General features: G+C 72.2%; 49 protein-coding genes (1 of these 49 cut by a window edge). 14 read left to right on the top strand and 35 right to left on the bottom strand.

All coding sequences use genetic code 11. The features are described 5' to 3' along the window. From LH62_RS02990 to hisB, 6 genes are all read right to left on the bottom strand, one after another. Nucleotides 1–563, bottom strand: the start of a protein-coding gene (locus LH62_RS02990) for an acyl-CoA dehydrogenase family protein (protein ID WP_043359153.1). Its footprint begins 643 nt before the window's first position; only the first 563 of its 1,206 coding nucleotides appear in the window; its start codon is at nt 561–563; its stop codon lies off the left edge, out of view. 68 nt (nt 564–631) lie between these two features. Continuing rightward, entirely contained in the window at nt 632–1,381 is a 750-nt protein-coding gene (hisA, locus tag LH62_RS02985; RefSeq protein WP_043359151.1) for a 1-(5-phosphoribosyl)-5-[(5-phosphoribosylamino)methylideneamino]imidazole-4-carboxamide isomerase, read from the bottom strand. 3 nt (nt 1,382–1,384) lie between these two features. Further along, the gene (locus tag LH62_RS02980; protein WP_043359150.1) at nt 1,385–1,951 is read right to left on the bottom strand and encodes a GNAT family N-acetyltransferase; all 567 of its coding nucleotides are present in this window, start codon (nt 1,949–1,951) and stop codon (nt 1,385–1,387) included. Then, on the bottom strand, nt 1,948–2,601 hold the full coding sequence (hisH, locus tag LH62_RS02975; RefSeq protein WP_043359149.1) for an imidazole glycerol phosphate synthase subunit HisH: 654 nt from the start codon (nt 2,599–2,601) through the stop codon (nt 1,948–1,950). Before hisH ends, LH62_RS02980 begins: the two co-directional genes overlap by 4 nt. Next, nucleotides 2,598–2,963 carry a DUF2628 domain-containing protein gene (locus LH62_RS02970; RefSeq protein ID WP_043359148.1) on the bottom strand — a complete coding sequence of 122 codons (366 nt, stop codon included), beginning with the start codon at nt 2,961–2,963 and terminating at the stop codon, nt 2,598–2,600. The genes hisH and LH62_RS02970 overlap by 4 nt, the downstream gene beginning before the upstream one ends. Continuing rightward, nucleotides 2,963–3,565, bottom strand: a complete 603-nt coding sequence (gene hisB / locus LH62_RS02965; protein WP_043359146.1) for an imidazoleglycerol-phosphate dehydratase HisB — start codon at nt 3,563–3,565, stop codon at nt 2,963–2,965. Before hisB ends, LH62_RS02970 begins: the two co-directional genes overlap by 1 nt. Nucleotides 3,566–3,680: 115 nt before the next feature. Here hisB and hslV point away from each other — a divergent pair, with 115 nt between their 5' ends. From hslV to LH62_RS02945, 4 genes are all read left to right on the top strand, one after another. After that, nucleotides 3,681–4,256, top strand: coding sequence for an ATP-dependent protease subunit HslV (hslV, locus tag LH62_RS02960; protein WP_043359143.1), 576 nt, complete (start codon nt 3,681–3,683; stop codon nt 4,254–4,256). A gap of 1 nt (nt 4,257) precedes the next feature. Continuing rightward, entirely contained in the window at nt 4,258–5,583 is a 1,326-nt protein-coding gene (gene hslU, locus LH62_RS02955) for an ATP-dependent protease ATPase subunit HslU (protein WP_043359141.1), read from the top strand. After that, on the top strand, nt 5,584–7,353 hold the full coding sequence (locus LH62_RS02950; protein WP_052213648.1) for an ABC transporter transmembrane domain-containing protein: 1,770 nt from the start codon (nt 5,584–5,586) through the stop codon (nt 7,351–7,353). It begins immediately after the preceding gene. Between the two features lie 263 nt (nt 7,354–7,616). Further along, complete coding sequence (locus LH62_RS02945; RefSeq protein ID WP_043359140.1) at nt 7,617–9,095, top strand: hypothetical protein; 1,479 nt, start codon at nt 7,617–7,619, stop codon at nt 9,093–9,095. 5 nt (nt 9,096–9,100) lie between these two features. Here LH62_RS02945 and LH62_RS02940 read toward each other — a convergent pair whose 3' ends face one another. After that, complete coding sequence (locus LH62_RS02940) at nt 9,101–10,543, bottom strand: NAD(P)-binding domain-containing protein (protein WP_043359138.1); 1,443 nt, start codon at nt 10,541–10,543, stop codon at nt 9,101–9,103. A gap of 102 nt (nt 10,544–10,645) precedes the next feature. Between LH62_RS02940 and LH62_RS02935 the strand changes: the two genes are divergently transcribed. Next, nucleotides 10,646–12,349, top strand: coding sequence for an amidohydrolase family protein (locus LH62_RS02935; protein ID WP_043359136.1), 1,704 nt, complete (start codon nt 10,646–10,648; stop codon nt 12,347–12,349). Nucleotides 12,350–12,493: 144 nt separating this feature from the next. Continuing rightward, nucleotides 12,494–13,036, top strand: a complete 543-nt coding sequence (locus LH62_RS28000; protein ID WP_052213647.1) for a DUF4142 domain-containing protein — start codon at nt 12,494–12,496, stop codon at nt 13,034–13,036. 42 nt (nt 13,037–13,078) lie between these two features. On the opposite strand, the gene LH62_RS02925 is transcribed toward LH62_RS28000, so the two are convergent. The 3 genes from LH62_RS02925 to LH62_RS02915 are packed head-to-tail and all read right to left on the bottom strand — an operon-like array spanning nt 13,079 to nt 15,935. Next, nucleotides 13,079–14,329, bottom strand: a complete 1,251-nt coding sequence (locus LH62_RS02925) for a cytochrome P450 (protein WP_043359134.1) — start codon at nt 14,327–14,329, stop codon at nt 13,079–13,081. A gap of 26 nt (nt 14,330–14,355) precedes the next feature. Beyond that, on the bottom strand, nt 14,356–14,676 hold the full coding sequence (locus LH62_RS02920) for a 2Fe-2S iron-sulfur cluster-binding protein (protein WP_043359133.1): 321 nt from the start codon (nt 14,674–14,676) through the stop codon (nt 14,356–14,358). 29 nt (nt 14,677–14,705) lie between these two features. Then, complete coding sequence (locus tag LH62_RS02915) at nt 14,706–15,935, bottom strand: NAD(P)/FAD-dependent oxidoreductase (RefSeq protein ID WP_043359132.1); 1,230 nt, start codon at nt 15,933–15,935, stop codon at nt 14,706–14,708. Between the two features lie 223 nt (nt 15,936–16,158). On the opposite strand from LH62_RS02915, the gene LH62_RS02910 reads away from it, so the two are divergent. Together LH62_RS02910 and LH62_RS02905 are read left to right on the top strand one after the other, a co-directional pair. Next, a complete protein-coding gene (locus LH62_RS02910; RefSeq protein ID WP_201445411.1) occupies nt 16,159–16,500 on the top strand; it encodes a response regulator in 342 nt (113 codons plus the stop codon). 46 nt (nt 16,501–16,546) lie between these two features. Beyond that, on the top strand, nt 16,547–18,469 hold the full coding sequence (locus LH62_RS02905; RefSeq protein WP_043359128.1) for a PAS domain-containing protein: 1,923 nt from the start codon (nt 16,547–16,549) through the stop codon (nt 18,467–18,469). A 4-nt stretch (nt 18,470–18,473) separates the two neighbouring features. On the opposite strand, the gene LH62_RS02900 is transcribed toward LH62_RS02905, so the two are convergent. From LH62_RS02900 to allE, 5 genes are read right to left on the bottom strand one after another with little or no spacing between them, the layout of a single operon-like run. Further along, nucleotides 18,474–21,662: an efflux RND transporter permease subunit gene (locus LH62_RS02900; protein WP_052213645.1), complete on the bottom strand. Its 3,189-nt coding sequence runs from the start codon at nt 21,660–21,662 to the stop codon at nt 18,474–18,476. After that, nucleotides 21,659–22,876, bottom strand: a complete 1,218-nt coding sequence (locus LH62_RS02895; protein WP_043359127.1) for an efflux RND transporter periplasmic adaptor subunit — start codon at nt 22,874–22,876, stop codon at nt 21,659–21,661. Before LH62_RS02895 ends, LH62_RS02900 begins: the two co-directional genes overlap by 4 nt. Before the next feature lie 39 nt (nt 22,877–22,915). Beyond that, a complete protein-coding gene (locus LH62_RS02890) occupies nt 22,916–23,911 on the bottom strand; it encodes an alpha/beta fold hydrolase (RefSeq protein WP_043359125.1) in 996 nt (331 codons plus the stop codon). Next, a complete protein-coding gene (locus LH62_RS02885; RefSeq protein ID WP_043359123.1) occupies nt 23,908–24,792 on the bottom strand; it encodes a fatty acid desaturase in 885 nt (294 codons plus the stop codon). Before LH62_RS02885 ends, LH62_RS02890 begins: the two co-directional genes overlap by 4 nt. A 2-nt stretch (nt 24,793–24,794) precedes the next feature. Next, the gene (gene allE / locus LH62_RS02880) at nt 24,795–25,562 is read right to left on the bottom strand and encodes a (S)-ureidoglycine aminohydrolase (protein WP_043359122.1); all 768 of its coding nucleotides are present in this window, start codon (nt 25,560–25,562) and stop codon (nt 24,795–24,797) included. 189 nt (nt 25,563–25,751) lie between these two features. Here allE and LH62_RS02875 point away from each other — a divergent pair, with 189 nt between their 5' ends. Next, a complete protein-coding gene (locus LH62_RS02875; RefSeq protein WP_043359121.1) occupies nt 25,752–27,419 on the top strand; it encodes an L-lactate permease in 1,668 nt (555 codons plus the stop codon). Here the strand turns inward: LH62_RS02875 and LH62_RS02870 are convergent. Further along, a complete protein-coding gene (locus tag LH62_RS02870) occupies nt 27,416–29,170 on the bottom strand; it encodes a thiamine pyrophosphate-dependent enzyme (RefSeq protein ID WP_043359119.1) in 1,755 nt (584 codons plus the stop codon). The genes LH62_RS02875 and LH62_RS02870 overlap by 4 nt on opposite strands. Before the next feature lie 142 nt (nt 29,171–29,312). On the opposite strand from LH62_RS02870, the gene LH62_RS02865 reads away from it, so the two are divergent. Continuing rightward, nucleotides 29,313–30,011, top strand: coding sequence for an isochorismatase family protein (locus LH62_RS02865; RefSeq protein WP_043359117.1), 699 nt, complete (start codon nt 29,313–29,315; stop codon nt 30,009–30,011). After that, nucleotides 30,008–31,006, top strand: coding sequence for an asparaginase (locus tag LH62_RS02860; RefSeq protein ID WP_043359115.1), 999 nt, complete (start codon nt 30,008–30,010; stop codon nt 31,004–31,006). Before LH62_RS02865 ends, LH62_RS02860 begins: the two co-directional genes overlap by 4 nt. Nucleotides 31,007–31,106: 100 nt before the next feature. Here the strand turns inward: LH62_RS02860 and LH62_RS02855 are convergent, their stop codons facing one another. The 9 genes from LH62_RS02855 to gpmI all read right to left on the bottom strand — a co-directional run bounded on the left by LH62_RS02855 (nt 31,107) and on the right by gpmI (nt 42,922). Continuing rightward, entirely contained in the window at nt 31,107–34,136 is a 3,030-nt protein-coding gene (locus LH62_RS02855) for an AAA family ATPase (RefSeq protein ID WP_043359113.1), read from the bottom strand. 2 nt (nt 34,137–34,138) lie between these two features. Beyond that, the gene (locus tag LH62_RS02850; RefSeq protein WP_043359111.1) at nt 34,139–35,287 is read right to left on the bottom strand and encodes an exonuclease SbcCD subunit D; all 1,149 of its coding nucleotides are present in this window, start codon (nt 35,285–35,287) and stop codon (nt 34,139–34,141) included. Nucleotides 35,288–35,326: 39 nt separating this feature from the next. Beyond that, nucleotides 35,327–36,418, bottom strand: a complete 1,092-nt coding sequence (locus LH62_RS02845; protein WP_043359110.1) for a M48 family metalloprotease — start codon at nt 36,416–36,418, stop codon at nt 35,327–35,329. Nucleotides 36,419–36,428: 10 nt separating this feature from the next. Beyond that, on the bottom strand, nt 36,429–36,989 hold the full coding sequence (locus LH62_RS02840; protein WP_043359108.1) for a LemA family protein: 561 nt from the start codon (nt 36,987–36,989) through the stop codon (nt 36,429–36,431). Nucleotides 36,990–37,007: 18 nt separating this feature from the next. After that, nucleotides 37,008–37,487: an RNA pyrophosphohydrolase gene (locus LH62_RS02835; protein ID WP_043359106.1), complete on the bottom strand. Its 480-nt coding sequence runs from the start codon at nt 37,485–37,487 to the stop codon at nt 37,008–37,010. 14 nt (nt 37,488–37,501) lie between these two features. Next, on the bottom strand, nt 37,502–38,551 hold the full coding sequence (locus LH62_RS02830) for a divergent polysaccharide deacetylase family protein (protein ID WP_052213644.1): 1,050 nt from the start codon (nt 38,549–38,551) through the stop codon (nt 37,502–37,504). Nucleotides 38,552–38,561: 10 nt separating this feature from the next. Further along, nucleotides 38,562–39,953 (bottom strand): S41 family peptidase, encoded by a 1,392-nt coding sequence (locus LH62_RS02825; protein WP_043359105.1) that lies wholly within the window; start codon nt 39,951–39,953, stop codon nt 38,562–38,564. A 112-nt stretch (nt 39,954–40,065) separates the two neighbouring features. Beyond that, nucleotides 40,066–41,352: a murein hydrolase activator EnvC gene (locus LH62_RS02820; RefSeq protein ID WP_043359104.1), complete on the bottom strand. Its 1,287-nt coding sequence runs from the start codon at nt 41,350–41,352 to the stop codon at nt 40,066–40,068. A 40-nt stretch (nt 41,353–41,392) separates the two neighbouring features. Beyond that, a complete protein-coding gene (gene gpmI / locus LH62_RS02815; RefSeq protein ID WP_043359103.1) occupies nt 41,393–42,922 on the bottom strand; it encodes a 2,3-bisphosphoglycerate-independent phosphoglycerate mutase in 1,530 nt (509 codons plus the stop codon). A 117-nt stretch (nt 42,923–43,039) separates the two neighbouring features. Here gpmI and LH62_RS02810 point away from each other — a divergent pair, with 117 nt between their 5' ends. After that, a complete protein-coding gene (locus tag LH62_RS02810) occupies nt 43,040–43,729 on the top strand; it encodes a 2OG-Fe(II) oxygenase (protein ID WP_052213643.1) in 690 nt (229 codons plus the stop codon). Between the two features lie 3 nt (nt 43,730–43,732). On the opposite strand, the gene LH62_RS02805 is transcribed toward LH62_RS02810, so the two are convergent. The 10 genes from LH62_RS02805 to LH62_RS27995 all read right to left on the bottom strand — a co-directional run bounded on the left by LH62_RS02805 (nt 43,733) and on the right by LH62_RS27995 (nt 53,453). After that, nucleotides 43,733–44,542, bottom strand: a complete 810-nt coding sequence (locus LH62_RS02805; RefSeq protein ID WP_043359100.1) for an SDR family NAD(P)-dependent oxidoreductase — start codon at nt 44,540–44,542, stop codon at nt 43,733–43,735. Between the two features lie 14 nt (nt 44,543–44,556). Continuing rightward, entirely contained in the window at nt 44,557–45,210 is a 654-nt protein-coding gene (locus tag LH62_RS02800) for an alpha/beta hydrolase (RefSeq protein ID WP_043359098.1), read from the bottom strand. Continuing rightward, nucleotides 45,210–45,890 carry an NnrU family protein gene (locus LH62_RS02795; protein WP_160299766.1) on the bottom strand — a complete coding sequence of 227 codons (681 nt, stop codon included), beginning with the start codon at nt 45,888–45,890 and terminating at the stop codon, nt 45,210–45,212. Before LH62_RS02795 ends, LH62_RS02800 begins: the two co-directional genes overlap by 1 nt. Before the next feature lie 10 nt (nt 45,891–45,900). Continuing rightward, complete coding sequence (locus LH62_RS02790) at nt 45,901–46,368, bottom strand: 23S rRNA (pseudouridine(1915)-N(3))-methyltransferase RlmH (RefSeq protein ID WP_043359094.1); 468 nt, start codon at nt 46,366–46,368, stop codon at nt 45,901–45,903. Further along, entirely contained in the window at nt 46,365–46,889 is a 525-nt protein-coding gene (rsfS, locus tag LH62_RS02785; protein WP_082012786.1) for a ribosome silencing factor, read from the bottom strand. Before rsfS ends, LH62_RS02790 begins: the two co-directional genes overlap by 4 nt. A gap of 753 nt (nt 46,890–47,642) precedes the next feature. Further along, nucleotides 47,643–48,248, bottom strand: coding sequence for a nicotinate-nucleotide adenylyltransferase (locus LH62_RS02780; protein WP_043359091.1), 606 nt, complete (start codon nt 48,246–48,248; stop codon nt 47,643–47,645). After that, nucleotides 48,245–49,096 carry a 2-keto-4-pentenoate hydratase gene (locus LH62_RS02775; protein ID WP_043359089.1) on the bottom strand — a complete coding sequence of 284 codons (852 nt, stop codon included), beginning with the start codon at nt 49,094–49,096 and terminating at the stop codon, nt 48,245–48,247. Before LH62_RS02775 ends, LH62_RS02780 begins: the two co-directional genes overlap by 4 nt. 26 nt (nt 49,097–49,122) lie before the next feature. Further along, nucleotides 49,123–50,388 (bottom strand): glutamate-5-semialdehyde dehydrogenase, encoded by a 1,266-nt coding sequence (locus tag LH62_RS02770; protein WP_052213642.1) that lies wholly within the window; start codon nt 50,386–50,388, stop codon nt 49,123–49,125. Between the two features lie 65 nt (nt 50,389–50,453). Continuing rightward, a complete protein-coding gene (gene proB, locus LH62_RS02765) occupies nt 50,454–51,584 on the bottom strand; it encodes a glutamate 5-kinase (RefSeq protein ID WP_043359085.1) in 1,131 nt (376 codons plus the stop codon). An 84-nt stretch (nt 51,585–51,668) separates the two neighbouring features. Beyond that, nucleotides 51,669–53,453: a carbohydrate-binding domain-containing protein gene (locus LH62_RS27995; protein ID WP_052213641.1), complete on the bottom strand. Its 1,785-nt coding sequence runs from the start codon at nt 53,451–53,453 to the stop codon at nt 51,669–51,671. 214 nt (nt 53,454–53,667) lie between these two features. Here LH62_RS27995 and LH62_RS02755 point away from each other — a divergent pair, with 214 nt between their 5' ends. Then, complete coding sequence (locus LH62_RS02755; RefSeq protein ID WP_043359083.1) at nt 53,668–54,195, top strand: hypothetical protein; 528 nt, start codon at nt 53,668–53,670, stop codon at nt 54,193–54,195. A gap of 199 nt (nt 54,196–54,394) precedes the next feature. After that, a complete protein-coding gene (locus LH62_RS02750; RefSeq protein ID WP_043359081.1) occupies nt 54,395–55,366 on the top strand; it encodes an SDR family oxidoreductase in 972 nt (323 codons plus the stop codon). Nucleotides 55,367–55,837 lie beyond the last annotated feature (471 nt).

The following is a 55,837-nucleotide window of genomic DNA, read 5'->3' as shown; positions in this document are numbered from 1 at the left end:
AAGGAGATGCCCTCCTGCCGCTTGGCGGCCTTGGGGTCTGTGCGGACCAGGCAGAAGCACCAGTCGGCGTTGTGCGCGGTCGAGGTCCAGATCTTCTGGCCGTTGACCACGTAGTGGTCGCCGTCGCGCACCGCGGCCGTGCGCAGGCTGGCGAGGTCGGAGCCGGCGCCGGGCTCGGAGAAGCCCTGGCACCACCAGTCATCGAGGTTGGCGGCGCGGGGGAGGAAGCGGCGCTTCTGCGCCTCGGTGCCGAACTCGACCAGCACCGGGCCGAGCATGGTGATGTTGAAGGAGAGCAGTTCCGGCGCCGGGGCCTGCAGGTTCTCCTCGAGGAAGATCATGCGCTGGACCGCGGTCCAGCCCGGCCCGCCCCATTCCTCCGGCCAGGAGAAGGCGGCCCAACCCTTCGCATTCAGGATGCGCTGCCAGGTGATGGTGTCCTGCTTGGTCGGCTTGTGGCCGAGGCGCATGCGCTCGCGGATGTCAGCGGGAAGGTTGTCGCGGATGAAGGCGCGCACCTCCTCGCGGAAGGCGACCTCCTCCGGCGTGAATCGCAGGTCCATGGCCCGTCTCTCCCCTCGTCTTTGGGGCAAGACTGGCCCCTCCGGCGGGCGGGGGCAAGCGGGTGGGGCTAGACTTTGCCCGGGGCGCCCGAGACCAGGGCCAGGGCCTTGGCCGGGTCGATGCGGCCGTCATAGAGGGCGCGGCCGATGATGACGCCCTCGATGCCCTCCGAGGCGACGGCGGTGAGCGAGGCGAGGTCATTCAGCGAGGCGACGCCGCCGGAGGCGATGACCGGGACGCGGACGGCCCGCGCCAGGGCGAGCGTCGCCTCGAGGTTGACGCCGCCGAGCATGCCGTCACGGTCGATATCGGTGTAGATGATGGCGGCGGCGCCGGCATCCTCGAAGCGGAGCGCCAGTTCCTGCGCCGGCATGGTGCTGATATCGGCCCAGCCCTCGGTCGCCACCATGCCGCCGCGCGCGTCGATGCCGACGGCGATGTGGCCGGGCCAGGCGCGGCAGGCGGCGAGGGCGAAATGCGGGTCCTTCAACGCCGCCGAGCCGAGGATGATGCGCTTCACCCCCTGGTCCAGCCAGGCCTCGACCGTGTTCATGCTGCGGATCCCGCCGCCGAGCTGCACCGGCAGGCCGGGCGAGGCGGCGAGGATGGACTGCACCGCCGCGGCATTGGCCGGGCGGCCGGCAAAGGCACCGTCGAGGTCCACCACATGCAGCCAGCGGAAGCCGGCGGCGGCGAAGAGCCGGGCCTGCGCGGCCGGGTCAGCGGAATAGACCGTCGCCTCGCGCATGTCGCCGCGCTTGAGGCGGACCACCTGGCCGGCCTTGAGGTCGATGGCGGGATAGAGGGTGAGGCCCATCGGTTATGGCACCATGTGTTCCGTGCGGCGGCCGCGGCCGGGCTCCAGCAGCTTGTAGTAGTATTGCCCAGCGACCGTCTGGCCACGCACCCTGGCATAGACCGGGTGGCTACCCCAAAGCACGTAGCCGAGCGCCTGGAACAGGGCAATGGCGGTGAGCTGCGTTTCCCGCACGTCGAGGTTGAGGACGCGGTGGCCGAGCGCCGCGGCGTGTTCCTCGACCTTCCGGATCAGCAGCCGCGCCAGGCCATGGCCGCGGCCATAGGGCGCGATATAGGCATGGGTGAGCTGGGCGGCGAAGGCCTGGGCCTCGTTGTTGCGGTGCGGGCGGACGAGCTGGGCGCTGCCGACCACCATGCCGTCGAGGCGCGCCACGAACAGCTCCCGCTCCGGCACGAGGAGGACGCCGCGGAAGTGGCGCTCCAGCGCGGCGCGGCCCTGCGGCTCGACCCAACCGAAGCCGCCGCCCTCGATGATGGCGGCGTCCGTCGCCTCGCAGAGTTCGGCGATGTCGTGGTCGTCGAGCTCGGTGACCCGGTCCACGCGCAAATCGGCGATGGTCCCGCTCATGGTTCCCACCGGAGGAAATTGGCCAGGATGCGCAGGCCGACGGTCGCGCTCTTCTCCACGTGGAATTGCGTGCCGGCGACATTGCCGCGGGCGACTATGGCGACCACCGGGCCGCCATACTCCGTGGTGGCGGCGACCTCGTCCTGCTCGGCGCCGCGCAGGGCGTAGGAATGGACGAAATAGGCATGCTCGCCGGGGCGGACGCCGCTCAGCAGCGGGTGCCCGCCGGGGGTGAAGGCGAGGGTGTTCCAGCCCATCTGCGGCAGGGGGAGGGGGGTGCCGTCGGGACCCTTGGGGGCCATCGGCGCCATCTCGCCGGCGATCCAGCCGAGGCCGGGGGTCACGCCATGCTCCAGGCCGCGCTCCACCAGGATCTGCATGCCGACGCAGATGCCGAGCAGGGGAACGCCCTGGCCGCGGACGCGGTCCTCCAGCACCTCGATCATGCCGGGGAGGGCTTCGAGGCCCCGCATGCAGGCGGCGAAGGCGCCCTGGCCAGGAAGGATGAGGCGGTCGGCCGCCGCGGCCTCCGCGGCGTCGCGGGTGATGGCGGCCTCCACCACCGTGCCGGCCATACCGGCGGCGCGGTCGAGGGCGCGGAGGACGGAGGCGAGGTTGCCGGAGCCGGGGTCGATGACGGCAACCTTCATGCCGGTCGGCCCGCCAGCGCGCGGAGCAGGGCAAGGTCGGCATCGCGCTCGGCGACGACGCCCGACTGGCGCCAGCCGCGGCGGGCCAGGGCGGCGCGGCGGAGATCCTCCGCGTGGAAGCCGAGCAGCAGGTGGAGGGCGAGGCCGAGCGGGGCGCGGGCCCAGTCCGGGGCGAGGGCGAGCAAGAGGGCCATGGCGGCGAGGTAGATCACCGATTCCAGCCAAAGGCGGTACGCCAGCAGCCAAGCCAGGCCGAAAAGGAAGGCGAGCCAGGCGAAGCGTTCCGGCACCAGGGCGGGTAGCCGGGCTTCCGGTGCCGCGGGGCGGCCTTCCGGGGGCAAGTGGACGGTCCAAATGCGCATCAGGCCTCCAGCACCCCCTTGGTGGAGGGGATGGCGTCCGGCGAGCGCGGGTCGGTCTCCACGGCTATCCGCAGCGACCGGGCCAGCGCCTTGAAGCAGGCCTCGGCGACATGGTGCGCGTTGGTGCCGGCCTTCAAGGTGACATGCAGCGTGATGCCGGCATTGAAAGCGAGGGCGCGGAAGAATTCCTCGAACAATTCCGTGTCCATCTCCCCGATCTTGTCGCGGGCGAAGGGCACGCTCCAGGCGAGGAAGGGACGGCCGGAGATGTCGACCGCGGCCTCGGCCAGGGCCTCGTCCATCGGCAGCAGGGCCTGGCCGTAGCGGCGGATGCCGCGCTTGTCGCCCAAGGCCTGGCGGAGCGCCTGGCCGATGACGATGCCGACATCCTCGGTCGTGTGGTGGAAGTCGATATGCAGGTCGCCCTTGGCCTCCACCTCGAGGTCGAACAGCCCATGCCGGCCGAGGGCGGTCAGCATGTGGTCGAGGAAGCCGATGCCCGTCCCGGCCCGGACCTGGCCGGTGCCGTCCAGCGCGAGGCGGACAGTGATGGCGGTCTCGGCCGTGCTGCGGGTGATGACGGCGGTGCGAGGGGCGGTCATGGGCGGGGGCATAGCGGATGCGGGCGCGGGGGGAAATGGGGAGGTTGCGGGTTCCGGCCCCGCCATCCGGCGGGGGTAGTTGCCCCGGGCGCGGCAAAGGGCCACATCGGCGGTCATGTCGAACCATTCTCCCCATGCCGCGCCCGACCTCGTCGGCTGGCACGGCACCACCATCCTTTCGGTCCGCAAGGGCGGGCTCGTCGCCATGGCGGGCGACGGGCAGGTCTCCCTCGGGCAAACCGTGGTCAAGGGCAATGCGCGGAAGGTCCGGCGGATCGCCGGCGGGCGCGTGCTGGCCGGCTTCGCCGGGGCGACGGCCGACGCCTTCACCCTGCTGGAGCGGCTGGAGGCGAAGCTGGAGCGCTTCCCCGACCAGCTGGAGCGCGCCTGCGTCGAGCTCGCCAAGGACTGGCGGAGCGACCGCTACCTGCGCCGGCTGGAGGCCCTGCTGTCCGTCGCGGATGCCAAGCGGAGCCTGCTGCTGACCGGGCAGGGCGACGTGCTGGAGCCGGAGGATGCGGTGATCGGCATCGGCTCGGGCGGCAATTTCGCCCTCGCCGCGGCCCGCGCCCTGCTGCCGGTCGAGGGGCTCTCGGCCGAGGAGATCGTGCGCCGGGCGATGCGGATCGCCGGCGACATCTGCGTCTACACCAACGGCAACATCGTCGTCGAAACCCTGGAAGCGGCCTGAGATGAGCACGGAAACCGTCAACCTCTCGCCGCGCGAGATCGTCTCCGAGCTCGACCGCTACATCATCGGGCAGAACGACGCCAAGCGCGCGGTCGCCATCGCGCTGCGCAACCGCTGGCGGCGGCAGCAGCTTCCCGATGCCATGCGGGAAGAGGTGGTGCCGAAGAACATCCTGATGATCGGGCCCACGGGCTGCGGCAAGACCGAGATCGCGCGGCGCCTGGCCAAGCTCGCCAACGCGCCCTTCCTCAAGGTCGAGGCGACGAAGTTCACCGAGGTCGGCTATGTCGGCCGCGACGTGGACAGCATCATCCGCGACCTTATCGAGGTGAGCATCACCCAGACGCGGGAAGCCTCGCGCCGCGGCGTTCAGGCCAAGGCCGAGCTGGCGGCGGAGGAGCGGCTGGTGACGGCGCTCGTCGGCGAGGGCGCCTCGGGCGAGACGCGGATGAAGTTCCGCCGGATGCTGCGCGAGGGCGCGCTCGAGACGCGCGAGGTGGAGGTGCAGGTCGCCGATGCCGGCGGCGGCATGCCGATCGGCATGATCGACATGCCGGGCGCCCAGGGCATCCAGATGCAGAACATGCAGGACATGCTCGGCAAGATGTTCGGCGGCAGGACCAAGCCGCGCAAGATGACGGTGGCCGAGGCCCGCAGCGCGCTCATCAAGGACGAGGCGGACAAGCTGGTCGACCAGGAGGCGCTGACCCGCGAGGCGATCGCCAATGCCGAGAACAACGGCATCGTCTTCCTCGACGAGATCGACAAGGTGGCCCGCGCCAGCGAGGGCGGCGTGCGCGGCGGCGACGTCTCGCGCGAGGGCGTGCAGCGCGACCTGCTGCCGCTGATCGAGGGCACGACCGTCACCACCAAGCATGGGCCGGTGAAGACGGACCACATCCTCTTCATCGCCTCGGGCGCCTTCCATCTGGCGAAGCCCTCCGACCTGCTGCCGGAATTGCAGGGGCGGCTGCCGATCCGCGTGGAGCTGGGCGCGCTGACGCGGGACGACATGCGGCGCATCCTGACCGAGCCGGAGCATTCGCTCATCAAGCAGTACACGGCGCTGCTGGGGACGGAGGGGCTGACGCTCGACATCCATGCGGATGCGGTGGAGGCGATCGCCGACCTCGCCACCGACATCAACGCGCGCGTCGAGAACATCGGCGCGCGGCGGCTGGCGACGGTGATGGAGCGGCTGCTGGAGGAGATTTCCTTCAGTGCCAGCGACCGGCCCGGCGAGCAGGTGCCGGTGACCGCGGAGTATGTGCGGGAGAAGGTGGCGCCGCTCGCGGGCAGTGCCGATCTCAGCCGCTACATTCTCTGAGTGCTCGGCCGGCTCAGCTCGCTCGGCCTGCTGCTGCCCTATCTGCGGCCCTATCGCGGCAGGGTGGCGCTGGCCGGGCTGGCGCTCGCCGCGGCGGCGGGGCTGACCCTCGGGCTGGGGCAGGGGCTGCGGCACCTCGTCGATGAAGGGTTCGCCGCCGGCAGCGGGGCGGCGCTCGACCGGACGGCGCTGGTGCTGTTCGGCGTGGTGGCGGCGCTGGCGACGGCGACCTGCGGGCGGTTCTTTCTCATGTCCTGGCTCGGGGAGCGGGTCGCGGCCGATCTGCGGCGCTGCGTCTTCGAGCATCTGCTGACGCTCTCGCCCGCCTATTACGAGCGGGCGCGGACGGGCGACTTGCTGTCGCGGCTCACGGCGGACATCGCCTTGCTGCAGTCGCTGACGGGCTCCGCCATCTCGCTGGGTATCCGCAACATCCTGACCGGCACGGGCGCCTTCGCCATGCTGCTGGTGACGAGCCCCAAGCTCGCCGGGATCGTCGCCATCGTCGTGCCGATGGTGGTGCTGCCGATGATCGGCTTCGGGCGGCGGGAGCGGCGGCTGTCCCGCGTGGCGCAGGAGCGCGTCGCCGATCTCGGGCATACCGCGGAGGAGGTGCTGAACGGGCTGCGGACCGTGCAGGCCTTCACCCATGAGCCGGCGGACCGCGCGCGTTATGCGGCGCAGGTGGAGGACTCGGTCGGCGCGGCGCTGCGGCGGGTCGGGACGCGGGCGCTGCTGATCCTCGTCGTCATCCTGCTCGGCTTCGGGGCCATCACCTTTGCGCTCTGGGTCGGCGGGCAGGATGTGATCGCGGGGCGGATGACGGGGGGCGAGCTTTCGGCCTTCATCCTCTACGCCGTGCTGCTGGCGAATTCCGGGGCGAGCCTCAGCGAGGTCTGGGGCGAGATCCAGCGCGCGGCGGGCGCGGCGGAGCGGCTGCTGGAGGTGCTGGCGGAGCGGCCTGCCGTCATTGCGCCGGCGGCGCCGCTGGTGCTGCCGCCGGCGCGCGGACGGATCGAATTCCAGGACGTGGTGTTCCACTACCCGACCCGGCCGGACCGCTCGGCGCTGGAGGGCTTCTCCCTCGCCGTGGAGCCGGGGGAGACGGTGGCGCTGGTCGGGCCTTCGGGCGCCGGGAAGACGACGGTGCTGCAGCTGTTGCTGCGCTTCTACGATCCGCAATCGGGGCGCATCCTCCTGGATGGCGCCGATATCGCGCAACTCGACCCGGCGGCGCTGCGCGGGAGGCTGGGCCTCGTGCCGCAGGACCCGGTGATCTTCAGCACTACGGCGCGGGAGAACATCCGCTTCGGGCGGCCGGAGGCCTCGGATGCCGAGATCGCGGCGGCGATGCGGGCGGCGGCCGCGGATTTCCTCGAGGCGCTGCCGGAAGGGCTGGAGACGCATCTCGGCACGCGGGGGGTGACGCTCTCCGGCGGGCAGCGGCAGCGGGTGGCGATCGCGCGTGCCATCCTGCGCGATCCTTCCGTCCTGCTGCTGGACGAGGCGACGAGCGCGCTGGATGCGGAAAGCGAGCGCGCGGTGCAGGGGGCGCTGGAGCGGCTGGCGCGGGGGCGGACGACGCTGGTCGTCGCGCACCGGCTGGCGACGGTGCGGCAGGCGGACCGCATCGTCGTGCTGGAAGGCGGGCGGATCGCCGCCAGCGGCACGCATGCGGCGCTGGTGCGCGAGGGCGGGCTGTATGCGCGGCTGGCGGCGCTGCAATTCGGCGAGGCGGACCAGCAGGGCGGGATTCGTCTCGAAGGCTGAGTTAGATCGGCAAGGCTTGAGGCGTCCTGCACCGATCTCCGCCGCATGCAGCGCAATCTTCGTCACGGCTGCGTTGATGTGAAGTATTCGATGTACAAACCCTCCCCGTACCCCTGCAAATCGCAATAGCCGCCGGCTTGGAATGGCGGCGCGGTGGGCGCCGGAGTGCCTTGCCCTATCTCGATGATCGATGACGGAATCCGGCCTGCGGGGCCGGATGGGGCGTGCCGCCTGCCTTGTTGCCAAGGAGGGAAGGACTTGCCATGACCGATCTCAACACTCTGCTGCAATCGCCGATCCGCTGGATGACGCAGGCGACGGACCCGGATATGCGGCATTTCCTGCGTGACCTTCAGGCGAATATTCTGAAGGGACATGGCCGGCACTTCACCGGCAACATCTTCGTCAGCTTCGAAGGCATGGGGGCGCAGGCGGTGGCGCGGCTGCTGCGCGACCTGTCGGGCTATGTCACCTCCGCCTTGCAGCAGCTCTGCACGGCGCGGTCCAGCGCCGGGCCGGGCTTCGATGGCGGGCCGGTGCGGTGCCTGCTGCTCGGCGCCGGGGCCTACCGGGCGCTCGGCAACCTGGCGACGATGCCGGGGGATGCCGCTTTTCAGGCGGGGATGCGCGCGCGGCAGGCGGTCCTCGCGGACCCGCCGGCGGGCGAGTGGGGCGAGGGCGCCTGGCGGCCCGGCAACCCGGCGCCGGATGCGCTGATCCTGCTGGCGAATTCCAGCTTCGAGGCGGTGACACGGGACCTGGAGGCGGCCGAGGGCTGGCTGAATGGCAGCGGCGCCCGGGTGCTCGGCGTGGAGCGGGGGCGGGCGCAGTTCCGCACCTTCCGGCCCGGTGGCCCGGCCGAGGGCGTCGAGCATTTCGGCTATGTGGACGGGCGCAGCCAGCCGCTCTTCCTCGCCGAGGATCTGGAGCGGGAGGCGGCGGCTTATGCGGAAGAGACCGCACCGGCAGGGGCCGATACCGGCTTCGACCCGGCCTTCCCGCCCTCCCAATTCATCCTGGCGGACCCGAATGCCAGGACGCCTCTGGGGGCGGGCAGCTACTTCGTCTTCCGCAAGCTGGAGCAGCGGGTGCGGGCCTTCAAGCGGCGGGAGGAGGCGCTGGCGGAGGCGCTCGACCTGACGGAGAATCCGGAGCTGGCCGGCGCCATGGTGGTCGGGCGGTTCGAGGACGGGACGCCGGTGGTGCTCTCCGAGGATGCGACGACGATGCCGCCGCCCAACAATTTCAGCTACGCGAACGACCCGGAGGGGATGCGCTGCCCCTTCCAGGCGCATATCCGCAAGACCAACCCGCGCGGCGAGAGCACGGCGAAGCTGCCGCCCGGGGCGCCGGCGGAGCGCAGCCACATCATGGCGCGGCGGGGCATCCCCTTCGGCGATGCGGTGCGCGACTTCGAGGCGGATGCGGGGCAGGAGCCGGAGGGCGAGGTCGGCCTGCTCTTCATGGCCTATATGGCGAGCATCGAGGGGCAGTTCGAGTTCACCCAGCAGGTTTGGGCCAACAACCCGCGCTTCCTGCGCGGCCTGGCACCGGGCGAGGTGCCGACCGGCATCGACCCGGTGATCGGCCAGGGCGGGGACGAGGCGGCGCGGACGCAGCTCTGGCCGGTGGGAGAGGGCAAGCCGATGGTGCCCTTCTCCTTCGCGGATTTCGTGCGGATGCAGGGCGGCGAGTACTTCTTCGCGCCGTCGCGCTCTTTCCTGCGGGAGGTGGGCCTGTAGGAACGCTAATCGGCGGCGATCCTGCCCGGGTCCAGCTCCACCTGAGGGATGTCGTAGGCCAGCAGCTCCTCGTAGAGCCGCGGCAGGTCGGCTTCGAACAGGCCGCGCGTCACCCCGGCGGCGACGCGCGGCGCGGCGATGCTCATCGCGTTGATCGAGGCGCCGGCCGGGCCGAAGGACATGGTGGTGCCGATGCCGAAGAGGTGGATGTCGCGGACCCAGGGCGTCTCGCCGACGCGGCGTTCGAGGAAGCTGCTGTCGGGGGCGAGGTAGGGGAAGCCGCCGAGGCGCTCGGCGAGTTCGGGCGGGGTCTCGCCGGGCGGCGGCAGGTAGCGGTCGCGCCATTGGGCGATGTTGCCGGCGCAGGCGGCGAGTTCGGGCACGAGGCCTGGATCCATCCGGGCGCCGGTGCCGCAGATGAGGTAGTCGGCGGTGAAGGGGCCGCGGGGCGTCTCCAGCACGGCGCGGCCCGCCTCGGCGCGGGCCGCGGTCCAGGGGCGGCCGACATGCATGGTGAAATTGGGGAAGGCGAGGACGCGGTTGTAGGTGTCCTGCGGGAAGCCTTCGCGCAGGCCGAGGATGGTGGAAAGGAAGCGCCAGCGCCACACATCCGGCATCTCGTGCATGTGGCGGAGGAAGCCGGCGAAGGTGAGCCAGCGATAGGGCTGGATGATCATCGGCTCGGCGCGGCGGCAGAAGAGGTGGACCTCGGCGGCGCCCGCCTCCAGCGCGGTCGCGGCATTGTCGAAGGCGGAGGCGCCGGCGCCGAGCACGGCGACGGTCTTGCCGCGCAACGCGGCGAAGTCGATCGCCTCGCTGGCATGGGCGCGGAGGGGCTTCGGCAGGGCGCTGACGAACTCTGGCATCCACCAGGCGCCGACGCCCTCCTGCCCGGTGGCGATGACCACCTTGCGGGCCAGCATCGGGCCCGCGCTGCTCTCGATGCGGAGGCAGGGCAGGTCGTCATCCGTCCGCGCCGGGGTGATGGCGCCGGCCGAGACGCCGTTGCGGACGGGGATGCCGGTGACGCGGCGGAACCAGAGCAGGTAGTCCTGCCAGTGCTCCTTCGGAATCCAGGTCATCGCCTCGAAATGCCGAGCGCCGAACTGGGCCTCGTGCCAGGCCTGGTAGGTGAGGGCGGGGAGGCGAAGGTCCGGGCCGGTCTGCGTCTTCGGGCTGCGCAGCGTGCGCATGCGGGCAAAGGTGACCCACGGACCCTCCCGGCCCTCGGAGGCGCGGTCCACGACGAGGATATTCTCGACCTTGTCCCGCCGCAGGGCATGGGCGACGGCGAGGCCGCCCTGGCCGGCGCCGATGACGAGCGCATCCAGCACCGGGGCGCCGCCCGATGTCTTCGGCACCAGCCAGGGGGCGCGGGGGTGGGCGGTCAGCTCCAGGTCGCGGGCAACGTCCTGTTCCAGCTCGGGAAGGGTGCGGGGTGCGGGCATCCAAGGGGCTCCTGATCGTTCGATCCTAGCAAGGGCTGCGCCATGGTTGACATGGGCGGTCGCCCGACCAAGGCTGCGGGCAAAGCACCGGAGGAAGCCGCCATGGAGCCGAGCCTCGTCATCCGCCGCGGGACCATCGTCGATGGCAGCGGCGGCGAGCCCTATGAGGCGGATATCGCCGTGGGCGGGGGGCATATCCTCGAGATCGGCAAGGTCGCAGCAAGAGGGGCCGAGGAGATCGATGCCAGGGGGATGATCGTCACCCCGGGCTTCGTCGACATCCACACCCATTACGATGCGCAGGCGACCTGGAGCAGCCGGCTCGACAGCTCCTCCCTCAACGGCGTGACCACGGCGCTGATCGGCAATTGCGGCGTCGGCTTCGCGCCCTGCCGGCCGGAAGCGCGCGAGGCGCTGGTGAAGCTGATGGAGGGCGTCGAGGACCTGCCGGAGGTGGTGCTGACCGAGGGGCTGCCCTGGAATTGGGAAACCTTCCCGCAATTCCTCGATGTGCTCGGCAGCCGGCGCTACGATATGGATGTGGCGACGCAGGTGTGCCACGCGCCGCTCAGGGTGCATGTGATGGGCAGCCGGGCGGCGGCCTATGCCGAGGCGACACCGGAGGAGATCGCCGAGATGGCGCGGCTGGCCGCCGAGGGCATCCGCGCCGGGGCGCTCGGCTTCTCCACCTCGCGGGCGATCGCGCACAAGACGCTGGACGGGACGCATACGCCGACCCTCGGCACGCCCGAGCCGGAGCTGGAGGCGATCGGTCGCGCGGCGGGCGAGGCCGGAGCGAGCTGGCTGCAGGTGATCTCCGACTTCGACGAGCCGGAGGACGAGTTCGCGCGGCTGCAGCGGATCGCCGCCGCTTCGGGGCGGCCGATGACCTTCTCGCTGCTGCAACGGGAGAGCCGGCCCTGGCTCTGGCGCTTCCTGCTCGAGAAGATCGAGGCGGCGAATGCGGCGGGCGTGCCGATGACGGGGCAGGTGATGGCGCGGCCGGTCGGGCTGATGTTCGGCTTCGAGCTGTCGCAGCATCCCTTCATGGCGCGGCCGTCCTGGCAGGCGGTGGCGAAGCTGCCTTTCGCCGAGAAGATGAAGGTGTTGCGCGACCCGGCCTTCAAGGCGCGCATCCTGGCCGAGGAGGTGCCGGACCCGGCGCTGCGGGACCGGCTGAATGTCTGGGACATGATCTTCCGCCTCGACGACCCGCCGGATTACGAGCCGCGGCCGGAAACGAGCGTCGGCGCCATCGCGGCGCAGCAGGGCCGGGATCCGGCCGAGCTGTGCTGGGACTGGATGATGGAGCGGGACGGCAAGGCGATCCTCAACCGGCCGATCATCAACTATGCCGACCGTGACCTGGAGGCGGTGCGCGAGATGGTCGAGCATCCGCGGACGCTGATGGGGCTCGGCGATGGCGGGGCGCATGTCAGCATCATCTGCGACAGCTCCTCGACGACGCATATGCTCGCCTATTGGACGCGGGACCGGGTGCGCGGGCCGAAGCTGCCGCTGCCCTTCGCGGTGCGGCGGCTGACGCGGGACAATGCGCTGGCGCTGGGGCTGGCGGATCGGGGGCTGATCGCGGTCGGCAAGCGGGCCGACCTCAACGTGATCGACTACGGCCGGCTGCAGATCCGCGTGCCGGAGCTGCGCTACGACCTGCCGGCCGGCGGCAAGCGCCTGGTGCAGACGGCGGAGGGGTATGTGGCGACGATCGTGCATGGCGAGGTCGTCTCGCGCGAGGGCGAGCCGACCGGGGCGCTGCCCGGGCGGCTTGTACGCGGCGCGAGGGCTTGACGAAGCGGCTGCCGCACAGGGTTACGGGGTGAACAGGTTTCGGGAGTTCGTTCGCAGGAGTGGATGAACCCCTGGCGGACCGGCCCGTTTGCGCGAAAGAGGCGGCGCGTTGCGCGCCGGCCACAGCCAAACGGAGCCGAACCGATGAACCGACGCCATGCGATCCTCGGACTTGCCGCCGCCGGCGCGGCCGCGCCGCTGCTGCGCGGGACCGCCATCGCCCAGACCGCCCCGATGGTCACGCCGGGAACGGTGCGCACCCTGTCCGCGACCGAGCACACGGCGATGACGCTGATGAACGGCACGCTCGCCAAGCAGACCAGCCAGCTGGCGCTGGAGCGGTCGGAGAACCTGAAGGTGAAGCAGTTCGCCACCTTCGAGATCGCCGAGCAGACCGCGCTGGCGCAGGTGATGACCAATACGGCGAACCCGCCGCCGGTGCCGCTCGACGCCGAGCACCAGGCCGTGCTGACCAGCCTGCAGTCCCTCTCGGGTTCGGCCTTCGACCGCGCCTATGTGCAGGGGCAGCTGCTGAGCCATCGCGAAGGCTTGCTGGTACAGCAGGGCTATCTCGACAACACCAACCGCAGCGCCGACGGGCAGCACATCGCGGTCCTGGCCCGCATGTCGATCCAGCAGCACATCACCATGCTGGAAGAGCTGGCCATGATGCTCCAGCGGGGCTGATGCGGACCGGGGCGGCGGCGCGATCCGCCGCCCCCTCGCGCCTCAGCCGGGGATGCGGACCGGCAGGTTGGTGATGCCGTGGACGAAGGCGGAGTAGGTGCGCTCGGCCGGGCCCACCACCTCGATCCGCGGGAAGCGCTTCAGGATCTCCTCCCAGAGGATCTTTAGCTGCAATTCGGCGAGGCGGTTGCCGACGCAGCGATGGATGCCGAAGCCGAAGGACAGGTGCCCGCGCGGCCGGGCACGGTCGATGATGAAGCGGTCGGGCTGCTCGATCGCCGCCTCGTCGCGGTTGCCGCTGATGTACCACATGACGACCTTGTCGCCGGCGCGGATGGTCTTGCCGCCGATCTCGAAATCGGCCGTCGCGGTGCGGCGCATATGGGCGAGCGGCGTCTGGTAGCGGATGATCTCCGGCACCATGGTCTCGATCAGCGCGGGGTTGGCCCGCAGCTTGGCGTATTCCTCCGGGTTCTCGTTGAGGAAGAGCACGCCGCCGCTGATCGAATTGCGCGTGGTGTCGTTGCCGCCGACGATCAGCAGGATCAGGTTGCCCATGAACTCCCGCGGCGTCATGTTCCGCGTCGCCTCGCCATGGGCGAGCATGGAGATGAGGTCGGGGCGCGGCTCGGCATTCACCCGCTCGTTCCAAAGCTTCATGAAGGCGCCGAGCATCTCGGCGAAGACGGCCTCGCGCTGCTCCTCGTTCTCGATCAGTCCGCCCGGCATGGGCAGCGCCGTTGCGCAATCCGACCAGTGGGAAAGCTTGCGCCGCTCCTCCTGCGGGAAGTCGAAGAGCGTCGCCAGCATGGCGACCGTCAGCTCGATGGAAACGCGGTCCACCCAGTTGAAGGTCTCGTTGCGCGGCAGGCCCTCGAGGATGCGGACCGCGCGCTCGCGGATGACGTGCTCCAGCTTCGCCAGGTTGGCGGGGGCGACGATGGGCTGCACGACCTTGCGCTGCTCGTCATGCTGCGGCGGGTCCATGGCGATGAACATCGGCAGGCGCAGCGCCTTGTCGCGGTCGCGGATGGAGATGCCGCCGTGGAGGCTGTCGGAGGACAGCACCTTGTGCGCCAGCTCGCACTGCATGATCTCCTTGTAGGTGGAGACCGACCAGAAGGGGCCGAACATGCTCTCCGGCGTGTAGTGCACCGGCGCCTCGCGCCGCAGCCGGGCGAAATAGGGCTGCCAGGCATCGTCGCGGAAGATCGCCGGGTTGCTCGGATCCAGCCGGTCGAGCGGCGTGGATGCGGCGATGCGGGCGTGGTCGAGGTCGACGGGGGCGTTCATCGCCAGCTCCTCCTTCCTTCTTGCTTCTAGTGCTGCGCCTCCGGCATGCGGACGACGAGGCCGTCGAGCTCGGGCGCCATGGTGATCTGGCAGGAAAGGCGGGAGTTCGGCTCCGCCGTCGCGGCGAAGCTCAGCATGCTCGCCTCCTGCTCGCCGGCCGTGCCGCATTTCGCCAGCCAGGCCTCGTCCACATAGACATGGCAGGTGGCGCAGGCGCATTCGCCGCCGCAATCGGCATCGATGCCGGGGATGCCGTTGTCGATGGCGCCCTGCATCACCGACTTGCCGGCTTCCAGCTCGATCCGGTGCTCGGTGCCGTTGTGCTCGATATAGGTGACCTGCGGCATGCGCGTCGTTTCTCCCTGCTGTCCTGCCTTCAGATGGCAAGGTCCTTGAGCGGCAGCGCCGCGTCATGCAGCAGCTGGGGCGCCACCTGCCGCTGCTTCGAGACCAGGATGCGTCCCGCCATGAACTCGGCCGGCGCGTTCACCGCCTCCACCGCCAGCACGCGATGGTCGGCGGCGAGGTGGAAGACGGCGAAGCTGCCGCTCTCCGGCGCGCCGCGGACCACCGCCTCGGCCGGGTCGAAGGCGAGGCCGGCGATCTGCAGGCGGAGGTCGTACTGGTCCGACCAGAACCAGGGCACCTCCGGCACCGGCGGCGGGCGGCCGCAGATGTCGGCAGCGGCCTGCTTCGCCTGCTCGATGGCGTTGGGGACGCTCTCCAGCCGGGCCTCGCGGCCGTAGAGCGGCAGCGGGCGGCGGGTGCAGTCGCCGATGGCGTGGATCAGCGGGTCCGAGGTGCGGGCGGCGAGGTCGACGGTGATGCCGCCGCCGGCCTCGAGGCCGCAGTCGGCGGCGAGGGCGTCGTTCGGGACGGCGCCGATGCCGACGAGGACGGCATCGCAGGGGATGCGGCGGCCGTCGATGAGGCGGACCGCGGCGGCGGCGCCGGCCTCGCCTTCGATCGTCTCCACGGCGGCTTCCAGCAGCAGCTCGACGCCCTCCGCCCGGTGGCGGGCTTCGAGGAAGCCGGACAGGGCATGGCCGGCGACGCGGGCCAGCACCCGGGGCTCGCGCTCGATCACCACGGCCGAGGCGCCGAGGGCGCGGGCGGAGGCGGCGACTTCGAGGCCGATATAGCCGCCGCCGATGATGGCGAGGCGCCGGCCGGGGAGGAGCACATCGGCCAGGGCATCCGCATCGGCGGCGGTGCGGAGCGCCAGCACGCCGGAGAAAGCATCGCCGGACAGGCCGAGGCGGCGGGGCGAGGCGCCGGTCGCCAGGATCAGCCGGTCATAGGGGAGAGTGGTGCCATCGGAGAGGGCGAGGCGGCGGGCGGCGCGGTCGATCGCCGCTACCCGGGTGCCGAGGCGGGTGGCGATGCGGTGCTGTGTATAGAAGCGCTCGGGGCGGAGGGCGAGGTTGTCGGCGGTCGCCTCGCGCTTCAGCCAGGCCTTGGACAGGGGCGGGCGCTGATAGGGCAGCAGGGGTTCCTCGCCGACCAGGGTGATCGGCCCCTTCCAGCCATATTGGCGCAGGAAGGCCGCGGCCGAGCCGCCGGCATGGCCGGCCCCGGCGATGACGATCCCTGGTCCCTCCTCCACCCTGCCTGCTCCTTCCGGCCCGGTTGGCGCGAGCATGGGCATGACGGGGCGGAAGGCGTCAAGGAAACCCTGCGGCAGCCTATGCGGGGGCATGCATCGTCACAAGCTCGTTATGACGCGGGGCTGAGGAGGGTGGCAATGCGTTCGCGTATCGATGGGCCTGGCCCGCCGCAGCGGTGCCTGAGTGTCGGGGAAGACCATGAATGCGCGTCGGATATTGATCGTGGAGGACGACCCGATGGTTGCGCTCGATCTCGAGGAGATTGTTCTGAGCCTCGGGGAAGGCCACGCCCAGGTTGCGCTCGCCGCCTCGGTGCGCGAGGCGCGGCGCGCCCTCGCCGATACCACCTTCGACGCCGCCCTGCTCGACATCGACGTGCTGGACGGCAAGACCTTCGACCTGGCCGAGGCGCTGCACGAGCGCGGGCTGCCCTTCGCCTTCATTTCCGGCTCCCGGCCCGAGGAGCTGCCGCCCCAGCTGCGCTCGGTTCCTTTCGTCCCCAAGCCCTATGACCCCGTCGAGATCGAGCACACATTACGGGCAAAGCTCTCGCCACGGCCCTGAATCAGTGCGAATTTGTACAGCTGAGATTTGTATCGGAAATGTGGCAATGAACGCCTTCGAAGGCCAGGCGGACGAGGTCCAGCCTTACCGGTCGCAAGGCCAGGACTGGGACGAGGCCAAGCGGCTTTCCGCCCTCGACAGCTACAACGTCCTCGACACGCCGCCCGAGCGGGAGTTCGACGAGGTCGTGGAGCTGGCCGCTCAGCTTTGCAACGCGCCGATCGCGCTCGTCAGCCTGCTCGGCGAGGACCGGCAGTTCTTCAAGGCCGAGGTGGGGCTTGGGGTGCGGGAAACTCCGCGCGACGTGTCCATCTGTGCCCATGCCATCCTGCAGCGGGGTCTCTTCGTCGTGACCGACACCGCGACCGACCCGCGCTTCGCCGGCAACCCGCTGGTGACGTCGGCGCCGCATATTCGCTTCTATGCCGGCGCCCTGCTGGAGACGGAGGACGGGCTGCCGCTCGGCACGCTCTGCGTCATCGACCGGCGGCCGCGGCCGGAGGGGCTTAGCGAGCAGCAGGGCTTCGCCTTGCAGGTGCTGGCGCGGCAGGTGATGGCGCGGCTCGAGCTGCGGCGCGCGCTGGCCGCGCGCGAGGCGAGCGAGCGGCGGTTCCGCGTGCTGGCGGACGCGATGCCGCAGATGGTCTGGTCCACCCTGCCGGACGGGTCCCACGACTACTACAACGCCCGTTGGTACGAGTTCACCGGCGTGCCCTTCGGCTCGACCGATGGCGCGGGCTGGAACGGCATGTTCCACCCGGACGACCAGGCCCGCGCCTGGGAGCGCTGGCGCCGCTCGCTGGAAACGGGCGAGCCCTACGAGATCGAGTACCGGCTGCGCCGCGCCGATGGCGCCTATCGCTGGACCCTCGGCCGCGCGATGCCGGTGCGCGATGCGGGGGGCAGGATCGAGCGCTGGTTCGGCACCTGCACCGATATCGAGGACATCAAGGCGACCGAGGAGAAGCTCCGCCTCAGCGAGGAGCGGCTGCGCCTGGCGCTGGGCGCGGCGGAGATGATCGGCACCTTCGTCTGGGACGTCCCGGCGGACCGCATCACCGCCGATGCGGGCTATGCGCGGATGTTCGGCCAGGATCCGGCGGCGATGGCGGCCGGGGTGCCGATCGCCCTGCTGTTCGAGGCGGTGGAGCCGGCGGACCGGGACCGGGTGCGGCAGCAGATCGAGCAGGCGATGGCGACGGGCGACGCCTTCGAGGCGGAGTACCGGGTGCGGCCGCCCGGCGGCGAGACGCGTTCGGTGGTCGCGCGCGGCCGCTGCGCCCAGGATGCCGGGGGGCGGCCGATCCGCTTCTCCGGCGCGGTGGTGGACATCACCGAGCGCAAGCGGGCCGAGGAGGGGCAGGAGCTGCTGGCGAAGGAGCTTTCGCACCGGATCAAGAACATCTTCACCGTGATCGGCGGGATGGTCTCGCTTTCCGCCTCCGGCGCCCCGGCCGAGGTGAAGGGCTTCGCCGCCACCCTCCGCCGCCGTCTGCAGGCCCTGGCGCGGGCGCATGACTATGTGCGGCCGCATAACGGCGAGGCGCAGCCGGCCGAGGGCGGGACGACGCTGAAGGGGCTGCTCGCCACCCTGCTCGCGCCCTATGGGGCCGAGGAGGCGGGAAGGATGCAGCTTGGCGGCGACGACGTGCCGGTCGGGGTGAAGGCGGCGACCTCGCTGGCGCTGATCCTGCACGAGCTGGCGACCAATGCGGCGAAGTACGGCGCGCTGTCGCGGCCGGAAGGCGGCGTCGCCATCACCGGGGAGCGGCTGGGCGAGCGCTTCGGCCTCACCTGGCGGGAGCGCGGCGGGCCGGAGGTGGAGGGGCCGCCGGAGCGGCGCGGCTTCGGCACCATCCTGGCCGAGCGGGGCGCCATCACCCAGCTCGGCGGGACCATCGCGCAGGACTGGGCGCCGGAGGGGCTGACCCTCCGGCTGGAGGTGCCGCTGGCGCGGCTCGCCTACTGACGCCTCAGCCGGGCAGCCGCGGCTTGCGGCGCTGCTGGCGCGTCATCTGCCGCAGGATGGAGCGGCGCGGGCCGACGATGCGGCGGATCACCATGTAGAAGACGGGGGTGAAGAGCAGGCCGAAGGCCGTCACCCCGATCATCCCGAAGAAGACCGCGGAGCCGACCGCGCGCCGCATCTCCGACCCCGCCCCGCTGGCGATGACGAGCGGCAGCACGCCTAGGATGAAGGCGAGCGAGGTCATCAGGATGGCGCGGAGGCGAAGCCGGCAGGCCTCGACCACGGCCTCGATCGGGGTGACGCCCTCATCCTCGCGCTGCTGGGCGAATTCGACGATGAGGATGGCGTTCTTCGCCGCCAGCCCGACCAGCACGACGAAGCCGATCTGGGTCAGGATGTTGACGTCCTGCCCGAGCATGCGGACGCCGAGCGTCGAGGTCAGCAGGCACATCGGCACGATGAGGATGACGGCGAAGGGCAGGCTCCAGGAGCCGTACTGCGCCGCCAGCACAAGGTAGACGAAGAGCACGCAGAGCGGGAAGACCAGCAGCCCGGCATTGCCGCTCTGCGTCTGCTCGTAGGAAAGGTCGGTCCAGTCGAAGCCGATGCCGTCCGGCAGGGTCCGGCGGGCGAGGCGCTCGATGGCGGCGATGGCAGCGGCGGAGCCGGTGCCGGGCAGGATCTCGCCGGCGACCTCGGCGGAGGGATACAGGTTGTAGCGCGGCACGCGCTGCGGCCCGGTGATGTCGCGCAGCGTCATCACATTGGCCAGCGGGACCATCTGGCCGTCGCTGTTGCGGGTGAAGAGGCGGGAAAGGTCGCCCGGCTCCCGGCGGTATTCCGGCGAGGCCTGGGCGACGACGCGCCAGTTGCGGCCATAGGCGGTGAAGTCGTTCACGTAGGACGAGCCGAGCATCGTCTCGATGCTCTGGCTGAGGCGCGCGACGGGCACGCCGAGCATCTCGATCTTGCTGCGGTCGATGTCGACCGCGATCAGCGGCGCGTCGATGCGGAAGGGCGTGTAGACGCCGGCGAGGCCGGGCACGCGGCGCAGCGCGGCGACCAGATCCTCGGCCGCGGCGGCGAGGATGGCGGTGCCGCGGCCGGTGCGGTCCTCGAGGCGCAGCGCGAAGCCGGCGCCGCTGCCGAGGCCGGGCACGGAAGGCGGCGGGATGACGAGCACGGTCGCCTCGTCCAGCACGGCAAGGCGGCGCCGCAGCTCGCGCAGGATGGTGGCCGAGGTGATGCCGTGCGGCAGGCGCTCGTCCCAGGGGAGGAAGACGGGGGTGAGCGTCCCCTGGTTGCTGCCGGCGGTGTTGGTGGCGCCGGAAATGCCGGCGAGGGCGGAGACGCTGGCGATGCCTGGGATGTTGCGGACGATGGCGGCGGCGCGCTCGACGACCGCGGTGGTGCGGGCGAGCGAGGCGCCGCCCGGCAGCTCGATGGAGACGACGGCATAGCCGCGGTCCTGCGCCGGCACGAAGCCCTGCGGCGCCGTCACCAGCAGGAATCCCGCCCCGCCGATCAGCAGCGCGTAGAGCGCCAGCATCGGCCCGGTGCGCTGGACGAGGCGGCGGGTCAGCGCGCCATAGGCATCGGCCAGGCGGTCGAAGCCGCGGTTGAATCCGTCGAGCAGGGCGGTGACCAGGCGACGCAATGGGCTGGGCCGGAGGATTGTCTTCGGCGCGTGGTGGCGGAGGATCAGCGAGGCGAGCGCCGGGCTGAGGGTGAGGGAGCAGAAGCAGGAAAGCGCCGTCGCCACCGAGATGGTGATGGCGAATTGCCGGAAGAAGCGACCGGTGATGCCCTCGAGGAAGGTGGTCGGCACGAAGACGGCGCAGAGCACCAGGGCGATCGAGATCAGCGCGCCGCCGACCTCCATCATGGTGCGCTCCGCCGCCGCGGCGGCCGAGGGCTCCTCGGCCAGGTGGCGCTCGACATTCTCGACCACGACGATGGCGTCGTCCACCACGATGCCGACCGCCAGCACCAGGCCGAACAGCGTCAGCACGTTGAGGGTGAAGCCGAGCACGATCATCACGCCGAAGGTGCCGATCAGCGAGACCGGGATGGCGAGGATCGGGATCATCGCCGCCCGCCAGTTCTGCAGGAAGAGCAGCACGACGAGGACCACGAGGACCACGGCCTCGCCGATGGTCTGCGCCAGCTCGTGCACGCTTTCGGCGACGAAGCGCGTCGGGTCGTAGGCGATCTCGGCCTTGATGCCGGCCGGAAAGTTCTGGGTGATGGCGTCCAGCCGCTCGCGGATCAGCCGCGCCGTGTCGAGCGAGTTGGAGCCGGGGCGCTGGGTAACGGCAAGCGCCACGGCCGGGCGGCCCTGAAGGGTGCTGCCGGTGGTGTAGGAGGCGGCGCCGATCTCGACATGGCCGATGTCGTGCAGCCGCAGCAGCCGGCCGCCGGCGCTGGCGCGGACGACGATGTGCTCAAACTCCGCCGGGTCGGCGAGCCGGCCACGGAAGGTGAGGTTGGGCTGGAAGGCCTGTCCGGTGACGGGCGGCTCGGCGATCTGGCCGCCGGCGATCTCGGCGTTCTGCGCCTGGATGGCGGCGATCACGTCCTCGGCGGTGATGTTGTTGGCCATCATCCGCCCGGGGTCGAGCCAGACGCGCATGGCGTAGTCGCGTGCGCCCTGCATGTCGATGTCGCCGATGCCGTCGATGCGCAGCAGCTCGTCGCGCACCTGGCGCAGGGCGAAATTCGAGACGTAGAGCTGGTCGTAGGACCCGTCCGGCGAGGTGACGAAGATGATCATCAACCGGTCGGTGGCGATCTTCCGCGTGGTGACGCCCCAGCGGCGCACTTCCTCCGGCAGGCGGGGCAGGGCGGTGGAGACGGCGCCCTGGACGAGGATCTGCGCCCGGTCCGGGTCGGTGCCGAGGCGGAAGGTGACGGTGAGCGTCATCCGCCCGTCGGCCGTCGATTGCGAGGACATGTAGAGCATGCCCTCGGTGCCGTTCACCTCCTGCTCGATCGGCGTCGCCACGGTATCGGCCACCACCTGGGCGGAGGCGCCGGGGTAGTTGGTGGCGACGACGACGGTGGGCGGCGCGACATCCGGATATTCGGAGATCGGCAGCGAGAGCATCGACAGGCCGCCGACGATGAGCAGCACCAGCGAGAGGACGCAGGCGAGGACCGGCTGGCGGACCGAGATGACGCCGATATTGCTCATGGGCGCGGTGCCATCGACGGGCCGATTTCCGATCTGGCCTGAGCCGGGGCGGGGCGGATGGGGGCCACCTGCTGGCCGGCGCGGGCGCGGGTGAGGCCGGTCACGGCGACTTCCTCGTCGCCCTGGAGGCCGCTGCGGATGACGCGGAGCCCGTCATGCAGGGGGCCCAGCTCCACCTGGCGCATCTGCAGGGTGTTGTCGGGGGCGAGGACATAGACCACGCGGCGCGACTGGTCCGTGGTGACGGCGGCGTCGGGGACCAGCAGCGCCTGGTAGGGCGCGGAGGCGACCAGCCGGATGCGGGCGAAGACGCCGGGCAGCAGCAGGTCGCGCGGATTGGCGAAGCGGGCGCGGAGGCGGACGGTGCCGGTGCCGGCATCCGCTTCGTTATCGACGAAGACGACGCGGCCGGTGCGGGGGAAGCCGGTTTCGTCGGCCAGCGCCAGCTGCACCGGATTCGTCATGTCGCGCGAGGAAGGGCGGCCGCCGCTCTCGGCGAGGCGCGCATAGCGCAGCGCCGCGGCCTGGTCGATGTCGAAGCTGACATCGATCGGGTCCATGGTGACGATGACGGCGAGGAGGGTGGCGCCGCTGCCCTCGCCGCCGGCGACGAGGTTGCCGGGGCTGACCAGGTGGCGGCCGATGCGGCCGGAGAGCGGGGCACGGATCTCGGTGAATTCGAGGTCGAGCTTGGCCCGCTGGAGGGCGGCATCGGCCTGGGTGACGGCGGCGCGGGCGGCTTCCAGCGCCTGGGCCCGCTGCTCGAGGCTGGCCTCGGAACCGGCGCGGTACTGCAGCAGGTTGCCGGCGCGGGCGAATTCCCGCTCGGCGAGCACCACCTGTGAGCGGGCGGCGGCGAGCCGCGCCTCGGCATCGGTGATGGCGGTCTCGAAGGGGCGGCGGTCGATGCGGAAGAGCGGGTCGCCGCGGCGCACCACCTGGCCGTCGGTGAAGGTGATGCTGTCGAGATAGCCGCTGACCCGGGCACGAAGCTCCACGCGCTCGGTCGGGACCAGCCGGCCGGTGAACTCGTCCCAGTCGGTGACCTCGCGGCGCATCGGGGGCATGACGGAAACGGTGGGCGGGGTGTCGGCCGCGGTCGGCTCCTCCTCATGGCTGTCGCAGCCGGCGAGGAGGACAAGGGCCAACAGGGCGTGCGTCAGCCGCGCCCAACGGCGCGCCAAGGGTCGGGCGTCGCGGTTTCCACTCGTCATTCTGGCCTCCGGCAGGAGGAGAATAAGCACGGAACCGGTTCAGGCGTCGAGCAGGGCGCGGACCTCGGCCTTGATGAAGGCGGCATCCGCCGGGTTCGGGCCCGGATTGCCGGCGCGGTGGCCCCAGATGCTTGGGATGACCGAGAGCCTGCCATGCTTCAGGTGCGGCAGCTCCGCCTCGTTGTCGGCGACGCGGAAGTAGAGGTCGGTCGCGGAGGGCAGCAGCAGGACGCGGGCCTCGATCCGCGCGAGCGCCGCCGCCAGGTCGCCGCCATCGGCGATGTCGCCGGCATCCCAGGTGCGGAGCTGTGCGAGCAGGTCGGCGGCGGCACGGCGGGCGAAGCGCTCCTCCCAGTCGGTGCGGAGGAAGGTGTCGAGGTCCGGGGCACCGAGCGCCATCAGATGCAGGTTGGCGCGGTAGAAGTCCTGGCTCAGCGCCCAGCTCGCGTAGACCCGGCCGAAGGCGCGGAGCGCGGCCGCGGGCTGGGCGGTGAACTGGCCGCGGCCATCGTATTCGGGCGCGGCCTCCAGCACCGCCATCTGGCTGCGGAGGAAGACCTGGTTGTGGACGGCGGTGCGGGCGCTGCCGCAATTGACGACGATGCGGGCGACGGCCTCCGGATGGGCGGCGGCCCAGTGATAGGCCTGCTGCGCGCCCATCGACCAGCCATAGACGGCATGCAGCCGCTCGATGCCGAAGACCTCGCGCAGCAGGCGGCGCTGGGCGGCCACATTGTCCCAGGCCGTCACCAGCCCCGGCCAGGCCGGGCAGTTGGAGGGCGAGGTCGACAACCCGTTGGTGAACATGTTGGGGATGACGACGAACCAGCGGGTCGGGTCGAGGATGCCATCTGGCCCGATCAGCCATTCGAGGTCGGGGTGCTGCGCGCCGTAGCTGGTCGGGTAGAGGACGGCGTTGTCGCGGGCGGCGTTGAGCGTGCCGTGGGTCTTCCAGACCAGCTTCGCATCCGGCAGCACGCCGCCGCGGCGCAGCGGCAGGTCGCCGAGCGCGAAGACGCCTTCCGCCGCCGTCATGCCCGCAGCGTCCGCCAGTGCTCGGCATGCCAGCGCGCATAGCCGGGATGGAGATGGGCGAGGCGGCCGCGGAGTGCGGCATGGGCCTCGCCGAGGCGATGGAAGGGGATGAAGGGGTAGAGGTGGTGCTCGGCGTGGAAGGGCATGTTCCACATCAGCAGGCGCATCGGCCGCGTCGTCAGCATGGTGCGGGTATTGGTCAGCCCGTTGCGGTCCATCGAGCAGCCGGTGTGCTCGGTGAAGAGGTAGAGGCGCAGCAGGGGCTGGCCGACGAGCTGCGGCAGGATCCAGAAGAGGAGGGGCGTCTCCCAGCCGAAGAGCAGGGCGGAGAGCAGGGCGAGGCCCGCCAGCACCGCCACCATCGCCCGCATGCTGCGGATGATCCGCGGGGCGGTGGCCGGGTTGATGAAGGAATAGGCGGAAAGGTCGCCGCGCAGCCCGTCCCACAGGTTCCGCAGCCGGGCGCGCCAGTAGGGGAGGGCGAGCATCTTCACGACGAAGCCGGGCAGCCGGGTGGGCGGGGGCGGGGCGAGCTCCGGGTCCTTCAGCGGGTCCTGGGTGTGGCGGTGATGGGCGAGGTGGAATTGCTGGTAGAAATGCCAGTTGAACAGGCCGGGCGCGCTGGCCAGCCAGCCGACCACGGCGTTCAGGCGGCGGTTGGCGAAGGCGGTGTGGTGCACCGTCTCGTGCAGCGGGGCGAAGAGCGCCGCCTGCGCGATGCCGAGCAGCAGCACGGCCGGCGCCTTCCACCAGCCCGGCAGCAGCGCCACCAGCAGGCCGGCGCCCACAAGCAGGGAGAGGTGGAGGGCAAGCTGGCGCAGCCCCTTCGCATCCGAGCGCGCCGAAAGATGCATCATCGCGGAAGGGGCTGGGGCCTGCATGGCTAGAAGGTGACCTCCCGGTTCACGTCCTTGTAGAGCAGATAGGCTGCGCCGCCCCAGCCGGTGCAGTAGAACTGCTGCGGGACGAAGGAGCCCATCCAGACGAAGTCCCCCTCCCAAATTTCGTGCCAGTCGCGGTCGAGCAGCTGCAGGCCTTGGCCCTCCAGCATCAGCAGCCCGTGCTCGAAGATGTGGGTCTCGACGCAGTGGAAATGCGTGCCGCGGTCGAAGCCCATGATGTTCATCTCGAAATCCATGGACATGTCGAGCGTGCCGAGCAGGTATTGCCGCCAGCGGCCGCTGTCGTCGACGCGGGTGACGGGCGTCGTTTCCCGCGCGCCGAAGCGGGGGCTTGGCGGGGCCACGCCCTCGGCTGCGACATAGGGGCGGGTGATCCAGACCGCCTTCGCCGGATCTGCCCCTTTGTTGCGCAGGCTCCAGGTCGCCCCGGCCGGGATGTAGGCGAAGCCGCCCGGCTCCAGGCTGGCGCTGTCCTGGTCGGCTGCGATGTCGAGCGTGCCGGCGAGGATGTAGAGGAAATGCTCCAGCCCGTCCTGCCGCGGCGCCGCGGTGCCGCCGCCCGGCTCGACTTCGAGCCGCCCCTGGGCGAAGCGGGCGCCCATCACCGGGCTCGTCTGGTAGAAGACCGAGGCCTTGGTCAGCCAGGGCAGGACGCTCGGGAACATCCCGTCCGGCGGCAGCACGGCGTAGTTGCGGGTGACCAGGCTGCGGTTGTGGCCGATGACGCCGGGCGGGACGAAGACTGGCATGGCTCTCGATGGCTCCAATGGGGCTCGCCGGGCATCTGTTCCATATCGCGATCGGTGGCGCAAAGCCGTTCGCCGCGCCGGCGCACCCCGCGCGGAGGTGATGTTGCCGCCGGGAGGGGCCTGGGCCATTCATGCCCGCCCCGGCCATGGCGCCGTCACCCTTCCCGATACCATTACGGAACCGTCCGAATGACCTGGACCCAGGTTTACGATCCCTTGGGCAACATCGCCCTCTCCACCGTCGTCGCCGCCCTGCCCGTCGTCGTCATGCTGGTCTCGCTCGCCTTTCTCCGCATCGCGGCGCATTGGGCGGCGATCATCGCCCTTGTCGTCGCCGTGCTCTGCGCCTCCCTCATCTTCGGCATGCCGGGCGGGATGGCGGTGCGGGCGGCGGGCTTGGGGATTCTTTCCGGCCTGTTCCCGATCGGCTGGATCGTGCTGAACATCATCTTCCTCTACCGGCTGACGGTGGCGAACGGCAGCTTCGCCATCCTGCAGAAGGCCATCGCGGGGGTGACGCCGGACCGGCGGCTGCAGCTGCTGCTGATCGCCTTCGCCTTCGGCGCCTTCTTCGAGGGGGCGGCGGGCTTCGGCACGCCGGTCGCGGTGACGGCGGCGATCCTGATCGGCCTCGGCTTCTCGCCGCTCGCCGCCTCCGGCCTGTCGCTCATCGCCAATACGGCGCCGGTCGCCTTCGGCGCGCTGGCCTCGCCGGTGATCGCGCTCTCGGCGGTGACGGGGCTCGACCTCTACGACCTTTCGGCGATGATCGGGCGGCAGCTGCCCTTCTTCAGCCTGCTGGTGCCCTTTTGGCTGATCTGGGCCTTCGCCGGCTTCCGGGCGATGCGCGACGTCTGGCCGGCGATCTTCGTCACCGGCGTCAGCTTCGCCGTGCCGCAATTCCTGGTCAGCAACTACATCGGGCCGATGCTGGTCGACGTGATCTCGGCGCTGGTCTGCATGGGCTGCCTGGTCGGCTTCCTGCGCGTCTGGCAGCCGCGCGAGATCTGGACCAACCCGGCGCTGCGCGGGGCCGACCCGAGCGCGGGCACGGCGCCGGCCGTCGCGCCGCTCGGCGACGCGCCGCTCGACCGCGCCGCGCTGGTCCGCGCCTGGATGCCCTGGCTGATCCTCACCGTCTTCGTCTTCGCCTGGGGCCTGCCCGGCGTGCGCGCGGCGCTGAACGGCATCTTCACCACCAGCTTCCCCATCGATGGCCTGCACAACGCCGTCGTCAAGGCGCCGCCGGTGGTGGAGCGGGCGACGCCCGAGGCCGCGGTCTGGGCCTTCAACATCCTGTCGATGACGGGCACGGGCATCCTGCTCTCGGCGATCGTCGCGGGGCTGCTGATGCGCTTCTCGCCCTTCGGGCTGATCGCCGAGTACGGCCGGACGATCTGGAAGGTGCGGCTCAGCCTCGTCACCATCGGCGCCATGCTCGGGCTCGGGACGCTGACGCGGTATTCGGGGCTGGACGCGACGATGGGCCTCGCCTTCGCCTCGACCGGCTTCCTCTTCCCGCTCTTCGGGACGATGCTCGGCTGGCTCGGTGTGGCGCTGACCGGCTCCGACACCGCTTCCAACGTGCTGTTCGGCGGGCTGCAGAAGATCACCGCGCAGCAGCTCGGCCTTTCGCCGGTGCTGATGGCGGCGGCCAATTCCTCGGGCGGCGTGATGGGCAAGATGATCGATGCGCAGAGCATCGTCGTCGCCTCTACCGCGACCAACTGGTTCGGGCAGGAGGGGACGATCCTGCGCTTCGTCTTCTTCCACTCCATCGTCCTGGCGGTGCTGGTCGGCCTGCTGGTGATGCTGCAGGCCTATGTCTGGCCCTTCACCGCCATGGTGGTGGGCTAGCCCTTGAGCATGGAGCGCGAGGGTTCGCGCTCCAGCGCCTGCTCGATGGCACCGGCATCCTTGGTGCCCTCGTACAGCGCCTTCCTGAGGTGCTTCGCGTAGCTCTCGGAGACCACGGCGGGCAGCAGCGGCTCGTTCGGGTCGACGATGGCCTGGATGATGACGGGCCCCTCCGCCGCCATCGCCTGGTCCAGCACGGCGCCGAGCTGTGCCGGGTCCTCCACGGTGAAGCCGCGGCCACCCATGGCCTCGGCCGCGCGGGCGAAGTCGATCGCCGGCACCTCGCAGCCGAATTCCGGGTGGCCGAGGAAGAGGATCTGCTCCCACTTGATCTGGCCGAGCGAGCCGTTGCGCAGCACCAGCAGCTTGAGCGGCAGCCCCATGGCAACGGCGGTGGCGAATTCGCCGAGCTGCATCGACAGCCCGCCATCGCCGATGACGCCGAAGATCGGCCGCCCCGGATAGGCGCAGCCGGCCGCCACCGCATAGGGGATGGCGCAGGCCATGGAGGCGAGCAGGCCGGAGACGCCGAAATCATGCCCCGGGCCGAGCCGCATGTGCCGCGCGACGAGGCCGGTATGGTGGCCGCTGTCGGAGACCACCACCGCATCCGCCGGCAGCCGCGCGCCGAAGGCGGCGACCGGGGCGGAGGGGTTCATCGGCAGGCGAGGGCTGGTCTCGGCGGCGCGCAGCGTCTCATACCAGCGGCGGGTTTCGGCCTGAGCCTTCTCGAGGAAGCTGCGATCCTCCTTGCGGCGGAGCCGGGCGTTCAGCATCTCGAGCGCCGCCCTGGCATCGCCGACGAGGCCGGCCTCGGCGGCCTGGCGCAAGCCGATGCGCTGCGCGTCGCGGTCGATCTGCACGATGCGCGCCTGGCCGGGCTTCGGGTAGTATTCGACATAGGGGAAGGTGGAGCCGACGATCAGCAGCGCGTCGCATTCCGCCATCACGGCATGGGTGCCGAAGGTGCCGTAGTAGCCGATGCCGCCGGTCGTGTAGGGGTGGTCGTCCGGAAGCACGGCCTTGCCGAGCAGCGCCTTCGCCACCGGCGCGCCGAGAAGCTGGGCGGTCTGCTCCAGCTCCGCCTTCGCATCGAGGGCGCCGCGGCCGGCGAGGATCGCCACGCGCTGCGCCCCGTTCAGGATCGCGGCTGCCTTCTCGATCTCGGCCGGGTCGGGCAGGCGGAGGCCGTCCTGCCACCGGGTGCCGGCGGTCTGGGCGGAGCCGCGGGGCGAGGCTTCGTCCTCCGACTCCTCCTGCGTGTCGGTCGCCAGCGCGAGATGGGCGACGCCGCGGCGGGCGAGCGCGGTGCGGCAGGCGAGGCTCGTCACCGCCTCCGCCTGGGCGGCACCCATGACGCGGGCATTGTAGACCGCGACATCGGCGAAGACGCGGTCGAGCGGGACATCCTGCTGGGTGAAGGTGTCGGCCAGGTCGTGATAGGGCAGGCCGGTCAGCGCCACCACCGGGGCGAGGTCGAGCTTCGCGTCGTAGAGCCCGTTCAGCAAATGGAGGCCACCGGGGCCGGTGGTGGCGAAGCAGCAGCCGATCCTGCCGGTCCATTTCGCGTAAGCCGCGGCCATGAAGGCGGCGCTTTCCTCATGCCGGACGGCGACGAAGCGGATGCGGTCCTGGCGGGTGCGGAGCGCCTCCACCACGCCGTTGATGCCATCCCCGGCCAGGCCGAAGATGGTATCGACCCCCCAGGCGTGCAGCGTGTCGATGACGATCTCGCTGGCGTTGCTCGGCATGCGGCGGCCCTTTCCCGTTCGCCGCGGAACGTGGCCGGGTTGCCGGGGTTCCTGGCCCGGCCTAGTCTCGGGCGACCGGCCGAAGAACCGGCTCCGAGGGTACGCGCAGCGCAGGCCAGGCCCATTTGCGCGGAGGTTCTGCATGCATCCCTTCACCATACCGGAGGCCGTCGCCGCCCGCGTCGCGGCCCGCTGCGGCACGCCGCACCCCTTCGCCCGGCTCGATCCGCACCGCACCGCCCTCGTCGTGATCGACATGCAGAACGGGTTCATGCGGGCCGACCTGGCCCATGCGCTTTGCCCGATGGCGGAGAATGTGGTGCCGGCGATCAACCGCCTGGCCGGGGCGCTGCGGCGGGCAGGCGGCGCCGTCTGTTGGATCCAGAACACCTTCGACGCGCGCTGCGAGACGGAGTGGTCCGTCATGCAGAATATGGCGACGCCCGAGGCGCGCGCCCGCCGCGCCGCCTCGATGAGCGAGGGGATGCCGGGCCATGCGCTTTGGCCGGCGCTCGACGTGCAGGACGGCGACGAGGTGGTGCGGAAGTACCGCTACAGCGCCTTCATCCAGGGCGGCTCCGACCTGCCGGAGCGGCTGCGCGCGCGCGGCCTCGACACGGTGCTGATCGCCGGGACGGTGACCAACTGCTGCTGCGAGAGCAGCGCGCGGGACGCGATGATGCTGAATTTCCGCACCGTGATGGTCAGCGACGGCTGCGCCGCCGTGACGGATGCCGAGCACAGCGCATCGCTGATCAGCTTCTACCTGCAATTCGGCGATGTGCTGACGGTCGATGAATGCATCGCCGGCCTCGCCACGGAAGAGAGGGATGCGGCATGAGCCGGAAGAGGATCGCCTTTATCGGGACCGGCGGGACGATCTCCTCGCTCGGCGACGGGCCGTTGGATACGGTCAATTACGGCGCCATGGGCAACATGCTCCAGGCCGGCGGCATCCTCGACAAGTTCCCCGAGGTGCAGCAGGTGGCTGATGTCTTCGCGGTGCCCTACCGCAACGTGCCCTCGCCGCAGATCGCCTGGGCGGAGTGGAAGCAACTCGTCCTGCTTTGCGACAAGGTGGCGAAGGAGGATCCCTCGGTCGCCGGCATCGTCATCGGCCATGGCACGGCCTCGCTCGAGGAGACGGCCTATTTCCTGTCGCTGACGCTGAAGGTGCCGGTGCCCGTGGTGGTGGTCGGCTCGCAGCGGCCGGCCTCGGCGCTTTCGACCGATGCGGGGCTGAACCTCGTCAATGCGGTGCGCGTCGCGGCGGATGAGGGCGCGCGAGGCCTCGGCGCGCTGGTGCTGCTGAATGACGAGATCCAGGCGGCGCGCGAGGTGACCAAGACCTCGACCGGCCGGATGCAGACCTTCCGCAGCCCGGATTTCGGCGTGCTCGGCCAGGCGGACGGCGACAAGGTAGTGTGGTACCGCCGGCCGCTGCGCCGGCTGGCGCCGGAAACCGAGTTCCACATCCGCGGCCTCGATGCGCTGCCGCGGGTCGACATCGCCTACAGCTATGCCGGCGCGGACGGCACGGCGGTGCGCGCCTTCACCGCTGCCGGGGCGCGCGGGATCGTCGCCGCCGGCTTCGCGCCGGGCTTCGTCACGCCGGGCGATGCGGCGGCGTTGAAGGAGGCACGGGCGGCCGGCGTCGTCGTGCTGCAATCGACGCGGTCCGGCAGCGGCCGGGTCTTCCCGACGACGAAGCTGGCCGAGGCGGGCTTCATCCCAGCCGACAACCTCAATCCGCAGAAGGCGCGCATCCTGCTGTCCCTCGCGCTGACGGTCAGCAGCGAGCCGGCCGAGATCGAGCGGATCTTCGCGACCTACTAAAGCGGTTTCCGCTCGCACTGGCTCACGGACCCCGCTTTAGCTTGTTGTTTCAGCGGGCAAATACCTCCGATCAGATGATTCCACCTGACCGGAGTTTGCTCTAGCCCAGCCTGAAGGCCGCCATGGTGCCACGGCGGCCGGGCGTCACCTCCAGCCGGGCAGGGATGCGTTCGCGCAGCTCCGCCACGTGGCTGATGACGCCGACCAGCCGGTCGCCGGCCTGCAGCCCCTCCAGCACGCGGATGGCGGTGTCCAGCGTCTCGGCATCCAGCGTGCCGAAGCCCTCGTCGATGAAGAGCGCATCCAGCTGGTGGCCGCCGGCATGGGCGGCGACGGTATCGGCGAGGCCGAGCGCCATGGCTAGCGAGGCGCAGAACCCTTCGCCGCCGGACAGGGTGGCGGCCGGCCGCGCCTCGGCGTTCCAGCCATCCACCACCTCGATGTCGAGGCCGGCGCGGGCGCGCAGCCGCTCCGGCTCCTCCCGCCGGCGGAGGCGGTAGCGGCCGTCAAGCATGGCGGCGAGCCGGGCATTGGCGGCCGCCAATGCCTCGTCCAGCAGGCCGGACAGCACATAGCCCTCGAAGTCGAGGCCGGTGCCGCGGCCCTCGGCCAGATCGGCGAGGTCCTGGCGCAGCATGGCCTCGGCCTCGGCCTCGGCGAGGGCGGCATCGGCGGCCTCGATCTCGGCGAGCAGCCGGTCATGCTCCTCGACCGCGCGCTGGGCGAGGGTGGCTTGCTGAAGGGCCAGGGTGGCGGCGGCCTCGGCCGCCTCCCGCGCGGCAGCGAGGCCGGCGAGGTCGGGCGGGACGAGGCCGGCGGCGGCCCGGGCGGTGACCTCGGCCTGGCTCGTGGCGGCGGCCTGGGCGCGGTCGAAACCGGCGATGGCGGCGGCCAGTGCCTCCTGCGCGGTGGCGTCCAGGCGGGCGGCGCGGGCGGCCGCGGCATCGGCGAAGCCGGCGGCGGCGCAGGCGGTGGCGAGCCGGGCGGCGGCATCCGCCGCGGTCGCCTCGGCGAGCCGGGCAGCGCGCTCCGCCTCGGCCTGACGCTCGGCCTGGGCGCGGGCAGCCTCGGCGGCGGCGGCACCTTCCTCACGAGCGGCGCGCAGGGCGGTGGCGAGGCTCGTGGCGCGGGCAGCGGCCGCGGCGGCCTGGGCGCGGAGGCTGGCGGCGTCCGGGGCCTCGGCGGGCAGGCGGCGCCGGCGCTCCTCCTGGCGGGCATCGGCGGCGGCCAGGGCGCCGGCAGCGGCGATGGCGCCCTCCCTCGCCGCGACGAGGCGGGTCTCGGCGGCGGCGGCGGCGGCCATGGCCTCGGTGGCGGTGCGGGCGAGGGCGGGCAGGCGGGTGGCGGCGGCCTCGGCCGCGGTGAGGGCGGATTGCTCGGCCTGCAGCGCGGCGGCCAGGCTCTCGCGCGGCGCGGTGCCGAGACGGGCGAGCGCGGCGGATTGCTGCTCGGTGGCGATGGCCAGCGCGGTGGCGGCGCGGGCGGCGGCCCGGCGGGCTTCCTCAAGCCGGGCCTCGGCGGCGCGGGCGGCGGCGTCGAGGGCATCAAGGTCGGGCAGGGCCTCGCCGGCGGGCGGATGGGCGGGGGCGGGGTGGTGCGGGCTGCCACAGACCGGGCAGGGCACGCCATCCGCGAGCAGCAGGGCGAAGCGGGCGGCATGGTCGGCGGCGATGCGGGCGGCGGCGGCTTCGCGCTCCGCCCGGGCGTCATGGAACGCGGCGAGGGCGCGGGCCTCGGCGGCGGTGGCGGCCTCGCCGGCGGCGCGGGCGCGGTGCAGGGAGGCCTCGGCCGCTTCCAGCGCGCGGGCGGCGTCGAGCCGGGCGGCGGCGGCATCGCGGGCGAGGCGGTGGCGCTCCGCCTGGTCGGCGCCGGCCTGGGCGGTGGCGCGAGCGGCCTCGGCGGCGGCTGCGCCCCCGCGCGCGGCTTCCAGCGCCGTGGTGGCGGTGGCGAGGGTGGCGGTGGCCCGCCCCGCGGCGGCTCGGGCGGTGGCGGCGTCGCGGGCAGCGGCCTCGGCCTCGGCGGCGAGGGTGACGAGGCCCTGCAACCGCTCCACCTCGGCCGCGGCAGCGCGGGCGGCGGCCTCCTGGGCGGGAGCCTCGGCCAGGGCGGCCTCGGCGCGGGCGAGGCGGTGGCGGGCCTCCTCGGCGCAGATGGCGGCGGCGGCGGCCCCGCTGCGCCCGGCGGTGGCAGACCCGGCGGCGGCTTCGGCCTCGGCGAGCGGCAGGCCGAGGCGGTCGGCGCGGCGGGCAGCGTCCAGCCGGGCGCGGTCGGCCTGGATGGCGGGGGCGCGGGCGGCGAGGCCGGCCAGCGCCTCGGCCGCCCCCTGCGCCTCGGCGAGGCGGCGGGCGGCGTCCTGGCCGGCGGCCTCGGCGGCGCGGGCGGCAAGCGCCCCGGCGGCGGCGACCTCGCGCGCCGCCTCGGCCGCCCCCTGGGCCTCGCGCAGCGCGGCGCGGGCGGCCAGCGCGGCCTCCGGGGTGTCCGCCCCGGTGCGGCGCAGCAGGCCGGCGCGGGCGCCGACCGCCTCGCGCAGCGCGCCCTTCGCCGCGTTGGCCGCCTGGGACAGCTCCTTCTGGATCCGCGCATAGAGGGCGGTGCGGAACAGGGTCTGCAGGATGGATTGCCGGTCGGCGGGCTTCGCCACCAGCAGTTCGCGGAAGCGGCCCTGGGGCAGCAGCACGGTCTGGCGGAACTCGGCGGCGCTGAGGCCGAGCAACTCGCGGATGCGCGCCTCGACCTCGCTCTCGCGCTCGACCGGCGGGGCGTCAGCGTCGAGGGCCTGCAGCGAGACCTTCATCCGCTCCTTGGTGGTGCCCTCGCCGCGGCGCTTGGGCCGCTCCCATTCCGGGCTGCGGGCGATGCGCCAGCGGCGGCCGGCCTGGAGGAATTCCAGCGCCACCTCGGTCGGCGCGTCGGGCGGGGCGTGGCGGCTGCGGAGATGGCCGGGCAGCCGCTCCTCGCCGCTGCTCTCGCCGAAGAGCGCGAAGCAGAGGGCGTCCAGCAGGCTGGTCTTCCCCGCGCCCGTCGGGCCGGCGATGAGGAAGAGCCGGTGCGGGCCGAGCGCGGCAAAGTCGATCTCCTGCCGCGCGGCATAGGGGCCGAAATGGGTGACGGTCAGGCGGAGCGGGCGCATGGCTAGTGGCCGGCGGCCTCGGCCGCCTCGATGGCGGCGACGAGCGCCGGTCGGGCCTCCTCCGGCAGCGGGGCGCCGCGCAGCTCGGCATGGAAGCGGCCGAAGAGGTCGAGCGGGCGGGCGATGCGCGCCGCGGCACCGGCGGTGGCGAAATGCCCGGTGCCGGCGCGCTCCGTGGCGTAGCGCAGGCCGACGATGCGGGGGAAGATCTCGGCCAGGCGGCGCTGCGCCTCGGGGATGGGGGAGGGGTCGGTGAGGACCAGGGCGACATAGTCCTCGCGGGCCGGGCCCGCCGTGTCGCGCAGCGCGGCGAAGCTCCCCGTCAGCACGCGGAGCCCCCGCCGCGGGGCGAGCGGGATCGCCTCGATGCGCGGCGCGCCCTCCGCGCCGATCTCCACCAGCGTCACCGACTTGGCGTGGTCCGCCTCCTCCACCGAATAGGGGAAGGGCGAGCCGCTGTAGCGCAGCCTTCCGCCCAGCAGACTCTGCGGCCGGTGCAGATGGCCGAGGGCGACATAATCGAAGCCGGCGAAGCGCGCCGCATCGATGGCACCGGTGCCGCCGACCGAAAGGGCGCGCTCGCTCAGCGGACTCTCGGCGCCGCCGGCGACGAAGGCATGGGCGACGAGCACGCGCGGCCCCTCGGCCGGGCAAAGGCCGTGCAGCAGGGGCGCGAGGGCGGCGAAGGCGCCGTCATGATCGGCGAAGCGCGCCTCGGCGAGGCTCGGCTCGCGCGCCAGGGCCAGCGGCGTCGCATAGCCGCAGGCGACGACGGTGGCACGGTTGCCATGGCCGTCGCCGAGCGTGATGGCCTCGCCGCAGGGCGACTGCACGATGTGCAGCCGCGCGGCGGCGAGCAGCCGGGCGCCGAAGCCGACGCGCCGCGCCTCGTCATGGTTGCCGGGGATGATGACGACGGGGACACCGAGGCCGAGGACGAGCGCGCTCAGCACCTCGTCCAGCAGCCGCACCGCCTCGGCGGGCGGGACGGCGCGGTCGAAGACGTCGCCGGCGAGCAGTACGGCGTCCGGCCTGGTGTCGCGGACGATCGCCGGCAGCTGCTCGGCCAGCAGGTGGGCCTGGTCATCCTGGAGCGAGTGCCCGCCGAGGCTGCGGCCGAGATGCCAGTCGGCGGTATGGAGGAAGCGCATGCGGGCGCACCATGCGCAGGCGGGGCGGGTGGGCGCAAGCTAGCTCTGCCGCCACCAGGGCGAGCCGGGGATGGGCGCCGCCGCCGGCATCGGCGCCTCGGCGGGGGCGGGCGCCGCCTCCAGCACGGAGACGGGGCCCGGGTCGCGCCCACCGGCAAAGCGGATCAGCGCGCGGATCCGCTCATCGAGCGGCGGATGGGTCGCCAGCCACTTCTTGCCGAGCGTCTCGCCTGGGCTCTCCAGCAGCATGGCCTGCACCTGGGCGGGCAGGCGTGGCAACTCCGATTGGGCGGCGACCTTGCGCAGCGCCGAGATCAGCGCATCCGGGTCCTGCGTCAGCTCCACCGCCCCGGCATCGGCCAGGAATTCGCGGTTGCGCGACAGGGCGAAGCGCAGGGCGAGCGCCAGCGCCCAGGTCACCAGCATGATGGCCAGCGAGAGCAGCACGAGCAGGGCCGCCGCGCCGCCCTTGCCGTCATTGCCCGACGAGGAGCGCGAGGAAGAGCGGCCGGTCGTCACCGGGCCGTGGTTGCCGAAGAGGTTGCCGGCGCGGACCAGCATCTCCCCCGGCAGCGAGACGACGCCGGCGAAGACCGCGGCGACGACGGCGAGGCGCGCGTCGCCGTTGCGGATATGCGTCAGCTCATGCGCCAGCACGGCCGATAGCTCGCGGTCGTTGAGCGCGTCGAGCAGGCCGCGCGTGACGGTGACGGCGCCGGTCGCGCGCGAAAGGCCGGAGGCGAAGGCGTTGCGCGCCGGCTGCTCGATCACCGCGAGGCGCGGCATGCCGAGGCCGCGGCTGATGCAAAGCGTCTCGAGCGCGTTCCACAGCCGCGGTTCCCCCTGCCGCGTCACCGGACGGGCGCCGGTCAGGAAGTCGAGGATGCGCTGGTTCCAGAACCAGGCGATGCCGAACCAGATGGCCGTCACCACCAGCACCACGGGCAGCACGGCGGGGACGATGCCCGCCGCGTCCCGCAGGCCCTGGCGGAAGGAATGCGCCTCCCCGGCCACGAGCAGCAGGCCGAGGGCGAAGCAGATCAGCGCCAGCAGGACGGGGAAGCCGGCCAGCAGCAGGCCGGTCTTCCAGCCATTGTTCCAGATCCAGGTCTTCAGCCCGAAGGCGCGCATGGTGTGCGCCCTAGAACTTCACCTGCGGCGGGGCGGCGACGGCGGCGCGCTCCGCCTCCGGCAGCTCGAAGAAGCCGCGCGGCAGGAAGCCGAGCGCGCCCGAGAAGAGCACCGCCGGGATCTGCTGGATGGCGCTGTTGTACTCGGCGACGGCGTTGTTGAAGAAGCGCCGGGCGGCGGCGATCTTGTTCTCGACGTCGCCGAGCTCCGACTGGAGCTGAAGGAAATTCTGGTTGGCCTTGAGGTCGGGATAGGCCTCCGACAGCGCCAGCAGCCGCCCCAGCGCGGCGCCCAGCGCGCCTTCTGCCGCGGCCGCCTGCTCCGGCCCGCGGGCGCCGAGGGCGGCGTTGCGGGCCTGCACCACGCCTTCCAGCGTGCCGCGCTCATGCGAGGCATAGCCCTTCACCGTCTCGACCAGGTTGGGGATGAGGTCGTGCCGCTGCTTCAGCTGCACGTCGACGTCGGACCAGGCCTGGCCCGTGGTCTGCCGCAGCGCCACCAGCCGGTTGTAGGTGACGACGAGCCAGAGCAGCAGGACGACGACGACGCCGAGGACGATCCAACCCGTCATGCCGCACTTCCTCCCGCGTCACCCGGCGAAGCGGGCGAAGTCGCGGGCGATTGTACCATAGATTTCGCGCTTGAACGAAACGGCCAGCGAGGGCAGCTCGGCCAGCGGCACCCAGCGCCAGGCATCGAATTCCGGGTGCGGGTCGAGGTCGAGGCGGATTTCCGCATCCTCGCCCAGGAAGCGCAGCGCGAACCACCGCTGCCGCTGGCCGCGATACTTGCCGCCCAGGGCCTTCCCGAGCAGGTGCGGCGGCAGGTCGTAGCTCAGCCAGTCCGGGTGCTCGGCGATGATCTCGGCGTTGCGCGTGCCGATCTCCTCCTCCATCTCGCGGTAGACGGCGACGGCCGGGTCCTCGCCCGGGTCCATCCCGCCCTGGGGAAGCTGCCAGCCGCCCGGCGCGCCTTCCGCATTGGGCAGGTCGGCGCGACGGGCGACGAGGACGAGGCCGGCCCGGTTGAACAGCACCGCGCCGACATTGTCGCGATAGGGCAGGTCCATCCGGCAGGGTCCTTTCAGCGGGCGGCGGGGCGTTGCATCAGCGCGGTGACGGGGGCGAGGACGAGGCCGCTGGCCTCCACCGTGCCGGCCCAGGCGGCGAGCCGGTCGATCAGCACCGGCGAGGCCTCGCCGGCATAGCCGAGGGCGGCACCGCGCTCGCGGGCCAGCGCCTCCAGCGCGCGGAGCTTCAGCTCGATCTCGCCGCGGGTCGCCGGCTCGTCGATGACGAGGTCGATGCTGCGGCCCCAGGCACGCTCGGGCGAAGGCGCGCCGGGGCGCGGGTCGACATAGAGCAGGCCGCGGCTGGCGATGCGGGCCTGGAGGTCGCCATAGGGGCCGAGCATGGCGGCGAAGCGCTCGCCCCGCATCGGCCCGAGCGCGCCGATCGCCCCGACATAACCGGTGAAGCGGGACAGCAGCCAGGCCAGCCGGTCCTCGTTCTCCGCCACGGGCAGGCTGGTCAGCAGGGCGCGGTTGCCGGGGTTGTTGAGCGGGTAGCCTGTGGGCTCCAGCGGCAGGGCGAGCAGCACCTCCATCCCACGGGCGCGGGCCTGGTCGAGCAGGCGGCCGGGCTGCGGCGCATAGGGGCTGAAGGCGAGGGTGACGGTGCCGGGCAGGCGGCGGATCGCCTCCTCGGTCAGCGCGGCGTTCATGCCGAGCCCGCCGATGACGAGGCCGATGCGGGGGCGGGCCTCCTGCCGGTCGAAGGGCCGGCCGAAGGCGCGGATCGGGGTGCGGCCATCGGGGCCGATGCGGGGCATCGGGCCATGGGGCCCCGGGTCCTGTAGGGCCTCCTCGCCGGCGGGGATGGGGCGGCCGGGCGACGCGCCGGGGCGGCTGGCGGCCTCGACCACCGGCGGCGGCCCGGGTGCGGGAGGCGCTTCGGCGATGGCCGGCTCCGCGCGGGGCGTAGGCGTGGCAGCCGGCTCGGCGGGAGCCTCGGCGACGGGCGGGGCGGGCAAGGGCCCGAGCCAAGCAAGGACCGCGGTGCCGCCGCCGAGCAGCAGCACCACCGCGGCCCAGCAGAGGATCAGGGCCCGCCAGCCGAAGGACAGGCGCGCCATGGGCGGCAGGTCAGCGCGCGGCGCGCCGGCCCGAGTTCTGCGCCGCCGCCAGGTTGCGGAGCAACTGCATCGCCTGCTGGAGCTGGAAGTCGGTCTCCGGCTTGGTCGGGTCGAAGGAGGGCGTGCCCTCGGGCGGCAGGCGCGTCACGCGCTCGGCGATGCCCTGCGGCAGTTGCAGCGGCGGGATGGCGGCGCCCGTCGGCTGCTGCACCCCGCCCTCGTTGCGCAGCGCGCGGCGCAGGTCGGCCTCGCGCTCGCGCGGGATGTTGGCCGTCGCCTCCTGGCGCTGGGCCAGCACCTCGATATCGGGCTCGATGCCGGTGCCCTGGATGGAGCGGCCGGAGGGCGTGTAGTAGCGCGCCGTGGTGAGGCGGATGGCGCCCTGGCCGGGGATCGGCATCACCGTCTGCACGCTGCCCTTGCCGAAGGACTTGGTGCCGAGGACGATGGCGCGGCGGTGATCCTGCAGGGCGCCGGCGACGATCTCGCTGGCCGAGGCGCTGCCGCCGTTGATCAGCACCACCACCGGCAGGCCGCCGGCGATGTCGCCGCCCTTGGCGTTCCAGCGCTGCGCATCCTCCGCCCGGCGGGCGCGCGTCGAAACGATCTCGCCCTGCTCGAGGAAGTCATCCGTGACCTGGACCGCCTGGTCGAGCAGCCCGCCCGGGTTGTTGCGCAGATCGAGCACGATGCCCTTCAGGCTGTTGCCGGCCTGCCCGCGCATGGCCTGGATGGCGCGGCGCAGGCCAACATCGGTCTGCTCGTTGAAGGAGGTGAGCCGCACATAGGCGACGTCGTTGCCTTCGATGCGGAAGCGCACCACCTGCGGGCGGATGACCTCGCGCGTCAGCGACAGCTCGATCGGCCGGTCGGCGCCCTCGCGGCGGATCGTGATCTTGATGGCCGTGCCGCGCTCGCCGCGCATCTGCTCCACTGCTTCCTGCAGGGTCAGGCCCTGGACGGAGTTGCCGTTGAGATGGGTGATGAGGTCGCCCGCCTTGACGCCGGCGCGGGCGGCCGGCGTCTCGTCGATCGGGGAGATGACCTTGATATAGCCGCCCTCCTGCGTGACCTCGATCCCGAGGCCGCCGAACTCGCCGCGGGTCTGCACCTGCATGTCGCGGTAGGAGCGCTGGTTCAGGTAGGAGCTGTGCGGGTCGAGGCCGGTCAGCATGCCGTTGATGGCGTTCTCGACGGCGTCGCGGTCGTTGATCGGCTCGACATACTCGGCGCGGACCCGCTCGAAGACGTCGCCGAAAAGGTTCAGCAGGCGATAGGTTTCCGCCCGGCCGCCGTCCTGCGCCCAGGCCTTGACCATGGGGGAGGTGACCATGGGGCCGAGAATGATGCCGGCGGCGAATGCCGCGCCGACCGTCGCCATCGTCCGAACCCTGCCCTTCATGCGGCACCCGTATCCCTGTTCCGGTGCGGCCTGCGGGCCGCGATCCGGCATGTTAGCGTGAAGCCCGGCCGCATGGCAGGGCCAGTATCGTTAACGTCCGGTATTCGGGCGATCATCCCGGGAACCAGCCGCGCGGGTCGATGGGCTGGCCGTTGCGCCGGAGTTCCAGGTAGAGCGCCGCCTCGCCGAGTTGCCCGACCGGCTCGCCGGCCAGCAAGCGCTGGCCCGGCGCGGCATCCAGCCGGTCGAGCCCCGCCAGCACGACATGGTATCCATCGCCGCAATCGACAATCAACAACTGGCCGAAGCTGCGGAAGGGCGCGGCGAAAACGGCGCGGCCGCCGCAGGGGCTGACGACGCGGGCGCCGGATGCCGCCTGGAGGGTGAGGCCGCGGGAGGGGCCGCCCGCGCCGGCCGTGCCGAATTCGCGGGTGACGCGGCCGAGCACGGGCATGGCACGGCCGCCGGAGGCGCGGGGCGGCGGGTCCGGCGTGCGGGTGGCGGCCATCTCGGCTTCGGCCCGGCGGCTGCGGGCCTCGGCGGCCTCGCGGGCGCGCAGCTCGGCGGCGTCCCGGGCACGGGCGGCGGCGTCGGCGCGAGCCTGGGCGGCGGCGGCCCGCTCGCGCGCCTCGGCGGCGGCGCGGGCGCGGGCTTCGGCGGCTTCGCGGGCGCGGGCCTCGGCCGCCTGGCGGGCCTCCTCCTGGCGCAGCCGGGCGAGGGCGGATTCCAGGCTGCCAGCGCGGGCGGCGCTGGCGGCGGCGCGGCGGGCGGCGTCCTCCTCGGCATCCTCGGCGCCGGCGCGACGGTCGCGGGCGGCTTTCAGCTCGGCCTCGAGGGCGGCGGAGGCGGTGCGGGCCTGGGCCTCGGCTTCGCGCAGGGCGGCGGCGCGCTCGGCGGCCTCGGCGGCACGGCGGGCGGCCTCGGCCTCGGCGGCGCGGAGGCTGGCGGCCTCGGTGGCGAGCTGGCGGGAAAGGCCCTGGAGGACCAGCAGGCCGCGCAGCCGGTCCTCCGGCGGGCCCGGGACGGCAAGCAGGGATTCCGCCGGCCACAGGCCGAGGCGGAGCATCAGCGGCAGCATCGGCGCCAGCGCCTCGGCCCGGGCGCGGCCCTCGGCGCGGGCGGCCTCGGCGGCGGTGCGGGCGGCGGCGAGGCCGTCCTCCGCCTCGCCCCTGCGCTGGTCGGCCAATTGCGCGCGACGCGCCGCTTCCACGCGGCGCTCGGCGAGGCGGCGCTCCTCGGCGGCGGCCGCCGCGGCGGCGCGGGCGGCGGCCTCGGCGGCGGCGCGCTCGGCCTGGGCGGCGCGCTGGGCGTCCTGCACCGCCTGCGGCGTCAGGGGCTGGGCGGCCGCCGGCGGCGCGGCGAGCAGCAGGACGCCGAGCAGGGCTGGGATGCGCGTCAAAGCGCTACGGCAGATAGCATGCCGGCCGGAGCCGCTGCCATCAGCCCTTGAGCAGCGACACCCCGGTCATCGCCGCCGGCTGGGACTGGCCCATCAGCTCCAGCAGGGTCGGCGCGACATCGGCGAGGCGGCCGTCGCGCAGCGCGGCGCCGGACGGGCCGTTGACCAGGAAGACCGGCACCGGGTTGGTGGTGTGCGCCGTGTGCGGGCCGCCGGTCGCCGGGTCCTTCATCAGCTCGCAATTGCCGTGGTCGGCGGTGACGAGCAGGGCGCCACCCCCGGCCTTCACCGCCTCGGCGATGCGGCCGAGCGCGGCATCCACCGTCTCCACCGCCTTGATCGCCGCCGGCAGGCTGCCGGTATGGCCGACCATGTCCGGGTTGGCGAAGTTGAGCACGATGAGGTCGTAGGTGCCGGTATTGATCGCGGCGACCACCTTCTCGCACAGCTCGGGCGCCGACATCTCCGGCTGGAGGTCGTAGGTGGCGACCTTGGGGGAGGGGACCATGATGCGGTCCTCGCCCGGATAGGGCGGCTCCAGCCCGCCATTCAGGAAGAAGGTGACGTGCGGGTACTTCTCCGTCTCCGCCGCGTGGAGCTGGCGGAGGCCGGCGCGGGAGACCACCTCGGCCAGCAGGTCCTGCATCGGCTGCGGCGGGAAGAGGGTGGCGAGGACGCGGTTCAGCTCCGTCGAATACTCGGTCATGCCGAGCGCGGCGGCGAAGCGCGGCACGCGCGGGCGCTCGAAGCCCGTGAACCCGGGGTCGAGCAGGGCGTCGAGGATCTCGCGCACCCGGTCGGCGCGGAAGTTGAAGCAGAGGATGCCGTCGCCGTCGCGCATGCCGGCATAGTCGCCAAGGATGGTGGCGGGGATGAACTCGTCCGTCACCTTCTTCCCATGTGCTGCCGCGATGGCGGCGGCGGCATCCGGCGCGCGCTCGCCCTCGGCCAGCACCAGGGCGCGCCAGGCCTGGCCGACCCGCTCCCAGCGGTGGTCGCGGTCCATGGCGAAGTAGCGGCCGGTCAGCGTCGCGATGCGGAAGCCGGGGAGGCCCGCCGTCGCCGCCTCGAGCGTCTTCAGATAGCCGGGCGAGGCCTCGGGCGGGGTGTCGCGGCCATCGGTGAAGCCGTGCAGCGCCACGGGGATGCCGGCCTCGGCCAGCACCTTCGCCAAGGCCGCGGCATGGGCCTGGTGGCTGTGGACGCCGCCCGGCGACAGGAGGCCGAGCAGGTGGCAGGTGCCGCCCGACGCCTTCAACTTTACGATGAGATCGGTGAGCGGCGGCATGCGGGCGAGGGAGCCGTCCTCCACCGCGGCGTCGATCCGCGGCAGATCCTGCATCACCACCCGGCCGGCGCCGAGATTGAGGTGGCCGACCTCGGAATTGCCCATCTGCCCGTCCGGCAGGCCGACATCCCGGCCGGAGGTGCGGAGGAAGGCGCGTGGCCCGGCGGCCCAAAGCGCGTCGAAGACCGGCGTCTTCGCCTGCCGCACGGCATTGTCCGCCTCCTCCTCGCGCCAGCCCCAGCCATCGAGGATGGTGAGCATCACGGGGCGGGGTACGGGCATGGGCGTCATCCTCCTGGGCGGTCGGTCCGGACCTAGACCCGGGGGCGTGCCGGCGCAACGGGCGGGGGGCGGGGGCGGGCGATCACGTCCATAAGCGCGGGGCGAGGGAGGGATGCGATGCAGGGGATCGACTGGGCGGCGGCGGAGGCGGAACTGGATGCGGCAGGGGTGGCGCGGCTCGGCCGGCTGCTGGCGCCGGAGGAATGCCGGGCGCTGGTCGCCCTCTATGACGAGGAGGCGCACTTCCGCAGCCGGGTGGTCATGGCGCGGCACGGCTTCGGGCGGGGCGAGTACCAGTACCTTGCCTATCCGCTGCCGGAGCGGGTGCAGGCGCTGCGGGAGGCGCTCTACCCGCGGCTCGCTCCCATCGCCAACCGCTGGAACGAGCGGATGGGCCTTTCCGTGCGCTATCCGGCGGCGCATGCCGAATTCCTCGCCCGCTGCCACGCGGCGGGGCAGCCGCGGCCGACGCCGCTGCTGCTGCGCTACGGGCCGGGCGACTACAACTGCCTGCACCAGGACCTCTACGGGGAGCATGTCTTCCCGTTGCAAGTCGTGGTGCTGCTCTCGGCGCCGGGCGAGGACTTCGCCGGCGGCGAGTTCGTGCTGACCGAGCAGCGGCCGCGCATGCAGTCGCGGGCGGAGGTTGTGCCGCTCGGCCTCGGCGAGGCGGCCGTCTTCGCCGTGGCGCAGCGGCCGGTGCGCGGCAGCCGCGGCGACTACCGGGTGACGATGCGCCATGGCGTGAGCCGGCTCCGCAGCGGGGCGCGGCACACGCTGGGCCTCATCTTCCACGATGCGGCGTAGGGTTCAGACCATCTCGTCGGGCAGGGCGGCGATGGCCGTCGCCCCGGCATCGACCGGGACGATCGCCCCGGTCATCCAGCGCGCATTGCCGCCGCAAAGGAAGGTGACGGCGGCGCCGACATCCCAGCCCGTGCCCTCGACCTGCAGGATGCTCCGCCGCCGCCGCGCGTCGCGCTTCTCCGGCGTCATGCCGCCGGCCTGGACCATCGGCGTGTAGACCATGCCGGGGCAGATGCAGTTGACGCGGATGCCGTCGGCGGCATGATGCACCGCCATCGCGCGGGTCATGTTGACGACGGCGCCCTTGCTGGTCGGGTAAAGCAGGTTCGGGTGGCCGCCGCGCAGCCCCGCCACCGAGCCGATGTTGACGATGGAGCCGCCGCCCGCGGCGCGCATCGCCGGCACCGCATACTTCGCCATCAGCATCATCGAGGTGACGTTGACGAGCAGGCCCCGGGCCCACTCGTCGGGATCAACGTCCTCGGCCGTGCCCTTGGGGCCGCCGATGCCGACATTGTTCACCAGCACGTCGAGCCGGCCCCAGCGGCCGGTCGCCGCCTCGACGACGGCGCGGCACTGCTCGGGCTGCGTCACGTCGGCGGCGATGGCGAGGGCCTCGCCGCCCTCGGCCTCGATCATCCGCTGGGTATCCTTTGCCCAGTCCTCCATCGCATCGGCCAGCACCAGCCGGGCGCCGGCGCGGGCCAGCAGGATGGCGGCGGCGCGGCCATTGCCGACACCCTCCCCTGGCCGCGAGCCGGCGCCGGTGACGATGGCGACCTTGCCCGCGAGGTTCTCGGCGATCTCGGCCATTCTTGTCCTCCCCTTCAGTCTTCCAACAGGAATGCGAGCGCGCGTTCAGCGATCGCCTCCGGCACCTCGTGGCCGCCGCCGAACTCCAGATAGGTCAGCGGATAGCCGGCACGCTGCAGCTTCGGCGCCAGGCGGCGGCTGCACAGGTCGATGTTCAGGACGCGGTCCTCGGTGCCATGGCTGAGAAAGCAGCGCGGCTTGCCCTCGACATGCAGCGGCGCGGCGAAGCCGGGCGAGAAGGCGAGCGCGTGGGTGAAGAGCGCCCCGTTCATCATGGCGAGCGAGAGGGCGTAGGAGGCGCCATCGGAAAAGCCCGCGGCGGCGATCCGCGCCGGATCGACCGGCCAGGCGGCGAAGACGGCGGCGAGTGCGGCATCGATCCGTGCGACATCGGGCCCGTAGCCGCCCTCTAGCACGTCCCAGGTGGCGCCGCGGCTCTTCGGCAGCAGCACCAGCGCGGCCTCGGCGATGGACTCGACGCGCCGCAGCGCCTTCGCCGGATCGCCGCCCGCGCCGTGCAGCATGAGGATCAGCGGCAGCGGCCCGGAGCCGGGGCTGGCCGGTACGCGCAGCATGGCCTCGCCCATTGGATGCAGGCCGGCCGGCAGCGGCCAGGGCCTGGTGGCGCCGGGGGGCTGCGGGCGGGCGGCGAGGCGGCCTTCTTCCATCAGGATGCACCCATCAGCAGGGGCGAGACGCCGAAGATGCGCCCGTGGAAGTGCAGCATCGCCGCCCAGGCCAGCGTCCCGATCACCGGCGGCACCCAGCCTATCTCGCCGGGCGCCAGCCGGTTCCGCCCGGCGAGGATGGCGCCGAAGGGCAGGATGGAGGTGGTGGCGGCGAGCCTCCGCCATTCGGCCGGCGCGCGCTCTGCCAGCTTCGCGTCGATGCTCGGCATCCCCACGAGCGCGGTGACGAGGAAGGCGCCGAAGAAGAGCAGCGCCGCGCTGTCGCCATTGCCGATCATGTGGATCGCCGCCCAGAGGGCGAAGGACCAGAGCATCGGGTGGCGGGTGACGCGCTGGATGCCGCGTGCCTCCGCGCCGAGCTGCGCCTCGCCGCCGATGCCGGTGGGGTTGGGCTTCGCCACCGAGGCGACGAAGAAGATGAAGGCGGGCAGCATCAGCAGCGCCAGCACCCAGCGCAGCCAGCCTGGCGCGAACCAGAGCGGCGTGGTTTCCGCTGCCTTCCAGGCCTCGATGAGAAAGAATATCGAGGCGAAGGAAGCCAGCGAGAAGGCGATGCGGAAGCCGCCCTCGCCGATGCGGCCGGCGATCGCGCCGCGCATTCGCGTGCCGGCGATGCCGACATGGACGCCGATCCAGACCAGGGCCGCGATCGCCAGCATCATACGGTCCTCAAGGTCGCCAGGGACGATGATAGGGGTGGCCGGAGCGGATGGCTTGCACCCTGTACCATTGCTCGGCCAGCAGGCCCCGCACCAGGAAATGCGGCCAGGTGAGCGGGCCGAGGGAGAGGCGGTGGTCGGCCCGCGCCAGCACCGCCTCGTCCAGCCCCTCCGCCCCGCCGATGAGGAAGCAGACCGGCTTGCCCGTCGCCTCCCAGCGGGCGGCGAGCGATGCCAGCGCCGCGCTGCCCGGCGCCTCGCCGCCGAGGTCGAGGGCGATGGCGAGCGCCGCCTCGGGCAGGGCGGCGAGCAGCGCCGCGCCCTCCCGCCGGCGGATCTCGCCCGGGCTGCCGCGCGCCTCGGCCAGCTCCGTCACCGCGAAGGGCGGGCGGAGGCGGGCATTGTGCTGCTCGAACAGCGCCGCCTCCGGCCCGCCCTTGAGCCGGCCGATGGCGATCAGCCGGGGCGCCCGGCTCACGCCTCGCCCGGCTCCTCCGGCGGCGGGGTGCTGTCCTCGGGTTGCGGGCTGTCGGGGCCCCACATCCGCTCCAGCGCATAGGTCGTCCGCGCCTCGGGTTTGAAGAGGTGGATGACCAGGTCGCCGCAATCGATCAGCACCCAGTCCTCCGAGCCCTGGATCGCATCCCGCCGCAGCTTGAGGCCGACCTTCTCCAGCGCATCTTCCAGATGGTTCGCCATGGCCTGGATCTGCCGCTCGGAGAGGCCCGTGGCGATGATCATCCGGTCGGTGAAGCTGGCGCGGTCGGTGACGTCGAGGACGAGGATGTCCTCGGCCTTGTCGTCCTCCAGGCTGGCCTGGGCAGCGGTGACCAGCTGCTCCAGCCGGTCCGGCGGGGCCTTCTCCTTGGCGCGTGGGCGGCGGGCGGGCTTCGCCTCCGGCCCGGCGATGACCTGGCGCTTGCGCGGGCTCGGCTCCTCCTGCGGGACGGGTTTGGGCGGCACGCCGACGGGGCGGCGGATCACCTTCGCCTCCGGCATCGGCCGGGCGGGGACGAGGTGCGGCGCGGCGGGCCGGGACGGGGCGCGGGCGGCGCCACGCATCGGCTTCGCGGCGACCGTCTCCGACCGGGCGGCACGAGGCTTCGCGGCGGCGCTGCGCACGGGCTTGTCCTCCGTGATGCGGCGACTGCGCGGGGCCGGGCTCTCCGCCCTGCGGCTGCGCGTCGGCGCGTCCTCGGTGCCGCGGCGGCTGCGCGTGGGCGCCTCGGGTGCGGCCCTGCTGCGGCTGCGCGGAGCCGGGCTCTCCGTTTTGCGGCTGCGCGTCGGTGCCTCGGGCGCGGCCCTGCTGCGGCTGCGTGTCGGTGCCTCGGGCGCGGCCTTGCTGCGGCTGCGTGGGGCCGGGCTCTCCGTCCTGCGGCTGCGCGCCGGTGCGTCCTCGGCACCGCGGCGGCTGCGCGGGGGAGCCTCGGATGCAGGTTTGGCGCGGCCGCGGGGTGCCGGGCTGTCGGCCTTGCGGGTGCGGGCCGGCGCCTCATCGGCGCCACGGCGGGCGCGGGTGGGAGCCTCGGCCGCGGGCCTGGCGCGGCCGCGCGGCGGAGCGGCCTCGGTCCGGGCCGGAGCACGGCTCTTCGTTGCCGGCTTGGCCGCGCCGCGTGGCGCCTGCTTGCCCGGAACCCGCGGCGCCGCGGGCTTTGCCGCGCGGGGTGGCCGGGTGGTGGATGTGCTCTTGCCCCCGCCAGGGGGCCGTGTGGCGCGCGCGATGGCCGCCTCCTCTGTTCTTTGTGTTCGCTTCTATAGCACGCGGCCGGCGGCGCGGCGGATCGCCGTCGCCGAGGCCGGATGTTCCCGCGCCGGCACCAGGCTCCAGCCCGCATGCCCGCCCGTCCCGCATCCGTCGAGCAACGCGCCCGGACGCTTCCGGTGCCGCGCCAGCGCCCGCGCCGCCTGGCCCGAGAGCGCCCGCCGTGTCTCGCCTGGCCGCGGCAGCACCGCGAGCGGCGTACCCCGCGCGAGCGCCCGCCAGCCCTTCCAGCGTGGCAGCTGGGAAAGGTTGTCGGCGCCGATCAGCAGCACGAAGCAGGCGCAAGGGAAGCGCCGGCGCAGCAGGGCGAGCGTCGCCACGGTGAAGCGGGTGCCGAGCCGGGCCTCGATATCGGTTGCGATGATCCGCCGCCCATCGGCGATGCTCCGGGCCGAGGCCAGGCGCTCGGCGAAGGGCGCCATGCCCCGGCGCGGCTTCAGCGGGTTGCCGGGCGAGACCAGCAGCCAGACCTCGTCGAGACGGAGCGCCCGCAAGGCGCGCTCCGCCACATGCCGGTGCCCGGCATGGGCCGGGTTGAAGCTGCCGCCGAGCAGGCCGATGCGCGCCCGGCGGCGATCCCCATGGGCCTGCCTCACCTGACCTGCAGGCCGACCGAGACCGGCTGCGCCAGCATCCCCTCGTAGCGGAGGGTGTAGCTGCGCCCGGCCACCGCCGGCACCGAGGGGGCGAAGCCGCCGAGCGAGACGATGTCGCCGGCCTTGAGCTTCAGCCCCTGCCGCGCGAGGTCGCCGACCAGCCAGGGGATGACGTTCAGCGGATGGCCGAGCAGCGCGCTGCCTGGGGCGCGCGCCAGCTCCTTGGTGTCGTCGGCGAGGATGACGGTCATCGAGCCGAGCCGCGCGGCGAACTCCGCTGTCGCCTCGACCGGGATCGGCGTGCCGGTGACGCCGAGCCGGGCGGCGACGTTGACCGAGACCAGCAGCGGCCCATTCACCGGACCGCCGAGGCCGACGCGCGGCAGCTCGATATAGGGGATGACCTGGTCGAGATGGCGGAGGATCTGCACCTGGTCGGCGCCGGCGGTGTTGATGCCCTCATCCCTCACCCGGACAAGCAGGTCCGCCTCCACGCTGACGCCCGCGATCTGTGGCGTGAGCTGCAGCGTGGCGCCGTCGCGCAGGCTCGTCGTGCTCTCGAACATCACGCCATAGACCGGGCCGGAGAGGCCGAAGGCGCGCTGCGTCGCGGCGCCCGTCGCGCCCGCCTTGTAGCCGATCGGCCGGCCGAGCTCGGCCGCCAGCAGCGGCATCAGCTTGGCGCGGGCGCATTCCGCATCGGCCATGGAGAGGTCGGGATAGGGCTCTGCCGGCCGGCCCGCGAGCAGCGCCCCGGCGGTCGCCGCCACGGCCGGGTCGGGCGGGCAGGCGGCCTCGGCGGCAAGGCTCGGCAACAGGGCGGCAGTCAGCAGAAGCAGGCGGCGCATGGATGGTCCCTCCGGTTGGGGAGGGCTCAGGGCCTGACCTGTCCGCTCCCGATCACATGGTAGCGGTAGGTGCAGAGCTGCTCCAAGCCGACCGGGCCGCGGGCGTGCAGCCGGCCGGTGGCGATGCCGATCTCGGCGCCGAAGCCGAACTCGCCGCCGTCGCAGAATTGCGTCGAGGCGTTCCAGATGCCGACTGCGGAAGCGAGGCCGTTGAGGAACTCCGCCGCGGCCTTGGCATCCTCGGTGACGATCGCCTCGGTATGCTCGGACCCGTGGCGGCGGATATGCGCGAGCGCCGGGGCGACTCCGTCCACCACCGCGACGGAGAGCACCGAATCCAACCATTCCGTGGCGAAATCCGCCTCCGTCGCGGCGGGCAGCTCCGGGCAGATGGCCCGCGCCTTCGCATCGGCGCGGAAGTCGCAGCCCCGCTCGCGCAGGTCGGCGACCAGCACCGGCAGCAGGCCGGGGGCGATGGCGGCGTCGATCAGCAGCGTTTCGGTCGCGCCGCAGACGCCGGTGCGGCGCAGCTTGGCGTTCAGCAGGATGGAGCGCGCCATGGCCGGGTCGGCCGCCGCATGGATGTAGGTGTGGCAGAGCCCCTCGGCATGGGCGAGGACGGGAACGCGCGCCTCCTCCATCACCCGGGTGACGAGGCCCTTGCCGCCGCGCGGGATGATGAGGTCGATGAGGCCGGCCGCGCGCAGCATGGCGCCGACGAAGCCGCGATCGGCGGTCTGGGCCACCTGCACCGCGGCCTCCGGCAGGCCGGCGGCGCGGAGGCCTTCCGTCATGGTGGCATGGATGGCGGCGACGCTGCGCAGGCTCTCCCGCCCGCCGCGCAGTATGACGGCATTGCCGGATTTGAGGCAAAGCGCCGCGGCATCGGCGGCGACGTTCGGCCGGCTCTCGAAGACCATGCCGATGACGCCGATGGGCTGGGCGATGCGGCGGATCACGAGGCCGTTCGGCCGCGTCCACTCCGAGAGTGTGCGGCCTACCGGGTCGGGCAGCTCCGCCACCTCCTCGAGGCCGCGCGCCATCGCCTCGATGCGGGCGGGGGTCAAGGTAAGGCGGTCCTTGAAGGCGGCCGACAGTTCGGGTGCGGCGGCGAGGTCCGCCTCGTTGGCCGCAAGGATCGCCGGGGCCGAGCCGCGGATCGCGCGGGCGGCCTCGCGCAGCGCCAGGTCCTTCGCCGGTCGCGGCGCGCGGGCAAGGTCGGCGGCCGCCGCGCGGGCGGCGCGGGCGGCGGCTTCGAGCTGGCGGGCGGCTTCGTCGGCGAGGGCGTTCATGGCAGCAGACCTAGCGCCTTGCCATCGCCCGGCCAAGGGGGCGAGGGCGCGGGCCTGCCCGGCGCTCAGAGCACCACGAGATCGTCGCGGTGGACCACCTCGTCGCGCCCGCGCCAGCCGAGGATGGCCTCGATCTCCTCCGAGCGGTGGCCGGCGATGCGGCCGGCATCCTCCGCATCATAGGCGGAAAGGCCGCGGGCCAGCTCGCGCCCCTCGGCATCGCGCACGCTGACCGGGTCGCCGCGGTGGAACTGGCCCTCGACGCGGCGGATGCCGGCCGGCAGCAGGGAGGAGCCGCGGGCCAGCGCCCGCGCCGCGCCCTCGTCCACCACCAGCGCGCCGAGCGGGGCGAGGCTGCCGGCGATCCAGCGCTTGCGGGCGGTGCGGCCCTCGGGCGCGGGGAGGAACCAGGTGCAGCGGGCGCCGTCCTGCATTGCCCGCAGCGGGTTGTCGCGCGCACCGAGGGCGATCGCCATGGCGGTGCCGGCGCCCGTCGCGATGCGGGCGGCGATCAGCTTGGTGCGCATCCCGCCCGAGGAGTAGCCGGGCGGCGGCTCGCCGCCCATCGCCATGATCTCCTCGGTGAGCTGCGGCACGACGGGGAGGTGCGCCGCCGCCGGGTCGCGCCGCGGGTCGGCGGTGTAGAGCCCGTCGATGTCGGAGAGCAGCACCAGCGCGTCGGCCGCGATCATCTCGGCGACGCGGGCGGCAAGGCGGTCATTGTCGCCGAAGCGGATCTCGGCCGTCGCCACCGTGTCGTTCTCGTTGATGACGGGGATGCAGCCGAGCTCGAGCAGCGTCCCGAGCGTGGCGCGGGCGTTGAGGTAGCGCCTGCGGTCCTCGCTGTCCTCCAGCGTCAGCAGCAGCTGCGCGGCGGCGAGGCCATGGCCGGCGAGCGCCGCCTGCCAGGCACCGGCCAGGCGGATCTGCCCGACCGCGGCGGCCGCCTGCTTCTCCTCCAGCTTGAGGCGCTTGCGGGTGAGGCCGAGGGCGCGCCGGGCCAGCGCGATGGCGCCGGAGGAGACCACCACCACCTCCGTCCCTCGGGCGCGGAGGGCGGCGATGTCGGCGGCGACGGAGGCAAGCCAGGCCTCGCGCGGGGCAGCCGTCCGCTCGTCCACCACCAGGGCGGAACCGATCTTCACCACCAGGCGGCGGGCGGCGGCGAGGTCGGGAAGGGCGGGGCTGGAGGTCATGGGCCGCCGCATAGCACGGGCGGCCCGGACATGGAAAAGGGCGCCCCCGGCCGGGGAGCGCCCTTTTCGCCCGTCGTCCGTTGCCTAGGCGAAGAGCATGTCGCCGGCCGCCAGCTTGGTGGCATGGGCGAGGAAGACGTTGTCGCTCACGCCATCGAAGCTCACCAGCAGGCCGGAGACGCCGTTCTCGGTCTTCAAAGCGGTGTGCAGGCCGGACTGGCTGAAGCCGCGGAAAGCCAGCTTGTCCATGCCGCTGGTGAAGCCGTCGATCACCACATGCCCCTCGCCCCTGTCGATGCCGAAGCTGTCCCTGGCCGATGTGCCGAGATAGGTGGCGCCGAAGCCCCCGGACGCTTCGCTGAAGCGGAAGTCGTCCGGCCCGCCGTACTTGAAGGCGTGGCTGTCCTTGGCGAAGGTCGCGCCCTTGTAGGTGAGGTCGTCGATATAGAGGTTGCGGTCGCCGCCGCTGCCGGCCGCGTCGTTGATGAACTTGACCGTCAGCGTGTGGTTGCCCGCGCCCCAGTCGCCCTTGACGGTGATGACGTCGCTCGCCTTGGCGGCGTGGGAGGCGCTGGCGGTCTGCGTGCCGCCGATCTGCTTGCCATCGACGCTGACGACGTACTGGGCGTTGCCGTTGTAGGCGTCCTGGCTGACCTTCATCACGATGGAGTCGCTGCCGGCGCCGATGGTCTTCACCAGGCCGGTGGCCGGCACGGGCGGGGCGGCCTTGGTGAAGCCGAAATCGACCGGGCCGTTCCGTCCCAGGTCCGCCGTGCCCTTGGACAGGGCGGCGCCGTTGAAGGTGATGCCGTCGACATGCAGGTTGCGGTCGAGGCTGGCGGAGCCGCCATAGGCATCGTTGAGGAAGTTGACGGTGACCTTGTGGCTGCCCGCGCCCCAGTTGCCCTTGACGGTGATGATGTCGTCCTGGCCGGCGGCATGCGAGGCGCCGGCGGTCAGCGTGGTGCCGATCTGCTTGCCGTCGACGCTGATGGTGTACTGCGCGTGACCCTTATAAGCGTCCTCGCTGATCTTCAGCACCAGCGTGTCGGAGCCGGTGCCGATGGTCGTGATGACCGGCGTGCCCGGCGCCGGCGTGGTCGGGCCGCCCGTGGAGCCACCCGTGTTGCCGCCGGTCGAGCCGCCGGAGGTCGTGCCGGTCCACTGCGACATCACCACGTTGTCGATATGGGTGGTCACCTTGCCGGGCGTCGAGCTGTTCGGCCCGCCGCCGAGCCAGGCCTCGCCATTGTTGGCGACGTAGCTCATCGCGCCGAAGCCCATGGCGGTGTCGGGGATGACGTCCGGGTTGGTCCAGCTGCCGACCACCTTGCCGTCCACCGTGATGGTGAGGAGGTTCGGCAGCCAGGTCATCTTGTAGTGGTGGGTCTGGCTGGAATCGATGCCGCTGAGCTTCGCGCTGTAGGTGTCCTGGCCGTTGGCGCCCGCCCAGTGGACCGTGTGCATCGAGCCGCCCTTCGGCGTCTCGAGGATGTCGATCTCGCCGTCGCGCGGCCAGACGTCGGATTTGGGCCACATCAGGATCGCGGCCTGGGTGCCCTGCGCCTTCTCGACCCGGGCATCGAATTCCACGGTGCCGTATTTGATGGTGATGTTGGCCGCCTTGCTGTTGAAGCCGCCCGCGCTCCAGCTGCCGTTCGCGTGGCGGGTCGCGCTGACCTGCATCTCGCCGCTGGTGACCTTGACGTCGTTGGCGTTCCACCAGAACGCGCCGTTGCCATATGTGCCGCCGTGATAGACCGAGCCCCATTTGGAGAAATTATAACCGGCGCTGAAATCATCGGACAGAACGACGCGGTACTGATTGCCGTTGGCATCCGTAGAGACTGTTCCGACCGAGGAAACCATCCATTTTTCTCCCAAAAACTACGTGATCCACGAAAACGTGATATATCCTGCGGTTGAGATGTATGTCGTATGCAACCTGCAATAGCAAGCAGCGAATGATGTTTCGCCGGATCACACTGTGTTAGCGGAACGTTAATTGTTGCGGATAAATCGGCGCCTTGGCGAACTCGTGTCCCGCTGTGGCTTTGATGTTCAGGAGCCGGGGAGGTGGGCGATGCAGGAAACCGCAATCCGGGTGAACCGCGCCCCGGTCCTCACCCTCTGGGCTGCCGTCGTGGCGGAGCGGCTGGGCCATCTGCCGGCGACGGCGCTCAGCCTGGCGAGCGTGGTGGCCGGCACCGCCGCCCGCGCCAAGGCGCGGCGACTCGGCCTCGCCGAGGATCGGGCCTCGCCTGACCAGCCCGGAGGGGCGCCCGCGCCGGCGCGAAAGGTGACCCGGCTGCTTGGCCGCGACATCCCGATTGCTGCTGGGAAGGATGGCGCATTGCTGGCCGTGCGGGATGGCCATCCGGCCCCCGCCGCGCCGGTCGAGGCTTACCTCGCCCGTGCCCTGGGGCCGCATCTCGGCGAGGTGCGGGCGGCGATGGAGGGCCTGGCCGATCGCCTTGAGCCGGAGGAGCTGAACCGCATCGGCTTTCGCCTCTACGAAGCCTTCCGCCCCGAGGTGCCCGAGGATGTCAGCGGCTGGGGTGCCAAGGGCCGGCTGGAACTGGCCCGCATCCGCGCGGCGGCGGATCGCTGAGGCCGGCCGAAACCTCCACCCTTTCCCGCAAGGCTGCCTCGGCCGCCCGCTGCCTGCCCGGCCGGATGGGTGATCCCGGAAGCGGGAAACCCTGAGCCATGTCAGCCGATGCTGGCGAGGCCGCCTCCGTTGCAGGCCTTGACGCTCCGCGGAGTGGCGCTGAATCCACCATGGCCGGGCCATATGAGGGAGAGAACCGATGACCGATCCACAGGACGCCGCCAGCCGGCAACGCCGCATCCTCGACCAGGTGCGGGAGGCCGACCGCCTCCGCCCGCCCGAGCCCATGAACGGCGCCATGCAGGCCGGCGCCCGCCGCTACCCGGAACCGCCCTTCGCCCGCGAGCGGATGGACCGGCCGGGGATCGAGGCGAGCCAGTCCCTCGCGCCCATGTATGATGCGCCTTATTGGCAGGGCTCCGGCAAGCTCGCCGGGCGGGTCGCCGTTGTCACCGGCGGCGACAGCGGCATCGGCCGCGCCATCTGCGTGCTCTTCGCCCGCGAGGGGGCCGATATCGCCATCATGCACCTGCCGCACGAGCAGGAGGATGCCGATGTGGTCCGCGCCGCGGTCGAGCGCGAGGGCCGCCGCGCCATCACCATCGCCGGCGACATCACCGACCGGGCTTTCTGCTTCGCCGCCGCCGAGCGGACGGTGAAGGAGCTCGGCCGGCTCGACGTGCTGGTGAACAATGCCGCCTTCCAGCTCCACTGCAACCGCTTCGAGGATCTCACCGAGGAGCATTTCGACCTCACGGTGAAGACCAACCTCTACGGCATGTTCCATATGAGCCAGGCCTGCGTGCCACATATGCCGCCGGGCTCGGCCATCGTGAACAGCGGCTCGGTCACGGCACTCGCCGGCAACTCGGCCATCCTCGACTATTCGATGACCAAGGGTGGCATCCACATCTTCACCCGCTCCCTGTCCGGCAGCCTGGCCTCGCGCGGCATCCGGGTGAATGCGGTGGCGCCGGGCCCGGTCTGGACGCCGCTCAACCCGACCGAGAACCCGGAGAAGGTCGAGGGCTTCGGCAGCAACACGCGGATGGGCCGGCCGGCCCAGCCGGAGGAGATCGCGCCTGCCTACCTCTTCCTGGCCTCGCCGCAGATGTCGAGCTTCATCACCGGCGAGGTCCTGCCGGTGATCGGCGGCTACACCGACCGCTGAGGCATCGGCCGGGCCGAGGCCGGTCGCCCGGCCAGGAGGGCGACTGCCATCGGATTGAAAAAAACCGCGGGCAGGGGGTTGTGGCGCTGGGCGCAAGGCGCTATTTCCCCGCTCCGCCGCAAGGTGGCCCTGCAAGTCGGCCCGAGTAATCGGGGGCAGTGGTTGGTAAAGGTTAAGACCAGCCACTGTATCCGTTGAAAGATGGACCTTCCGAAGGAAGTTAAAAAAAGGTCTTGAACGTCTCGCCGCAAGGCGCTACATGATGGACCACCGGACGACGCCGAGCCCCAGGGTTTGGCACTGCTCCGGTTCCTGGTTTCGGTGCTCTTGGGCACCTGCTCTTTGGTCCCGCAGCGATGCGGGGCGGTTTTCTGCCTTCGGGTGGATATGTTCTTTGACAGTTGCATCGGTCTTTTGGAAGACGATGGATCGTCATCTGGCTTTGCGGCTGGGGGATGGTTTGCATCGAGA

The organism is Belnapia sp. F-4-1 (genome assembly GCF_000802185.1).
Taxonomy (GTDB): domain Bacteria; phylum Pseudomonadota; class Alphaproteobacteria; order Acetobacterales; family Acetobacteraceae; genus Belnapia.
This window is presented reverse-complemented; position numbering and strand designations above follow the sequence as displayed.

Excerpts from the sequence above, each read along its gene's own strand:
- LH62_RS02895 (WP_043359127.1), bottom strand. The coding sequence starts at position 22,876 with ATGACGAGTGGAAACCGCGACGCCCGACCCTTGGCGCGCCGTTGGGCG.
- LH62_RS28000 (WP_052213647.1), top strand. The coding sequence starts at position 12,494 with ATGAACCGACGCCATGCGATCCTCGGACTTGCCGCCGCCGGCGCGGCC.
- LH62_RS02920 (WP_043359133.1), bottom strand. The coding sequence starts at position 14,676 with ATGCCGCAGGTCACCTATATCGAGCACAACGGCACCGAGCACCGGATC.
- LH62_RS02750 (WP_043359081.1), top strand. The coding sequence starts at position 54,395 with ATGACCGATCCACAGGACGCCGCCAGCCGGCAACGCCGCATCCTCGAC.
- LH62_RS02835 (WP_043359106.1), bottom strand. The coding sequence starts at position 37,487 with ATGGACCTGCCCTATCGCGACAATGTCGGCGCGGTGCTGTTCAACCGG.
- proB (WP_043359085.1), bottom strand. The coding sequence starts at position 51,584 with ATGACCTCCAGCCCCGCCCTTCCCGACCTCGCCGCCGCCCGCCGCCTG.
- LH62_RS02795 (WP_160299766.1), bottom strand. The coding sequence starts at position 45,890 with ATGCTGGCGATCGCGGCCCTGGTCTGGATCGGCGTCCATGTCGGCATC.
- LH62_RS02900 (WP_052213645.1), bottom strand. The coding sequence starts at position 21,662 with ATGAGCAATATCGGCGTCATCTCGGTCCGCCAGCCGGTCCTCGCCTGC.
- LH62_RS02855 (WP_043359113.1), bottom strand. The coding sequence starts at position 34,136 with ATGCGCCCGCTCCGCCTGACCGTCACCCATTTCGGCCCCTATGCCGCG.
- allE (WP_043359122.1), bottom strand. The coding sequence starts at position 25,562 with ATGCCAGTCTTCGTCCCGCCCGGCGTCATCGGCCACAACCGCAGCCTG.
- LH62_RS02755 (WP_043359083.1), top strand. The coding sequence starts at position 53,668 with ATGCAGGAAACCGCAATCCGGGTGAACCGCGCCCCGGTCCTCACCCTC.
- LH62_RS02925 (WP_043359134.1), bottom strand. The coding sequence starts at position 14,329 with ATGAACGCCCCCGTCGACCTCGACCACGCCCGCATCGCCGCATCCACG.
- LH62_RS02905 (WP_043359128.1), top strand. The coding sequence starts at position 16,547 with ATGAACGCCTTCGAAGGCCAGGCGGACGAGGTCCAGCCTTACCGGTCG.
- LH62_RS02875 (WP_043359121.1), top strand. The coding sequence starts at position 25,752 with ATGACCTGGACCCAGGTTTACGATCCCTTGGGCAACATCGCCCTCTCC.
- hisH (WP_043359149.1), bottom strand. The coding sequence starts at position 2,601 with ATGAAGGTTGCCGTCATCGACCCCGGCTCCGGCAACCTCGCCTCCGTC.
- LH62_RS02940 (WP_043359138.1), bottom strand. The coding sequence starts at position 10,543 with ATGCCCGCACCCCGCACCCTTCCCGAGCTGGAACAGGACGTTGCCCGC.
- LH62_RS02770 (WP_052213642.1), bottom strand. The coding sequence starts at position 50,388 with ATGAACGCCCTCGCCGACGAAGCCGCCCGCCAGCTCGAAGCCGCCGCC.
- hisB (WP_043359146.1), bottom strand. The coding sequence starts at position 3,565 with ATGACCGCCCCTCGCACCGCCGTCATCACCCGCAGCACGGCCGAGACC.
- LH62_RS02885 (WP_043359123.1), bottom strand. The coding sequence starts at position 24,792 with ATGCAGGCCCCAGCCCCTTCCGCGATGATGCATCTTTCGGCGCGCTCG.
- LH62_RS02890 (WP_043359125.1), bottom strand. The coding sequence starts at position 23,911 with ATGACGGCGGCGGAAGGCGTCTTCGCGCTCGGCGACCTGCCGCTGCGC.
- gpmI (WP_043359103.1), bottom strand. The coding sequence starts at position 42,922 with ATGCCCGTACCCCGCCCCGTGATGCTCACCATCCTCGATGGCTGGGGC.
- LH62_RS02935 (WP_043359136.1), top strand. The coding sequence starts at position 10,646 with ATGGAGCCGAGCCTCGTCATCCGCCGCGGGACCATCGTCGATGGCAGC.
- hslV (WP_043359143.1), top strand. The coding sequence starts at position 3,681 with ATGTCGAACCATTCTCCCCATGCCGCGCCCGACCTCGTCGGCTGGCAC.
- rsfS (WP_082012786.1), bottom strand. The coding sequence starts at position 46,889 with ATGCCGGAGGCGAAGGTGATCCGCCGCCCCGTCGGCGTGCCGCCCAAA.
- LH62_RS02830 (WP_052213644.1), bottom strand. The coding sequence starts at position 38,551 with ATGGCGCGCCTGTCCTTCGGCTGGCGGGCCCTGATCCTCTGCTGGGCC.
- LH62_RS02845 (WP_043359110.1), bottom strand. The coding sequence starts at position 36,418 with ATGCGCGCCTTCGGGCTGAAGACCTGGATCTGGAACAATGGCTGGAAG.
- LH62_RS02945 (WP_043359140.1), top strand. The coding sequence starts at position 7,617 with ATGACCGATCTCAACACTCTGCTGCAATCGCCGATCCGCTGGATGACG.
- hisA (WP_043359151.1), bottom strand. The coding sequence starts at position 1,381 with ATGGGCCTCACCCTCTATCCCGCCATCGACCTCAAGGCCGGCCAGGTG.
- LH62_RS02865 (WP_043359117.1), top strand. The coding sequence starts at position 29,313 with ATGCATCCCTTCACCATACCGGAGGCCGTCGCCGCCCGCGTCGCGGCC.
- hslU (WP_043359141.1), top strand. The coding sequence starts at position 4,258 with ATGAGCACGGAAACCGTCAACCTCTCGCCGCGCGAGATCGTCTCCGAG.
- LH62_RS02870 (WP_043359119.1), bottom strand. The coding sequence starts at position 29,170 with ATGCCGAGCAACGCCAGCGAGATCGTCATCGACACGCTGCACGCCTGG.
- LH62_RS02850 (WP_043359111.1), bottom strand. The coding sequence starts at position 35,287 with ATGCGCTTCCTCCATACCGCCGACTGGCATCTCGGCCGCAGCCTCGGC.
- LH62_RS02970 (WP_043359148.1), bottom strand. The coding sequence starts at position 2,963 with ATGCGCATTTGGACCGTCCACTTGCCCCCGGAAGGCCGCCCCGCGGCA.
- LH62_RS27995 (WP_052213641.1), bottom strand. The coding sequence starts at position 53,453 with ATGGTTTCCTCGGTCGGAACAGTCTCTACGGATGCCAACGGCAATCAG.
- LH62_RS02800 (WP_043359098.1), bottom strand. The coding sequence starts at position 45,210 with ATGGAAGAAGGCCGCCTCGCCGCCCGCCCGCAGCCCCCCGGCGCCACC.
- LH62_RS02805 (WP_043359100.1), bottom strand. The coding sequence starts at position 44,542 with ATGGCCGAGATCGCCGAGAACCTCGCGGGCAAGGTCGCCATCGTCACC.
- LH62_RS02775 (WP_043359089.1), bottom strand. The coding sequence starts at position 49,096 with ATGCGCCGCCTGCTTCTGCTGACTGCCGCCCTGTTGCCGAGCCTTGCC.
- LH62_RS02840 (WP_043359108.1), bottom strand. The coding sequence starts at position 36,989 with ATGACGGGTTGGATCGTCCTCGGCGTCGTCGTCGTCCTGCTGCTCTGG.
- LH62_RS02810 (WP_052213643.1), top strand. The coding sequence starts at position 43,040 with ATGCAGGGGATCGACTGGGCGGCGGCGGAGGCGGAACTGGATGCGGCA.
- LH62_RS02980 (WP_043359150.1), bottom strand. The coding sequence starts at position 1,951 with ATGAGCGGGACCATCGCCGATTTGCGCGTGGACCGGGTCACCGAGCTC.
- LH62_RS02860 (WP_043359115.1), top strand. The coding sequence starts at position 30,008 with ATGAGCCGGAAGAGGATCGCCTTTATCGGGACCGGCGGGACGATCTCC.
- LH62_RS02825 (WP_043359105.1), bottom strand. The coding sequence starts at position 39,953 with ATGAAGGGCAGGGTTCGGACGATGGCGACGGTCGGCGCGGCATTCGCC.